This is a genomic window from Collinsella sp. BG-O-102, from assembly GCF_023656745.1.
Lineage (GTDB): Bacteria > Actinomycetota > Coriobacteriia > Coriobacteriales > Coriobacteriaceae > Collinsella.
Window position 1 is genome coordinate 1 of record NZ_JAMOKO010000013.1, and the last position, 57,671, is coordinate 57,671.

The 57,671-nt window shown below is 59.8% G+C and carries 46 protein-coding genes and 4 tRNA genes; 31 read left to right on the forward strand and 19 right to left on the reverse strand.

Annotation, left to right across the window (positions count from 1 at the left end; translation table 11 throughout):
* Positions 1-347: 347 nt before the first annotated feature.
* Positions 348-1,928 (reverse strand): lipopolysaccharide biosynthesis protein, encoded by a 1,581-nt coding sequence (locus NBH09_RS07360; protein ID WP_350446088.1) that lies wholly within the window; start codon positions 1,926-1,928, stop codon positions 348-350.
* Between the two features lie 180 nt (positions 1,929-2,108).
* Between NBH09_RS07360 and NBH09_RS07365 the strand changes: the two genes are divergently transcribed.
* From NBH09_RS07365 to NBH09_RS07390, 6 genes are all read left to right on the forward strand, one after another.
* Complete coding sequence (locus NBH09_RS07365; RefSeq protein ID WP_250787576.1) at positions 2,109-3,680, forward strand: L-lactate permease; 1,572 nt, start codon at positions 2,109-2,111, stop codon at positions 3,678-3,680.
* Positions 3,681-3,958: 278 nt separating this feature from the next.
* Entirely contained in the window at positions 3,959-5,629 is a 1,671-nt protein-coding gene (gene pckA / locus NBH09_RS07370) for a phosphoenolpyruvate carboxykinase (ATP) (RefSeq protein WP_250787577.1), read from the forward strand.
* 227 nt (positions 5,630-5,856) lie between these two features.
* Positions 5,857-6,576 carry a B3/B4 domain-containing protein gene (locus NBH09_RS07375; protein ID WP_250787578.1) on the forward strand — a complete coding sequence of 240 codons (720 nt, stop codon included), beginning with the start codon at positions 5,857-5,859 and terminating at the stop codon, positions 6,574-6,576.
* Positions 6,577-6,746: 170 nt separating this feature from the next.
* Positions 6,747-7,196 carry a MarR family winged helix-turn-helix transcriptional regulator gene (locus NBH09_RS07380; RefSeq protein WP_022093866.1) on the forward strand — a complete coding sequence of 150 codons (450 nt, stop codon included), beginning with the start codon at positions 6,747-6,749 and terminating at the stop codon, positions 7,194-7,196.
* A gap of 118 nt (positions 7,197-7,314) precedes the next feature.
* A complete protein-coding gene (locus tag NBH09_RS07385; RefSeq protein ID WP_161115863.1) occupies positions 7,315-8,169 on the forward strand; it encodes a DegV family protein in 855 nt (284 codons plus the stop codon).
* 79 nt (positions 8,170-8,248) lie between these two features.
* On the forward strand, positions 8,249-8,569 hold the full coding sequence (locus NBH09_RS07390) for an MGMT family protein (protein WP_161115864.1): 321 nt from the start codon (positions 8,249-8,251) through the stop codon (positions 8,567-8,569).
* 393 nt (positions 8,570-8,962) lie between these two features.
* Here the strand turns inward: NBH09_RS07390 and trpS are convergent, their stop codons facing one another.
* Both trpS and NBH09_RS07400 read right to left on the reverse strand, forming a co-directional pair.
* On the reverse strand, positions 8,963-10,012 hold the full coding sequence (gene trpS / locus NBH09_RS07395; RefSeq protein ID WP_138112823.1) for a tryptophan--tRNA ligase: 1,050 nt from the start codon (positions 10,010-10,012) through the stop codon (positions 8,963-8,965).
* 159 nt (positions 10,013-10,171) lie between these two features.
* On the reverse strand, positions 10,172-11,371 hold the full coding sequence (locus NBH09_RS07400; protein ID WP_022094798.1) for an MraY family glycosyltransferase: 1,200 nt from the start codon (positions 11,369-11,371) through the stop codon (positions 10,172-10,174).
* A 525-nt stretch (positions 11,372-11,896) separates the two neighbouring features.
* Between NBH09_RS07400 and NBH09_RS07405 the strand changes: the two genes are divergently transcribed.
* The 5 genes from NBH09_RS07405 to proB all read left to right on the forward strand — a co-directional run bounded on the left by NBH09_RS07405 (position 11,897) and on the right by proB (position 16,379).
* Complete coding sequence (locus NBH09_RS07405; protein WP_161115866.1) at positions 11,897-12,835, forward strand: radical SAM protein; 939 nt, start codon at positions 11,897-11,899, stop codon at positions 12,833-12,835.
* A 151-nt stretch (positions 12,836-12,986) separates the two neighbouring features.
* A tRNA-Ala gene (locus NBH09_RS07410) sits at positions 12,987-13,059 on the forward strand.
* A 64-nt stretch (positions 13,060-13,123) separates the two neighbouring features.
* Positions 13,124-13,582: a hypothetical protein gene (locus tag NBH09_RS07415; RefSeq protein WP_006235473.1), complete on the forward strand. Its 459-nt coding sequence runs from the start codon at positions 13,124-13,126 to the stop codon at positions 13,580-13,582.
* An 84-nt stretch (positions 13,583-13,666) separates the two neighbouring features.
* Positions 13,667-15,172, forward strand: coding sequence for a nicotinate phosphoribosyltransferase (locus NBH09_RS07420; protein ID WP_161115867.1), 1,506 nt, complete (start codon positions 13,667-13,669; stop codon positions 15,170-15,172).
* A 79-nt stretch (positions 15,173-15,251) separates the two neighbouring features.
* A complete protein-coding gene (gene proB / locus NBH09_RS07425; RefSeq protein ID WP_250787579.1) occupies positions 15,252-16,379 on the forward strand; it encodes a glutamate 5-kinase in 1,128 nt (375 codons plus the stop codon).
* Positions 16,380-16,588: 209 nt separating this feature from the next.
* Here the strand turns inward: proB and NBH09_RS07430 are convergent, their stop codons facing one another.
* On the reverse strand, positions 16,589-18,007 hold the full coding sequence (locus tag NBH09_RS07430; protein ID WP_040359379.1) for an alpha/beta fold hydrolase: 1,419 nt from the start codon (positions 18,005-18,007) through the stop codon (positions 16,589-16,591).
* 112 nt (positions 18,008-18,119) lie between these two features.
* Here NBH09_RS07430 and NBH09_RS07435 point away from each other — a divergent pair, with 112 nt between their 5' ends.
* Positions 18,120-19,406, forward strand: a complete 1,287-nt coding sequence (locus tag NBH09_RS07435) for a glutamate-5-semialdehyde dehydrogenase (RefSeq protein WP_250787580.1) — start codon at positions 18,120-18,122, stop codon at positions 19,404-19,406.
* A 70-nt stretch (positions 19,407-19,476) separates the two neighbouring features.
* Here NBH09_RS07435 and NBH09_RS07440 read toward each other — a convergent pair whose 3' ends face one another.
* Together NBH09_RS07440 and NBH09_RS07445 are read right to left on the reverse strand one after the other, a co-directional pair.
* Positions 19,477-20,076 carry an HD domain-containing protein gene (locus tag NBH09_RS07440; protein ID WP_006235479.1) on the reverse strand — a complete coding sequence of 200 codons (600 nt, stop codon included), beginning with the start codon at positions 20,074-20,076 and terminating at the stop codon, positions 19,477-19,479.
* Positions 20,077-20,184: 108 nt separating this feature from the next.
* A complete protein-coding gene (locus tag NBH09_RS07445) occupies positions 20,185-20,670 on the reverse strand; it encodes a CarD family transcriptional regulator (protein WP_006235480.1) in 486 nt (161 codons plus the stop codon).
* 342 nt (positions 20,671-21,012) lie between these two features.
* Between NBH09_RS07445 and argS the strand changes: the two genes are divergently transcribed.
* The 4 genes from argS (at position 21,013) to NBH09_RS07465 (ending at position 28,105) form a co-directional block, all read left to right on the forward strand.
* On the forward strand, positions 21,013-22,866 hold the full coding sequence (gene argS / locus NBH09_RS07450; protein ID WP_006235481.1) for an arginine--tRNA ligase: 1,854 nt from the start codon (positions 21,013-21,015) through the stop codon (positions 22,864-22,866).
* A gap of 526 nt (positions 22,867-23,392) precedes the next feature.
* The gene (gene rho, locus NBH09_RS07455) at positions 23,393-25,936 is read left to right on the forward strand and encodes a transcription termination factor Rho (RefSeq protein WP_250787581.1); all 2,544 of its coding nucleotides are present in this window, start codon (positions 23,393-23,395) and stop codon (positions 25,934-25,936) included.
* 311 nt (positions 25,937-26,247) lie between these two features.
* Positions 26,248-27,648, forward strand: a complete 1,401-nt coding sequence (locus NBH09_RS07460) for a hypothetical protein (RefSeq protein ID WP_250787582.1) — start codon at positions 26,248-26,250, stop codon at positions 27,646-27,648.
* A 7-nt stretch (positions 27,649-27,655) separates the two neighbouring features.
* Positions 27,656-28,105: a VanZ family protein gene (locus NBH09_RS07465; protein WP_055310604.1), complete on the forward strand. Its 450-nt coding sequence runs from the start codon at positions 27,656-27,658 to the stop codon at positions 28,103-28,105.
* 114 nt (positions 28,106-28,219) lie between these two features.
* Here NBH09_RS07465 and NBH09_RS07470 read toward each other — a convergent pair whose 3' ends face one another.
* Positions 28,220-29,110 (reverse strand): ROK family protein, encoded by an 891-nt coding sequence (locus tag NBH09_RS07470; RefSeq protein WP_250787583.1) that lies wholly within the window; start codon positions 29,108-29,110, stop codon positions 28,220-28,222.
* A gap of 141 nt (positions 29,111-29,251) precedes the next feature.
* Positions 29,252-30,433, reverse strand: coding sequence for a pyridoxal phosphate-dependent aminotransferase (locus NBH09_RS07475; RefSeq protein WP_250787584.1), 1,182 nt, complete (start codon positions 30,431-30,433; stop codon positions 29,252-29,254).
* 166 nt (positions 30,434-30,599) lie between these two features.
* Here NBH09_RS07475 and NBH09_RS07480 point away from each other — a divergent pair.
* From NBH09_RS07480 to NBH09_RS07490, 3 genes are all read left to right on the forward strand, one after another.
* Positions 30,600-30,676, forward strand: a tRNA-His gene (locus tag NBH09_RS07480).
* 22 nt (positions 30,677-30,698) lie between these two features.
* Positions 30,699-30,774 (forward strand) — tRNA-Lys (locus NBH09_RS07485).
* A gap of 43 nt (positions 30,775-30,817) precedes the next feature.
* Positions 30,818-30,890: transfer RNA gene (locus NBH09_RS07490), tRNA-Lys, on the forward strand.
* A gap of 218 nt (positions 30,891-31,108) precedes the next feature.
* Here the strand turns inward: NBH09_RS07490 and NBH09_RS07495 are convergent.
* The 3 genes from NBH09_RS07495 to NBH09_RS07505 form a co-directional block, all read right to left on the reverse strand.
* Positions 31,109-32,635, reverse strand: a complete 1,527-nt coding sequence (locus NBH09_RS07495; RefSeq protein ID WP_250787585.1) for an FAD-dependent oxidoreductase — start codon at positions 32,633-32,635, stop codon at positions 31,109-31,111.
* A gap of 256 nt (positions 32,636-32,891) precedes the next feature.
* Positions 32,892-33,896 carry a GGGtGRT protein gene (locus NBH09_RS07500; RefSeq protein WP_006235553.1) on the reverse strand — a complete coding sequence of 335 codons (1,005 nt, stop codon included), beginning with the start codon at positions 33,894-33,896 and terminating at the stop codon, positions 32,892-32,894.
* Between the two features lie 18 nt (positions 33,897-33,914).
* A complete protein-coding gene (locus NBH09_RS07505; RefSeq protein WP_006235554.1) occupies positions 33,915-34,649 on the reverse strand; it encodes an iron-sulfur cluster assembly scaffold protein in 735 nt (244 codons plus the stop codon).
* Between the two features lie 403 nt (positions 34,650-35,052).
* Here NBH09_RS07505 and NBH09_RS07510 point away from each other — a divergent pair, with 403 nt between their 5' ends.
* Positions 35,053-35,862 carry a transposase gene (locus NBH09_RS07510; protein ID WP_250787586.1) on the forward strand — a complete coding sequence of 270 codons (810 nt, stop codon included), beginning with the start codon at positions 35,053-35,055 and terminating at the stop codon, positions 35,860-35,862.
* 77 nt (positions 35,863-35,939) lie between these two features.
* Here the strand turns inward: NBH09_RS07510 and sufU are convergent, their stop codons facing one another.
* The 5 genes from sufU to sufC are packed head-to-tail and all read right to left on the reverse strand — an operon-like array spanning position 35,940 to position 41,185.
* On the reverse strand, positions 35,940-36,374 hold the full coding sequence (gene sufU, locus NBH09_RS07515) for a Fe-S cluster assembly sulfur transfer protein SufU (RefSeq protein ID WP_250787587.1): 435 nt from the start codon (positions 36,372-36,374) through the stop codon (positions 35,940-35,942).
* Entirely contained in the window at positions 36,367-37,692 is a 1,326-nt protein-coding gene (locus NBH09_RS07520; protein ID WP_250787588.1) for an aminotransferase class V-fold PLP-dependent enzyme, read from the reverse strand. The genes sufU and NBH09_RS07520 overlap by 8 nt, the downstream gene beginning before the upstream one ends.
* The gene (locus NBH09_RS07525; protein WP_250787589.1) at positions 37,689-38,960 is read right to left on the reverse strand and encodes a SufB/SufD family protein; all 1,272 of its coding nucleotides are present in this window, start codon (positions 38,958-38,960) and stop codon (positions 37,689-37,691) included. Before NBH09_RS07525 ends, NBH09_RS07520 begins: the two co-directional genes overlap by 4 nt.
* The gene (gene sufB / locus NBH09_RS07530; RefSeq protein ID WP_006235560.1) at positions 38,960-40,372 is read right to left on the reverse strand and encodes a Fe-S cluster assembly protein SufB; all 1,413 of its coding nucleotides are present in this window, start codon (positions 40,370-40,372) and stop codon (positions 38,960-38,962) included. The genes NBH09_RS07525 and sufB overlap by 1 nt, the downstream gene beginning before the upstream one ends.
* A gap of 12 nt (positions 40,373-40,384) precedes the next feature.
* Positions 40,385-41,185 (reverse strand): Fe-S cluster assembly ATPase SufC, encoded by an 801-nt coding sequence (sufC, locus tag NBH09_RS07535; RefSeq protein WP_006235561.1) that lies wholly within the window; start codon positions 41,183-41,185, stop codon positions 40,385-40,387.
* Between the two features lie 222 nt (positions 41,186-41,407).
* Here sufC and NBH09_RS07540 point away from each other — a divergent pair, with 222 nt between their 5' ends.
* From NBH09_RS07540 to NBH09_RS07560, 5 genes are all read left to right on the forward strand, one after another.
* Positions 41,408-41,839, forward strand: a complete 432-nt coding sequence (locus NBH09_RS07540) for an RrF2 family transcriptional regulator (protein WP_152067620.1) — start codon at positions 41,408-41,410, stop codon at positions 41,837-41,839.
* Between the two features lie 8 nt (positions 41,840-41,847).
* Entirely contained in the window at positions 41,848-42,135 is a 288-nt protein-coding gene (locus tag NBH09_RS07545; RefSeq protein ID WP_055286556.1) for a nucleotidyltransferase family protein, read from the forward strand.
* Positions 42,122-42,541 carry an HI0074 family nucleotidyltransferase substrate-binding subunit gene (locus NBH09_RS07550; protein WP_117746665.1) on the forward strand — a complete coding sequence of 140 codons (420 nt, stop codon included), beginning with the start codon at positions 42,122-42,124 and terminating at the stop codon, positions 42,539-42,541. Before NBH09_RS07545 ends, NBH09_RS07550 begins: the two co-directional genes overlap by 14 nt.
* Before the next feature lie 128 nt (positions 42,542-42,669).
* On the forward strand, positions 42,670-44,484 hold the full coding sequence (locus NBH09_RS07555; protein WP_250787590.1) for a VgrG-related protein: 1,815 nt from the start codon (positions 42,670-42,672) through the stop codon (positions 44,482-44,484).
* A gap of 202 nt (positions 44,485-44,686) precedes the next feature.
* Complete coding sequence (locus tag NBH09_RS07560) at positions 44,687-46,483, forward strand: AAA family ATPase (RefSeq protein WP_250787591.1); 1,797 nt, start codon at positions 44,687-44,689, stop codon at positions 46,481-46,483.
* A gap of 24 nt (positions 46,484-46,507) precedes the next feature.
* Here the strand turns inward: NBH09_RS07560 and NBH09_RS07565 are convergent, their stop codons facing one another.
* Entirely contained in the window at positions 46,508-47,527 is a 1,020-nt protein-coding gene (locus NBH09_RS07565) for a glycosyltransferase (RefSeq protein ID WP_250787592.1), read from the reverse strand.
* 256 nt (positions 47,528-47,783) lie between these two features.
* Between NBH09_RS07565 and NBH09_RS07570 the strand changes: the two genes are divergently transcribed.
* The 5 genes from NBH09_RS07570 to NBH09_RS07590 all read left to right on the forward strand — a co-directional run bounded on the left by NBH09_RS07570 (position 47,784) and on the right by NBH09_RS07590 (position 54,694).
* On the forward strand, positions 47,784-48,887 hold the full coding sequence (locus NBH09_RS07570) for a glycosyltransferase family 2 protein (protein WP_250787593.1): 1,104 nt from the start codon (positions 47,784-47,786) through the stop codon (positions 48,885-48,887).
* A gap of 6 nt (positions 48,888-48,893) precedes the next feature.
* A complete protein-coding gene (locus tag NBH09_RS07575) occupies positions 48,894-49,934 on the forward strand; it encodes a glycosyltransferase family 2 protein (RefSeq protein WP_250787594.1) in 1,041 nt (346 codons plus the stop codon).
* Positions 49,935-50,008: 74 nt separating this feature from the next.
* Entirely contained in the window at positions 50,009-51,127 is a 1,119-nt protein-coding gene (locus NBH09_RS07580) for a glycosyltransferase family 2 protein (protein WP_158554610.1), read from the forward strand.
* Positions 51,128-51,139: 12 nt separating this feature from the next.
* Positions 51,140-52,207, forward strand: coding sequence for a glycosyltransferase family 2 protein (locus NBH09_RS07585; protein ID WP_250787595.1), 1,068 nt, complete (start codon positions 51,140-51,142; stop codon positions 52,205-52,207).
* A complete protein-coding gene (locus NBH09_RS07590; protein ID WP_250787596.1) occupies positions 52,208-54,694 on the forward strand; it encodes a glycosyltransferase family 2 protein in 2,487 nt (828 codons plus the stop codon). It abuts the gene before it with no gap.
* Here the strand turns inward: NBH09_RS07590 and NBH09_RS07595 are convergent.
* Both NBH09_RS07595 and NBH09_RS07600 read right to left on the reverse strand, forming a co-directional pair.
* Entirely contained in the window at positions 54,691-55,668 is a 978-nt protein-coding gene (locus NBH09_RS07595) for a hypothetical protein (RefSeq protein WP_250787597.1), read from the reverse strand. The genes NBH09_RS07590 and NBH09_RS07595 overlap by 4 nt on opposite strands.
* Positions 55,665-56,117, reverse strand: a complete 453-nt coding sequence (locus NBH09_RS07600) for a DUF4869 domain-containing protein (RefSeq protein ID WP_250787598.1) — start codon at positions 56,115-56,117, stop codon at positions 55,665-55,667. Before NBH09_RS07600 ends, NBH09_RS07595 begins: the two co-directional genes overlap by 4 nt.
* A gap of 390 nt (positions 56,118-56,507) precedes the next feature.
* On the opposite strand from NBH09_RS07600, the gene NBH09_RS07605 reads away from it, so the two are divergent.
* Positions 56,508-57,260, forward strand: a complete 753-nt coding sequence (locus NBH09_RS07605; protein ID WP_250787599.1) for a hypothetical protein — start codon at positions 56,508-56,510, stop codon at positions 57,258-57,260.
* The last annotated feature ends 411 nt before the right edge of the window (positions 57,261-57,671 follow it).

The following is a 57,671-nucleotide window of genomic DNA, read 5'->3' on the forward strand; positions in this document are numbered from 1 at the left end:
GGGGCAGGGGCTGACGGCCGTCCGGGGCGGTCGGCCAGCGACCACCGGTACGGCTCAATCGTATAGCCGTGCAACGGAAAAGAGCCGCCCTTTCGGACGACTCAAACTGTAATGGGGATTAAATAATCATTTGGCTGCCCGCTGGCTAAGTGAGTAGACTTTTTTGGAAATGCCGAGCACCCAACATATTTGCCTCAATAAAACCGCAGGTCACAGACTTGTGCTCTGTCGGTGTGGTCGGAGATTCGGTAAAAGTCTACTCACTTAGTTTTGCGTGATGAATATTGTCCGCAACGAGACCCCAGACGGGGTGATTCCATCGCAAATTCCGGTGACCGGGCAGCTAATTAGGCGCCGTATGGGTTGCGGTCGCGTTCGATGCGTTGGCGGATGTTGGCGTACTCGATTATCAGCAGCACCAGGAGTAGGGCCATGATGGCTAGGTAGCTCACCACAGCGCCCATCAGACCCAGCAGCTTAATCAGGATCACCGGCAGCACCACGCTTACGGCGAAGCAGATCAGGTAGATCTTGGTGACGTCTCTAGCGTGGCGCAGCACCGTGATGATGGCGTAGATAAAGTCGATGGCCGCGGTGACGCCGCCGGCGACGACCATCAGCAGCGCCAGCGTACGGTAGCGTTCAAAGCTGAGGCCGTACATAAAGCTCATGAGGGGAATACCGGGACCTGCCATAAATGCGGCGCACACGCCGGTGATGACTACGATCAGCGCCATAACGGCAACAATAATCAGGTCAAAGCGACGACGCTTGCGAGGATTAGCCCAAATGCTCGACAAGCGCAGGAGCTGCGGTTTATAGATAAATCCAATGCTCAGCAAAATAGCTTGCGCCGGAAAGAACAGGGCATTAAAGTACAGCTGATATTTGTATGCCAGCGTGCCTTCCATCACAAACTTGGGCATGCTCTCAATTAGGTTGAACAGGAACAGTGCACCAAAGAGCGGGGCGCACTGGACAAATAGGTGGCCGACCTCGCGCAGGCTCACGCGGCGCGATTTTTCGGTCTCGAGCAGGGCAAGCGGCGCGGTGACCAGCACGAGCGAGGCGATGGCGGTGACACCCATGACCATGGCCGCGATGGGCATGCTGTGCGTGAGGAACAGCGCCACGCTAAAGACCGCGATGACGCCGACGGAGCGTAGCGTTTGGCTCATGCCGGCCAGGTAGAGCTTGTCGGCCTGCTGCAGGCGGCCTTCGTACACGTCGGCGACGCCGTCGATCACCTTGTAGAGGTAGACGCCCAGGCCGATCGTCGCCATCTGCGCATCATAGCCGCGGGCGCTGCTGTACATGAGGCCGCAGCCTAGGGCGAGCGCTCCACAAAGCCAGCGGTTGAGCTGGTAGGAGGCAAAGGACGTCTTTTCGTCGATGTCTGAGACCTGGAAATTGCGCACGCCGTAGTTGCACGCGATCATGATGAGCGTGCCGGTGACAAAGGCGATGGAGAATTTGCCTGCTTCTTCGGCGCCCACGAGCTGCGTAGACACGATGGTGAGCAACGGAAACGCCAGGCCCCACACGGCGGTGCCGAGGGTGTTCCAAAGATAGTCGCGGCTGGTGGCGTGCTCCTCGTATTCCGCTTCCTGCATGGAGAAGCCGCCGCCGTAGACGGCGCCGAGCAGACGGTTCCACCAAGCGTTGACCATGCGGTGGACGGGGCCGGGCTCCCGATCGCGTTCGCGCCGGCGACGTGTGGCTTGGCTGCTATCGGGTCCGCCGGCGTTGCGCTGGCTCAGCTCCTGGATGCGCGCGAGCTCTTCGGCCGTGTGGGAGGCAGGGAAGAGGCCGTTCTCGATGCGGCCGCCCTGGGCCTTCGCGGCGCCGTCCTTCGATGCAGCGGGGTTGGAGGTGCCGTTGCGGCGGGCGATGGCGCGGCGAATGCTATCGAGGGGCGTGATGCTCAAAGCGGAGTCCTTTCTATTGCTGCGCTTTAGTATAGACGCGACGGTGTTCGCTCGTGTTTTTGAACGGATTGTTCAATAATTTCGGCGGGCGGCTGTAATTTGTCGGTAAACGTGCGGTATCCTGTTGAAGTTTTGTGACACCCCCGATGCCGCCCACGCGGTACCAAGGAGCTTCCACCTATGGACGTCGCCGCATTCTTACTGGCTCTTGTGCCGATTATTTGGCTGGTCGTGATGCTGCTGTGCTTTAAATGGCCAGCTTGGAAGGCCGCTATCGGATCGTTTGTCCTTTCGTGCTTGCTTGCCTTCGCATGGTGGCGCCTGCCGGCAGCGCAGATCGCGACCGCCTCGCTCGAAGGTTTTTTGATGGCTCTGTGGCCCATCGTCCTGGTGATCATCGCCGCGGTGTTCACGTATAACCTGTGCGTTCGTACGGGCGCCATGGACGTGATCGGCAGCATGATCACCTCCATCAGCAGCGACCGCCGTCTGCTGGCGCTGCTCGTGGCTTGGTGCTTCGGTGGCTTTATGGAGGGCATGGCCGGCTTCGGTACCGCTGTCGCCATTCCCGCCGGCATGCTCGCGGGCCTGGGCTTTGAGGCCGTGCCTGCCGTGCTCATCTGCCTGCTGGCCAACGGCGTGCCCACGCCCTACGGCTCCATCGGCATCCCCACAGTGTCCGTTGCCGACCTGGTGGGTTTGGATTCCCTTCACCTAGCGACCGTTCAGCTGGTGCAGCTCGCACCGTTCTTTGTGGTGATGCCGCTATTTATTGTGCTGGTTGCGGGCCGTGTTGCCGATGACCAGGGCAATGCCGCGAGTGTGGGCGAGCGTCTGCACGGTGTTGCCGGCGTGGCGTTGCTCTCCGGCGTGTCGTTTGTCGGCGCGGCTCTGGTCGTTGCCATGTTTGTGGGCCCCGAGCTGGCCGTGGTCGTAGGATCCATCGTTTCGCTCGCGCTGACAGCTGCGCTTGCCATGCGTGCCGAGAAGTCGGGGCATCTGGACGCACGCTTCCATATGAATATCGAGGCCGGCGAACAGCTCACCGTTAAATCGGCGCTTTCGGCCTGGTCGTGCTTCATTCTGATTTTTGTACTGCTGCTGGGTACGTCCAACCTGGTGCCCGCCGTGCATGCCGCGCTTGCGCCCTTTGCAAGCCACGTGCAGGTGTATTGCGGCGAGAACCCTGGTACGCTTACGTTTTCGTGGATTAACACGCCGGGTGTTTGGATCTTCCTGGCCGCGTTTGTCGGCGGTGCCATTCAGGGCGCTTCGCCGCGCATGATGGGCGAGGTGCTGGCCGCGACTGTGAAGCAGATGACGCCGACGGTGATCACGATGCTTTCGGTACTGGGCTGCGCCAAGGTGATGGGCTATGCCGGCATGATTTCGTCGATCAGTGCGTTTTGCATTGCGGTCGCCGGCGGTCTCTACCCGATTCTGGCTCCGTGGATCGGCGCAGTCGGTGCGTTCGTGACCGGCTCGGGCACGTCCTCGGGCATGCTGTTTGGTCCCATTCAGAGCCAGGCCGCCACTGCGCTGGGTGTGAGCGACTACTGGATGGTCGCATTGAACGCCCTGGGCGTCGCCGCTGGTAAGATGATCTCGCCGCAGACCCTCGCCATTGGTCTTGCCGCCGTGCACGTGCGCGGTAAGGATGCCGAACTCCTGGGCGCCGTGCTGCCCTACGCTGCCGGCATGCTGGTCCTGATGAGCGCCATAGCCATGCTCGGCCAAGGCCTGCCGCTGTAGTCGGCACTTAGGGACGTTCCTTATGTGCCGGCACTTTGGGAACGTCCCTAAGTGCCGGCATCCGGGGACATTCCTTGAATGTTGCCTGTTCAAGAGTGTCCCCAATGACTAGTTGTTTAAAAACGTCCCCAATGACTAGGCCGCTTGCCTGCGATTTTTGACCGTTGGGCGGGCTTGCCGTCCTTGCCGCAAAAACGTTTTTGCATATCGGGTACAACGGGCTTTACGTGAGTAAAGTGCGCGCCGCGTCCATGTGTCGCGTTTTTAAAGGAGGCCCCATGCCTGGTGTTACCCCTGCAGAAGTTTTGTCCAACTTTGGTATTACGCTCGTTGAAGATCCCGCCGAGAATCAGCCCCGTCTGCTGGTCGATCTACCCGCCGCGGAGCTCGTCGAACACGCTATCCGCCGCGAAGAAGGCCGCATGGCATCCAATGGCGCGCTGGTGATCGAGACAGGGGAGCGCACTGGCCGTTCGCCCAACGACCGCTTTATCGTTGACACCCCCGATGTCCACGACAAGATTGCCTGGGGCGCGGTCAACCGCCCGCTGTCCGTCGAGAGCTATGAGGCCATCAAGGCCGGCATCGTCGACTATCTCAACGAGCGCGACGTGTTCGTCACCCGCGGCATGGCAGGCGCCGACCGCAACCACACGCGTCGCCTGCTCGTTGCCTGCGAGCGTGCCAGCCAGGCACTCTTTATTAAGCAGATGCTCGCCCGCCCGCTTGCCCGCGAAATCGCGCGCACCGGCGAACCCGACTTCTGCGTGCTCGCAGCGCCCGGTTACCAGTGCGACCCCGCCATCAAGGGCCTCAACTCCAGCGCCGCCGTGGTCATCAACTTCCAGGAACGCGTGATTCTGGTCGCCGGCACCGGCTACTCCGGCGAGATTAAAAAGTCGATCTTTAGCGTCATGAACTACCTACTGCCCGTCGAGGACGACGTGTTGCCCATGCACTGCTCGGCCAGCATGGATCCCGTCACGCACGAGACCGCCGTGTTCTTTGGCCTGTCCGGCACCGGCAAGACCACGCTTTCGGCCAATCCCACGCGCCTGCTGATCGGCGACGACGAGCACGGTTGGTCCGACATGGGTATCTTCAACATCGAGGGTGGCTGCTACGCAAAATGCGAGGGCCTGGACGCCTTCCACGAGCCCGAGATCTTCAACGCCGTCCGTTTTGGCGCCATTTGCGAAAACGTGGTGCTCGACGAGAACCGCAAGCCCAACTACGATGACATCTCGATCACGCACAACACGCGCGTGGCCTATCCCGTGGAGCACATTCCTAACGCGTGGACTAAGGGCATGGGCACCACTCCGAGTGTCGTGCTGTTCCTGACTTGCGACGCTTTTGGCGTGCTGCCGCCCATCTCGCGCCTGACGGCCGACGCCGCCATGTACCACTTTGTGACGGGCTTTACGGCTAAGATTCCCGGCACCGAGGTCGGCGTCACCGAGCCCACGCCCACGTTCTCTTCGCTGTTCGGCGAGCCGTTTATGCCGCTCGACCCCATGGTTTACGCCAAGATGCTTGGCGAGCGCATTGCCGACGGTCGCACGCGCGTGTACCTGGTCAACACCGGCTGGATCGGCGGCGGCTACGGCGTGGGCCATCGCATCGAGCTTGCCTACACGCGCTCGCTGGTCGCGCGCGCCCTCGACGGCACCATCGAGGACAGCGAGTTCGTGCACGACGACATCTTTAACGTCGACATTCCCACGACGTGCCACGGCGTGCCCGATGGCATCCTGGTGCCGTGCCAATACTGGCAGAGCACCGCGCGCTATGACGAGGCCGCGCACAACCTGGCGGTGATGTTCGAGGAGAACTTCGAGAAGAAGTACTCGCACCTGCCCGAGTCCGTCAAAGCCGCCGGCCCGCACGTTCAAGTACACGCCGACGCCCGTCATCGCGGCCGCGGGCTGCTGGGACTTCGCCACTAGCTTCGCCGTGAGTCCATATCCACCACAAAGGGGACAGGCACCTTTGTGGTGGTTTTGCTCGCGTGGATGACTCGGGTTACAATACGCCTGACATATCGTCCCCTTCTCCGGATGGGGACAGCGCAAGCGTTCTTGTGACGGCACCGTAGGACTTTGAAGGTGGCCGTTGTAAGGGCGCTTTTTGTTTAGGCGCCCTCACTCGGGCGCGCACAATGAAGGGAGAGCGTATGAAGAGCTTTATTGCCGAGGATTCATTCTGGGAGCTGTTTCCGCAGGCAGCGGTCGGTGTTGTGGTCGTGGAGGGCATGAAGCCCACGGCCCAGATTCCTCAAGAGGACGTGGATGCGATTGCGGCGTTGCTCGACCGCGCCAATATCGATGCGGAGCGTCATCTGACCAGCGACACTATCAGCGAGAACGCACCGGTCAAGGCATGGCGCGAGGCCTATCGTCTGTTCAAGACCAAGAAAGGCGCGCGCTGCTCGATCGAGAACTTGCTCAAACGCGTGCTCAAAGGCAAGCCGGCGGGCCACATTACGCCCGCGGTGGATATTTACAACACGGTATCGCTGACCTATGCGCTGCCCGTGGGAGGCGAGGATCTGCATGCGATCGAGGGGGACCTTCGCCTGAAGGTGACCGACGGTGGCGATGCGTTCTTGCCGCTTGGCGAGGAGGCGGACGATCCGACGCTGCCCGGCGAGCTCGCCTACATCGACGATGCGGGCGCTGTGTGCCGCTGCTGGAACTGGCGCGACGGCGTTCGAACGGCGCTGTCCGATGATTCGGCCGATGCGTTCCTGGCGATTGAGTGTGTGGAGCCCGAGCGGATGGGGGATTGCCAGGCTGCGATCGATCGCTTAGCCGAGCTGCTTGAGCGCTATCTGGGAGCGACGGTTGTCATTAAGACGCTTGTGACCCGCGACAATCCTTGCGTGGAGCTGTAGCGGCGCCTAGAACCTATTGATGCCCCAAACCACCACAAAGGTGCCTGTCCCCTTTGTGGTGGTTTTTATGTTGATGGGTTAACAAATAGGGTGCGCAGGGCTGGCGGCCGATAAGTACGGTTAAGATGTTTACCCGTTAGCATTATGCAAGCGAAAGGCGGTCGTCTCCCATGCAGCAGAACGACGAGACACGTTTCGAGGACTTTGTCGGACTGATCAGCGGACTCTACAAGGAGATCCAGCGCATTAAGACATCCGAGGGCGCAAGGCTGGGCCTCAAGGGCTCCGACGTTATGTGCCTGTACTATCTTGAGCGCAGCAAGGACGGCCTGACTGGCGCCGACCTCGCTCGCATGGCAGGCGTGACCCGCGCCGCCGTCTCGCGCACGCTCGCGCATCTGGAGGAGGGCGGCTACGTCGAGGTCGATGATTCGGGCGATGCCGCCGTTAAGTATCGTGCTCCGGTGCGCCTGACCGCTCTGGGCGGCGAGAGTATGAGCGAGGCGGACCGCATCATTCGCGAGGTGCTCGATACCACCGGTAAGGCTATGGGTGTGGAGCAGCGCGAGCAGATGTATGCGTCGCTACGCACGATTCTCAACACCCTGCGCGAGATCTAAGGCCGCCAAGGCATTTGCTTCCAATTAACAACTGCATAGTCCCGTTTGAGCGCGTATGCCGTGCCGGGGCTTGCTGTCAAAATTCCCTGCGAGAGGTCCGCGCAAGAAAGGATTCGCTATGTCCATTCGTATTATTACCGATTCCGCGAGCGATATGTCGCCGGCTGAGCACCCCGCTCTGCGTGTTCTGCCGCTGTCCGTCACCTTTGGCACCGATGTGTACATGGATGGCGTCGACATCGATCACCAGCGCTTTTACGAGATGCTCGTGGAGCGCGATGAGCTGCCCAAGACCGGCCAGGTCAACCCGTACGCGTTTTCGCAGGCGATTGCCGAGGCGCGTGAGGCCGGCGACGAGGCAGTGATTATTACCGTTGGCGCCAAGCTTTCGGGCACCAATCAGAGTGCCCGTACCGCACTTGCCGAGGCGCCGGGCGGCGACGTGTTCGTGGTAGATAGCAACAACGTCACCCTGGGCGAGCGCGTGCTGGTCGAGTATGCGCTGCGCTTGGTGGACGAGGGCCGTAGCGCGGCCCAGATCGCGGCGGCCGTCGAGGCCGTGCGCGACCGTGTGGTCGTCATCGGCCTGCTCGAGACGCTGGAGTACTTGGTGCGTGGCGGTCGCCTGTCTGCTGCTGCGGGCGCTGTGGGCACGCTGCTCAACGTTAAGCCCGTGGTGGCCGCCGAGGACGGCCTGATCGTGCAGCTGGGCAAGGCGCGCGGTTCCAAGAACGGCCGTAACCTGCTCAACCAGAAGGTCGAAAAAGCGGGCGGCGTCGACTTTTCCATGCCGCTGGCGCTGGGCTATACGGGCCTTTCGGACGCCGTGCTCAAGAAGTATATCGAGGACAGCGCGGCACTGTGGGCTGGACACACCGAGAACGAGCTGCCCATCCACACCATTGGCGCCACCATCGGCACCCACGTGGGCCCCGGCGCCGTAGCCGTAGCTTTCTTCCGCCCCGCCAACTAGCTTTCCGGTCAAAACCACCACAAAGGGGACAGGCACCTTTTTGGTGGTTTATGCTTGTTTCGGTTGAAAGGAGCATGCGATGGCGTCTGAGGGCTTTTTTGAGCGGGTGTATGAGGTGGTCGAGCAGATTCCCGAGGGGATGGTTGCCACCTACGGTCAGGTGGCGCTGCTTGCCGGTCGTCCGCGGAGCGCGCGCTATGTGGGCTATGCGCTGCACAGCAACCCGCGCCCCGGCCAAATTCCCTGTCATCGCGTGGTGTTTGCCGACGGCCGTATCTGTGAGGGCTTTGCCTTTGGCGGCCCCGATGCCCAGCGTGAGCTCTTAATGGGGGAGGGCGTGACGTTTACCGATCCCATGCACGTCGACTTGGCCGCCTGTCGCTGGCCTGCCGGACTCTAACAGCTCTGCCGTGGCCAAAACCACCACAAAGGTGCCTGTCCCCTTTGTGGTGGTTTTACGCTGTAGGTTTACCAGAGCTAACTTATGGAGAAGGTGTGGTGGCGTACTTTGCCGTCAGAAAGTAAACCACGGTGAACTATATTGGTTTCAGCAACGGAGCAGGCAATAGGCGATGAAAAAGCCTGCCCTGTTGAGTTTGATTCGCATTCCTCCCCTCTGTGCGATTCAACGGTGTACTTCGGGAACAGGCCCGCTGGCAACTAGCTGCCGGCGGGCCTGTTCCTGTTTGTCGAGGGGGTGCGATGGACGGAGCCGAAGCGGTCCGGCTCCAAAAAAGGCGGACGCCGTAGCGCCCGCCCTAAAGCAATCGAAAGCTCAAGCCAGCAGATCGGCCTAGTACACCATACCCATGGCGTCCTGAACCTCGGCCAGGGTCTGCTCGGCGATCTCGTTGGCGCGACGGTTGCCCTCATGCAGGACGTCCTTCACATAGTCCAGATCGTTCTCGTAGCGCTGGCGACGCTCGCGGATAGGTGCGAAGTACTCGTTGACGGCCTCGGTCACGTACTTCTTGAGCTGGCCGGAGCCGCCCATGCCAATCTCCTCGGCAATCTCGACCTCGGAGCGACCGGTGCAGATGGCAGCCGTCGAAAGCAGGCCGGACACACCGGGGCGGTTCTCGGGGTCGAACGTGATCATGCGCTCGGAGTCGGTCTGGCTCTTCTTGATGCGCTTGGCCGTTTCCTCGGCGGTCATCGAAATATTGATGGCGTTGCCGTAGCTCTTGCTCATCTTGCGACCGTCAAGGCCGGGCAGCAGCGGGGTCTCGGACAGCAGCGCCTCGACCTCGGGAAATACCTTGCCGTAGCGGTTGTTAAAGCGGCGGGCGATGGTACGGGTGAGCTCGATGTGCGGCAGCTGGTCGCGGCCGACGGGCACCACATTGCCCTTGCAGAACAGGATGTCGCAGGCCTGGTGCACCGGGTAGGTGAGCAGAAGGCCGGTGAGCTCGTGGCCCGAGGCCTCCATCTCGGCCTTGACCGTGGGGTTGCGCGCCAGCTCGGCCTCGGACACCAGCGACAGGAACGGCAGCATGAGCTGGTTGGCGGCGGGCACGGCGGAGTGCGCGTAGATCATGGTCTTGTCGGGGTCGATACCGCAGGCAAGGTAGTCCATGACCATGTTGTACACGTTGTCCTGGATGTGCTCGGTGGTGTCGCGGTCGGTGATGACCTGGTAGTCGGCGATGAGTACGTTGGTCCTGGCGCCCATGTTCTGCAGCTCCACGCGGCCCTTGAGGGTGCCAAAGTAGTGACCCAGGTGCAGACGGCCGGTGGGGCGGTCGCCGGTAAGCATGGTGAACTTCTCGGGCGTCTTGGCCAGGCCCTCGCGAATGGCGTTGCTCTTTTGCAGCGCGACTTCGTAGCTGTTCTCGTTTGGCATGATTGCTCCTAACGTATGTTCATGGGTCAAGATGATAACGCGTTTATTGGAGGGGCGGGGCGTAAGTAGGCGAGGGGCGGGAGAGGGGTGGCTTGTGCGATGGGTGCGGCGCGGCTGCGCTTGGCCAACGGTGTCTGGGCACATCCTCGGCAGCTTATCCTAGAGCTTGTGGTGGCGCTCTTCTTTACGTTCCTCGGCTGCTTGCTCCTCCTGCTTAAAAGCGGGGTCGTCGGGGGTGACGAGCTCGTCCTCGTGCGTGCGCTTGTTGTAATGGTGGCGCAGCACGGGCTCAAACAGATGTAGATGCTTGGCAAAGGCCGCCGAGCCAATGGCGAGCACGGTAAAGATGAGCACGCGCATGGGCACCTCGACCTGGTTAATCGCGGCGGCGCCGGCCGAAAGCATGATGCACCAGGCATAGATGAGCAGCACGGCCTGTTTTTGGTTGTAGCCTTCTTGGATCAGGCGGTGGTGGATGTGGCCCTTGTCGGCCTGCCCGATGCTAATGTGGGCGCGCTTGCGGCGCACAATGGCGCTAAACGTGTCGATGATGGGCACGCCGGCAACGATGAGCGGGATGATAAGCGAGGTGAGTGCGGCGGTGCGGCTCACGTTGAGCAGCGAGATGGAGCCCAGCGCAAAGCCCAGAAGCAGCGACCCCGAGTCGCCCAAGAAGATGCTTGCGGGGTTGAAGTTGTAGCGCAAAAAGGCCAGACAGGCGCCAAAGAGCGCAATGGAGAGCGCGGCGGCGTCGATGCGGCCCGAGAGAACGGCCATCGAAAACATGGTGAACGACGCGATGCCGCAGATGCCCGTGGCCAAGCCGTCGAGGCCGTCGATGAGGTTAATGATGTTGGTGAATGCCACCAGATAGATTACGGTGATGGGGTAGGCGAGCCATCCGAGCATGATCTCGCCGGGGGCAAACGGGTTGACGATGACGCCGATCCGCAGGCCGCCCATGCAGGCGATAAGCGCGGCGAGGACCTGTCCGGCCAGCTTTTGCTTGGGCGTGAGCTGGAAGACGTCGTCGATAGCGCCGGTCGCAAAGATAACGGTAAAAGAAAGCGCAAGTATGGGGTAGCTGATGTGCAGACGGGGGTGGGGCACCAAAACGGGCGGCCAACCCAGGTACCAGGTGCCTAGGATTTGCACAGTGCAGGCGACGACCAGGCCCAAAAACACCGCCGTTCCGCCCAAACGCGGGATGGGCTTGGTGTTGATGCGGCGCTTAGAAGGATAGTCGACGGCGTCGAGCTTGATTGCCAGGCGCTTGACCAGGGGTACCGTGAGGAAGGTCGTGATAAAGGCCGCCGCTGCCACGCATAGGTACGGTATGTAGCTCGGGGATGAAGCCATGAATCTAAAAACCGCCAAGCGTCGAAGGAAAAGGTCAGAAGAACGCCATGCGCAAAGGGCATAGCCGAACCATGATACTCGACCAAGGGGGGTGCATGGAATTGCACGCAGCGATAATCACGCGCTTACCAGATATTGGAATGTTGTCGATGGCTTGTCGGGATGCCGGCGGGGATCCATATGGACTGTATGGTGATTTTCGGCAAAAGAAAACCACCCCCCACGTTACGAAAATGAACCCACCTAAAACAGGTGGGTGCCCTCATCGACTGTTCCAGCGTCCTTAACAACGAAGGATACCTGTACTAGGTACGACTGTGTGGGCTCCCTAAATAAACGCGACGGTTCACCCAGTTGCTCCGCGGGGGGCGGAATACCTACATCATAAAGCGGCACTTTATCGATTCCAGTCTTGACATTACAAAAATCGTGTCGGACGATTACGGCGCCTTAGGGACGGAGCCGTCTACGCGGTCTGGCCCTTTACGTTTGAGCTGCTGAATCGTTGTTTTGGAGCATGTTTTTATGCCGACGTCGTTGACCGAACTTTTTTCGCCCGCCTGCCATTTGTGTCCGCGCCGTTGCGGTGCGGCGCGCGATGAGGGCGCGCACGGCGTCTGCGGTGCTAACGACACGCTCAAGGTGGCCCGCGCCGCGCTTCATATGTGGGAGGAGCCGCCTATCTCGGGCGAGGCCGGTTCGGGCACGATCTTCTTTAGCGGTTGCTCGCTTAAATGTATCTACTGCCAGAACCACGAGATCTCGACCGGCAATTTTGGCCTTGAGATTTCGCCTGAGCGTCTGGTCGAGATTATGCTGGAGCTGCAGGACCAGGGTGCCAACAACATCAATTTGGTGACGGCGACGCACTATGCGCACCTGTTGCCTGCCGTGATTGCCGCGGCACGGGCGCGCGGACTGGTTATCCCGATCGTCTACAACACGAGTGGTTACGAGCGCGCGAGTGCCGTGGCCGCGCTGGGCGACCTGATCGATGTGTGGCTTACCGACTTTAAATATGCCGATGCGGCGCTTGCGCAGTCGCTCTCCCATATAAAGGATTACCCGCGTGTGGCCGTGTCGGGTCTGGCCCAGATGGCGCGCGAGATCGATCGCCGCGGGGGAGAGCTGGTGGATGACGACGGGCTCATGAAGCGCGGCATCATCGTGCGCCACCTGGTGCTGCCGGGGCATGCGGATGACTCGTGCCGCGTGTTAGACCTGGTGTGGCAGACGGTGGGCGACGTGCCGATCTCGGTCATGAACCAGTACACGCCCAATGCGCTCATGCGCGAGCAGGGCGGCGAGTTGGCGCGCGCCGTGACGCGCGAGGAGTACGAGCAGGTGCTCGACCATGCCGACGACCTGGGCTTTACGACAATGTTCTGGCAAGAGGGCGGCGCGGTAGACGAGAGCTTCACCCCCGCCTTCGACACCACCGGCGTCCTCACCAGCGCAAAGTAGAGCGCACGCTGATGATTTTTCTGGGACGGGGATTAAAAAATCATCGAGAGGATCGCCTGTTCGAAAAGTTGTCAAAATAGCCGCGTCCCAAAAAGACTGGTTATTGGGCGTTGACAGTTGGCGAGCCGTAGGTAAAATATCGACTTGTCCTGGGGACGTAGCTCAGTTGGGAGAGCGCTGCCGTCGCATGGCAGAGGCCGAGGGTTCGACTCCCTTCGTCTCCACCCACGGATTTGATAAGCCGCTGACATTGTGTCGGCGGCTTTTTTTAAAAGAAAGGGCTATATCATGGCCGAGCTTGAGTCCCAACCATTGTCCGACGAGGAGCGCGCCGAGTTGGAAGAGCTCCGCGCTGAGAAGGCCCGCCGCGAGGCTCGGGAAGAGGCCCGTCGCGAGCGTGAGGAGCTGGCTGCCCTGCGTGCCGAGCGTGCGAAGGCCGAGGAGGCCGCCGCGAACGCCGCATCCGCATCGGCGCCCGCGCCCGCACCCAAGCCCGCTGCTGCGAAGCCTGCACCTGCCGCGCCCAAACCTCAGCCTAAAAAGGCCGCCCGTCCCAAGTCCGTCGAGCCCAAGCCGAGCCGTGACGAGATGACCTTTGCCCAGCGCATGGTTACCTCCAAGGAGCCTATGGGCGAGAACGAGATCCCTGGCATGGCGCCGGCTCAAAAAATCATCATTGTCCTTGCCCTCATCGCGTTTGTCATCTTTATGGGCTACACGATCCTGACCAGCATGGGCCTGCTCTAACCGACTCGCATCGGGCGTCATGTCCGCATGCTCTGCTCTCGTCCAACCCTCAAATTCTGCACCACACATCCGAAAGGTCGCCCCATGGCTTTGACCGACATCTCGCATCCCACCGACATTGCAATGCTCACCGATCTGTACGAGCTCACTATGGCCCAGGGCCTGTGGGAGAGCGGCAAGGCCAATGAGCAGGGTTGTTTTACCGCGTTTTACCGCGACCATCCCTTTGGCAGCGCCTATGCCGTCATGTGCGGCACCGCCGAGCTGCCCGAGCTGGTCGAGAATCTGCGCTTTACGCCCGAGGACATCGACTACCTCGCCTCGCTCCAGGCCCCTGCTGGCGGTGCGATGTTCAAGTCTGGATTCCTCGACTACCTGCGCGATTTTCGTGCGCATGTAAACATCGACGCCGTGCCCGAGGGCGAGCTCGTCTTTCCGCGCGAGCCCATGGTGCGCGTCACCGGCCCCGCGCTGGAGTGCCAGCTGCTCGAGACGGCGCTGCTCAACATCGTCGGGTTCCAGACGCTTGTCGCCACCAAGACGGCGCGCGTGGTGCTCGCCGCCGACGGTCGCCCCGTGGCGGAGTTTGGCCTGCGCCGAGCCCAGGGTCCCGATGGCGGCCTGGCCGTTGCGCGCGCGAGCTACGTTGCCGGCTGCTCCTCTACGTCCAATGTGCTCGCCGGCCGCCGCTACGGTATTCCCGTCTTTGGCACGCATGCTCACAGCTGGGTGATGAGCTTCGATTCCGAGCTCGAGGCCTTCCGTGCCTTTGCCAAATCGAGCCCCAAGAACTGCACGCTGCTCATCGACACCTATGACGTGCGCGAGGGCTGTGAACATGCCATTACGGTTGCCAAGGAGATGGAAGCGGTGGGCGAGCGCTTGTCGGCCATTCGCATTGACTCCGGCGACCTCGCCAAGCTCTCCAAGTATGTTCGCGGCCGTTTTGATGCCGAGGGCCTGCCCTATGTGGGGATCTCGGTTTCTAACGATCTGGATGAGTACACGATTCAGTCGCTGCTCGACCAGGGCGCGCCCATCGACAGCTTTGGCGTGGGTACCAAGCTTGCGACCTGCTATGACCAGCCGGCGCTGGGCGGCGTGTACAAGCTTTCCGCCCGCCGTGCGAGCGAGGCAGATCCATGGACGCCGGTGGTCAAGCTCTCCGAGCAGCCCTACAAGCGCACGATCCCGGGTGTGCAACGCGTGCGCCGTTATTACGACGGCTTTGGCGGCCCGGTCTGCGACATGATCTACGACGAGGACCATCTGGCGGGGGAGGGCGCCGCGCGCGGCAATACCCTCGTGGCCGTGAATGATGCCGCCCTGGTGACCGACGTGTCCGAACTTGAGTATCGCGAGCTGCTGGTGCCGATCGTGCGCGATGGCAGTGCGGTGGCTCCGCGTGAGAGCATCCAGGACGCGCGCGAGCGCTGTGCTTGGGCGCTCAATCATCTGGACGCAGCTTTCAAGCGCTTCCTGTACCCGCAGACCTATGTGGTGGGCATGGAGCAGGGCCTGGCTCAGGTGCGCGACGAGCTCGTGCGCAAGAACATGGCCGCGGCTTCTGCCTTTCCCTGGGCTCACTAATTTCTTGGGTGGTAGGGGCGAGTCACGCTCCCTTGGCCGCCAGCTCGGCCGTTCGCTGAACAGTTGATTGGTTTGACGTATGACGACTTCTTATAAAACGATGGTGGTAAAGATCGGTTCGTCCACGGTTGTGGGCACTGACGGCAAGGTCAACCGCTCCTTTATCGGCGGGCTTGCCGATCAGGCCGCAGCGCTGCACAAGCTCGGCTGGCGTCTGGTCGTGGTGAGCTCGGGCGCTATCGCCTGTGGCTATCCCGTGCTGGGCTTCGACCGCAAGCCGGTCGGCGACCTGCCGAGCCTGCAGGCTTGCGCCTCGGCTGGTCAGTGCATCATCTCGTCGGCCTACGACGAGGAGTTCCATGCGCGCGACCTGCTCACCTCGCTCGTGCTGCTCACGCGCCACGATACGGCCCGCCGCACGTCTTACCTGCACGCGCGCGACGCCCTGCTGCGCCTCGTGGAGCTTGGCGTGGTGCCGGTCGTCAACGAGAACGATACCGTTACCGTCGATGAGATTAAGTTTGGCGACAACGACACACTGGCGGCGCTTGTGAGCTGCCTGGTTTCTGCCGATCTGTGCGTGACGCTCTCGGACATCGATGGCCTCTATACTGCCAATCCGCATGAGGACCCCACGGCCGAGTTTGTTCCTGTCGTGCATAAGATCGATGCCAAGATTATTGCCTCGGCGGGCGATTCTTCCACATCGGTGGGCACGGGCGGCATGATTACCAAGATTCGCGCGAGCCGCATCCTGATGACGGCGGGCATTCAGAGCGTGATTTGCTCGGGCGAGGAGCCCGATGCGCTCGTGCGCCTCGCCCGCGGCGAGAGCGTGGGCACGCTGTTCGATCCGCCGGCGGAGCGTCTGGACATCGCACCCCGCAAGCTGTGGATCGCGCTGGGTGACAAGGCACATGGGTCGGTGACGGTTGATGACGGCGCCGCGAAGGCGCTGGTCAGCCGTGGCTCTTCCTTGCTTGCGGTGGGTATTCGCGAGGTCGATGGCCAGTTTGCCGAGGGCGATGTGCTCGATGTGTGCGATCCGAGCGGTATGGTCGTCGCCCGCGGTATCGCCGAGGCCGATTCGGACGTGCTGGAACTTGCTGCCGGTCGCCGCCAAGACCAGATTGCCAGCAACCGCCTGCTGGCAGACCTGGCCGAGAAGCCGGCGATACACAGGGATAATTTGATCGTATTTGCATAACCAATTGACGCTGCAAACGCCCCTAAGCGGCAATCTGACGTTCAATCGTCGGGCATGACCAAAAGGTCAATGCCCTCCTCTTTCACGTCACCTTGCTCGCTTAGGGGCGTTTTCGCTTTCCGTCCTCTACCTGCGGCATTGTCGTTGCCGGCACTTGTTCGGCACTTGGGGACGTTCCTTTTGTGCCGGCAGGTGGGGACACTCCTTTGTTAGAAGATCCGGCGCAGGTCTCCGCGGTTGAGTGCTTCGTCGAAGAGGTGCTTGAACACCACACTGCCGTGCAGACCGTCGTGCTCGAACTCGTTGGTCACCCAGGCATGCGAGTTGCCCACGCGGCTGAGCGTATCGAGCTGCAGGCCCGAATCCACGTACATGTCGTCGAAATACACCGCGGCCTGGAGCGGCACTTCGTTGTAGGCCAGGCGCTGCGGGTCGTAGATCTTGTCCCAGCTGGTGTCTTCCATCAGCAGGTCCATGGCGGGCTTGAAGGGCTTGAGCTCGGGCATCTGCTCGAACATCCACGGGAACATGGCCTCGCCGGTAAACATGAGCGGGCGCGCGAGGGTGTCGAACTCGGTGCGGTGAGCCTTCTCTTCAGCCGCGGCCCAGCCAATGGGCATAGTGTCACCGTCGGCGTATATGAACTCCTGCAGCGTCCAGTACAGCGGATTCGTGCGCGTGTTGGTGCGCTCGAAGGCGCGCATCAAAAAGCTGTCAGATACCGAGGCGTCGCAGGTCAGCGTGCCGTCGCCATCAACAAAAGCGTGATCGATAATCCAATGCATGCGTTCAAAGCTCGGCTTCATGCCAAAGTCGCTGCCCATGAGCTGTAGGCGCTCGACTGTCATCGGCGAGCCGTCGGGCAGCACGGGCTTCTGGGCTTCGAGCGCATCGGCCAGGGCTGCCACGCGCTCGACGTCAGCGGGGTAGCGGTCATAATACTGCTGCGTCTTGGCGGCCATGCGCGGGAAGGTGTGCGCGTAGACCTCGCTTGCGCTCGCCGGCACGTGGGGGATTCCGCCGCAGGTAAAGCTCGCCGCCACGCCCTCGGGGAAGAGCGACAGGTAGCTCAGCGTCAAAAAACCGCCGTAGCTTTGGCCGAGCGTGACCCACGGCTTGCCTCCAAAGCCCACTAGGCGCAGGTACTCAAAATCGCGCACGATGGAGCTGGCGAGGTGGCGCTTGAGGTAGTCCGCCTGCGAGCGGGCCGCATTGGCGCCTGCTGCCTCGGCGCGATCGCCCAAGGCGGCAATCGTGCGCCCGTCCACGCAGCTGCTGCGTCCGGTGCCGCGCTGGTCGGGAAGGACCACGCGGAAGTGCTTGACGGCCTCCTCGATCCAGCCGTCGCTTGTGGGCGTCAGCGGACGCGGGCTCTCGCCGCCGGGGCCGCCCTGCAAAAACAGGAGCAGTGGCAGATCGTCGTTGATGCGGTCGGGCGCGCAAACCACGCGGTAGAAGAGCTTGATGCTCTCGGGCGCGCCGGCGATGGGTGCCGGCATAGCGCCGCGGCGCATGGTGCTGCCGACGGCCAGGAGCATCGGCTCCAGGCCGCGCCAGTCAAGGGGGACGTCGATGCTGTGGTCCTCGACGTAAAGGCCGGGGACGTGGTACGAAGTGATGAGGGCCATGTGAGACTTCCGTTCGTTGCGGTGTTTCGGGTTGACCAATTCTACCGCCGCGGGCGAGGCCATGCGCAAATCGGCTACCATGGTTGCAAACTTCTAGGAGAAAGGGCCGCCCATGTCGGTCGATATAGCCACGTATGTCCACGATCTTGCCGTTGCCGCCAAGGCAGCGTCGGCCTCGCTTGCCACGGCGAGCGATGAGCAGCGCCAGGAGGCCGTGCGCGCCATGGCCGCAGCACTGCGCAACGGTGTCGACTCCATCGTCGCCGCCAACGAGCTCGATATGTCCGCTGCGCGCGATGCGGGTACCTCGGCCGGACTGCTCGATCGCCTGCTGCTGACGCCCGAGCGCGTCGAGGGCATGGCCGCCGGCCTGGGAAAGCTCGCCGAGCTGCCCGATCCCGTGGGCCGCGTGCTCGACCACCGTATACTCGCAAGCGGCGTGGACCTGACCCGCGTGAGTGTGCCACTGGGTCTGGTCGCCATAGTGTATGAGGCGCGCCCCAACGTGACGGCCGATGCCGCGGGCATCTGCATCCGCACCGGCAACGCCTGCATTCTGCGCGGCGGCTCGCTGGCCTATCACTCGTGTGCCATGATTGCCGAGCTGCTGGCCGATGCGCTCGAGGCCAAGGGCTTCCCGCGCGAGGCCGTGTCGATGATCGAGTCCACCGACCGCGAGGCCACTGGCGAGCTCATGAAGCTCCGCGGCATTGTCGACGTACTCATTCCGCGCGGCGGTGCAGGCCTGATCCAGCGCTGCGTGCGCGAGTCGCTTGTGCCGGTGATCGAGACGGGCACGGGCAACTGCCACATCTACGTGCATGAATCCGCCGACTTTGATAAGGCGCTCAACATTATCGTTAATGCCAAGACCCAGCGCGTAGGCGTGTGCAATGCCGCCGAGTCGCTGCTGGTCGACCGTGCTGTGGCCGATGCGTTTTTGCCTGCGGTCGTTGCCGTGCTGCACGACCACGGCGTGCTCATTCACGGCGACGAGGCCACGTGCGCCGCGTGCGCCGACGCCGGCTTTGTAGAGGGCGATGACTACGTCGCCGCGACTGAGGAGGACTGGGGTCGCGAGTACCTGGCGCTCGAGATGAGCGTGAAGGTCGTGGCAAACGAGGACGAGGCCATCGCGCACATCAACCGCTACGGTACCATGCATTCCGAGGCCATCATTTCCGAGGACGTGGACGCCTGCGAGCGCTTCTTGGATGCGGTCGATGCCTCGGCCGTATATGCCAACGCCAGCACGCGCTTTACCGACGGCGGCGAGTTTGGCCTGGGCGCCGAGATCGGCATCTCGACCCAAAAGCTCCACGCCCGCGGCCCCTTTGCCGCCGAGGCCCTCACCACCTACAAATACAAGCTTCGAGGCACCGGCCAGGTCCGCCCCTAGCGTCCGCGCAAACAAAAACCACCACAAAGGTGCCTTTCCCCTTTGTGGTGGTTTTAAGTGGCGCGGGCGGTTAGGCCTGGAAGGTATCGTGGTCGGGGGCGAAGGACTGCATGGCTGCGATGGTGCGGTCGAAGAGCTCAGGAAGCTCCCAGCCCAGCATCTCGGCGCCCTGCGAAATCACGTCGCGCGAGCAGCCGGCGGCAAAGCGCTTGTCCTTGAACTTCTTCTTGAGCGACTTGGTCGTAAAGTCCATAACGCTCTTGCTCGGGCGCATGATGACTGCAGCGCCGATCAGGCCGGTGAGCTCATCGCAGGCAAACAGGATCTTTTCCATCTGCAGCTCGGGCTTGGGCAGCGAGGTATTGAAGTCCGACGTGTGCGTCTGGATGGCGCGAATGAGCTCGGGAGACGCACCTTCATCCTTAAGAATCTTGGCAGCATAGATGGTGTGGTTCATGGGGTCGTCCTCATGCTCCTCCCAATCCAGGTCGTGCAGCAGACCGACGATGCCCCAAAACTCCTCGTTCTCGGGGTCGAACTCGCGCGCAAAGTAGCGCATAGTGCCCTCGACCGTCTCGCCATGGGTGATATGGAACGGGTCCTTGTTGTGCTCATTGAGCAGTTCGAACGCGCGGTCGCGGGTGATTCCGGCGGTAAGCGGCTCTGCCATAAGAGACTCCTTGTGCTCGTGGGTATCGATAAGAATGAATACTACTAGAACAAGAAAACCACCACAAAGGTGCCTGTTCCCTTTGTGGTGGTTTTTGGCGCGGATGGGTTAGTTGAGGGCGGCTTGGGCTAGGCGGGCTTCGGCGGCCTCCTCGGTGACACCAAGGGCCACGGCGAACTCCTCGATGGAGCGGCGTTTGGCCTCCTTGAGTACGCGCATGTAGTAGGAGCTGGGTTTTTTATCAGCTTCCTCGGCCTGGCGAATGCGGTGCATCATGGTCTTTGCCACGCGGACCGTCTCGGGCGCACCCAGCTTGAGCTGCTGCTTAAAGTGCGTCTCCTCAAGCGAGCTGTTGCGCTCGGTAAAGGTGTCGCACTCCAGCTCGTCATAGTGGCTCAGCAGGTGCTCGGCATCTTGCTGCGAGATGGCGGCGTGCAAACGGTCGGCCTGCGCCACGGGGTACATGAGGATCGTCTGCGCATGTCCCTGCTTGGTCTCGAGCAGTAGCATGGGCTGCGGTGTGTCGTCCCTAAAACCGACGACGGTGCAGACTCCCTGACCCGGATGAATGACGTGTTGACCGATTGAGAACATGCTACCTCCAACTTATACGAATTTACGTATGTCTAGAATAACACGCTGACGTGCGCAAACCCTTACTTTATGCAGGAAAAGCACACAACTCCGATAGGTAAGAGTATTCGATAACAGGCGCAGCTCATTCACACCTTTATGCATTTTCAACGCCTGCATAATCTGCAGGCAGACTGGCATCTTTGAGTGACTCCATACAAGCTGTAGTCAATTTTGTGCATATGCAATATCGATTGGCTTTACCCTGCGACAGTGCCCGTCGCTTGTGATAGAGTGCTACAAACTCTGGCTTTTGCCCTACGAGTGACCAAGAGCTCGGGGGCTTTAACACAAGGAGGATCTATGCCCGAGAAGATTGAAGAGCTGGTACGCGCTGCGCTTGCTGCGGCCCAGGAGGCCGGCGACCTTTCCGCATTTGAACTTGACGATTGCGCTATCGAGCGACCGGCTGACACTTCTCATGGCGAGTGGACCTCTACCATGGCCCTGAAGTCCGCCAAGCTGGCCCATTGCGCCCCGCGCAAGATCGCCGAGGCCATCGTTGCCCATATGCCCGAGGACCCCGCGATCGAGAAGGTCGAGATCGCAGGCCCCGGCTTCATCAACTTCTACCTCTCCGTTGCCGTCAAGAATGCCATCTTTGGCGAGGCTCGCGAGAAGGGCATGGACTTCGCTAAGTCCAACGTCGGTGGTGGCCTGAAGACCCAGGTCGAGTTCGTTTCCGCCAACCCCGTCGGCCCCATGCACATCGGCCACGGCCGCTGGGCCGCGCTGGGCGATTCGCTCTGCCGTGTTATGGACCACGCCGGTTACGACATCCAGCGTGAGTTCTACATCAACGACCACGGCTCTCAGATGAACACCTTCGGCAACTCCATCAGCACGCGCTATATGCAGCTTGCCGACATCATCGCCAAGCAGGGCGTGGATATCGACGAGGCTCACAAACTGCTGATTGCCGACCGCGACGCCTTTGTTGCCGACGAGAACGACGAGCATCCCGAGACTCATCCGTACCAGGATAACTTTGCCGAGACCCTTGGCAAGGACTCCTATGGCGGCGACTACATCATCGACGAGGCCGCCGAGTTCTGGCGCACTGACGGCGACAAGTGGGTCAACGCCGATCCTCAGGAGCGCATGGAGAGCTTCCGCGAGCGCGGCTATGTGAAGATGGTCGACAACATGCGCGACCTCTGCCACGCCGTCAATTGCGACTTCGATCGTTGGTACTCCGAGCGTTCGCTGTACGTGAAGGACACCGAGGGCGAGACCGCCGGCACCTCCGCCGTCGACCGCGCTTTTGAGAAGCTCGACAAGATGGGCTATCTCTACACCAAGGACGGCGCCCTGTGGTTCCGCTCCACCGACCTGGGCGATGACAAGGACCGCGTCCTGATCAAGTCCGACGGCGAGTACACCTACTTCGCCTCCGACGTTGCCTATCACTGGGATAAGTTCCAGCGCGTCGACCACGTCATCGACATCTGGGGCGCCGACCACCACGGCTACATCGAGCGTGTCCGCTGCGTCTGCGATGCCTTGGGTTACCCCGGCAAGTTCGAGGTTCTGCTGGGCCAGCTCGTCAACCTGCTGCGCAACGGCAAGCCCGTCCGTATGTCCAAGCGTAAGGGCACCATGGTGACCCTGCAGGAGCTCGTCGACGAGGTCGGCTCCGACGCTGCCCGTTACACCCTCATCTCCAAGAGCTCCAACCAGATGGTCGACTTCGATATTGAGGCCGTCAAGAAGCGCGACAACTCCAACCCGGTGTACTACGTGCAGTACGCTCACGCCCGCGTGTGCTCCATCCTGCGCCGTGCCGCTGACGTTACGCCCGAGCAGGCTGACGAGATGGGCATGAAGGCCGTCGCCGCCAAGGCCATCGGTGAGAACGTCGATTACTCGCTGCTGACCGACCCGACCGAGCTCGCCCTTTCGCGCAAGCTCAACGAGCTCACCGACCTCATCGCCAGCTGCGCTCGCGACCGCGCCCCGTTCCGTCTGACTCACTTTGCCGAGGAGCTCGCCGGCGACTTCCACAGCTTCTACGCTGCCTGTCAGGTGCTGCCGAGCGAGGGCCGTCCCGTCGACCCCGAGCTTTCGCGTGCCCGTCTGGCCGCTTGCGATGCCGTCCGTGTGACGCTCGCCCTGGTGCTCACCCTCGTTGGCGTTTCCGCGCCCGAGCAGATGTAATCTACGGGTCATTTGACCGTACAGACTTGGTTTAACTAAGCCTTGAAAGCCCGATCTCCCACGGAGGTCGGGCTTTTTGCAAACGCCGACGTATTGACGAATTTGGAACTGCTGGAAATACGAAACTATGCCGGTTTACTACGATGAAATGAGAAATTCCAACCACGCCGGCTTTTCGCAAAAAGTGCAAGGCATCTACCTGCGGTTTTAGTTCAACAAGTTTCGGAGTGGTCGCGGTTGAGCGATTCATCGTAGTAAACCGCCATAGTTTTGGCGGAGGCAGTCAGATTTGTGGGTGTTAAACCAAAAAGTGCCCCTTTTGACTAGTCGTTTAAGAGCGTTCCCAATGACTAAGTTGCAGGTGGTTGCGGTTGTGTTACACTAACGCTGCGTATATGACGCAATCATCTCGATACAGATCAATGATGTCCGTCGTTTTGAACGGAACTAGACTGTTTAGCCGCCCTGAAGGTTTATGCAGGGAGCATGTGATCACAGGGCTTGAAAAGAAAGTTGAGCAAACACTGTGTCTGATCAACAGCAAGAAAACGAAATAACGACGACGCAGACCGCTCCCGCTGCACCGGTTGCGTCGGACCAGGTCGCGGAGCCCGCGCAAGCCTCGGCTCCTGAGACGCCTAAGGCTGCTTCGACGCCTACGCCTGCAGCGGCTGAGAAGGCCGTGCCTGCAACTGGTGAGGAGGCTGCTCCGGCAAAGCCCAAGCGTACGCGCCGCACGACCAAGCCTGCTGCTGACGGCGAGGAGGTCACCAAGCCCAAGCGCCGTACCACGCGCACGACGCGCGCCAAGCGCACCGTTGCAGCTGACTCCTCGGCGCCGATTTCCGATGAGGTCGCGCAGGCACGTGCGTTGGCGCAGATTAGCGAGGCTCAGGTGGTGCGCGCCCGCCGTCGTGCTGCCGAGCGCGAGGCCGCGGCTCTGACCGAGTTTGCAGCCCCGTCTGTGCCCGAGACCCCTGCCGCCGACCAACCGACCGAGAAGCCGGCACCGCGCACACGCCGTCGCACGGCTGCTAAGGCCGAGCAGGTTGCTGAACAGGTAACCCCCGAGCTCACTGAGGCTTCGGTCCGTTCCGCGGCAGGGGAGGGCGCATCGCCAACTGAGCCCGCTGCGCCTGTCGAGGCCAGCGAAGTTCCCGTTGTCGATCCGGCTTTGCGCCCGCACCGTCGCGGTCGCAAGCCCAAGGCCTTCGTCGAGGCAGAGAAGGCCGCAGCCGCAGCCGCAGCTGCTCGGGATGCTGCGGCGACCGCCGAGTCTGCAACCGCTGCCGATGCACCCGTTCAGGATGCTGCGACTTCCGAGGCCGCTCCCGCCGATGCCGAGCCCGCCGACGTTCGCCCCGGTCGCAGCCGTCGCACTGCTGTTAAGCGCACGTCCAAGGCTAAGGCTGCCAAGAAGGGTGCGTCCGAGGATTCCGACGAGACGACCGCCGATGCATCGACTGATGCCGCCGAGCCCCAAGACGTCGAACAGCCTGCGTCCGAGAAGCCCAAGCGCGGTCGTAAGAAGTCCGCTAAGGCCAAGGCGTCCGAGCATCAGGCTGATGTCGAAGCGCAGGTCGATTCTGGCGCCGAGGCCAATGAAGCCGCTGCGGTCAATGCCGACGCCGCCGCAACCGATGCTGCCGCGCCCGCCGAGGCCGAAGACGGCACTCGTTCCAACCGTCGCCAGCACAAGCGCAACGAGGAACGCAACGAGCGCAACAACGACCGTCGCAACCGCCAGCGCGATCGCAAACAGCGCAACAAGGAGCGCAACGCCGCCCCCACCGAGCCCACGCTTTCGCGCGAGGAACTCGCGGCCATGAAGGTCGCCGAGCTGCGCGAGAAGGCCAAGGAGTTCGAGATCGAGACGACCGGCAAGAAGAAGGCCGAGCTCGTCGAGGAGATCTACACCACTGCCGCGAAGGCCGAGGGCTTCCGCGACATCAAGGGCATCCTGCAGATTCGTCCGGACAGCTCCGGTATCATCCATGCCCACGGTTACATGAAGTCCAACGACGACGCCTTCGTCCCCGCCTACCTCATCCGCTCCGCGCGTCTGCGCACGGGCGACGTCATCGAGGGCTCGCTTCGTCCTTCGCGCGGCGGCGACAAGCGCGCCGGCCTCGCCAAAATCACGACCGTCAACGGTCTAGACCCCGAGCAGATTCGCAACCGCCCCAAGTTTGGTGACCTCACCCCGGTCTATCCCAACGAGCCGCTGCGCATGGAGCACGGCAAGGACTCCATTACCGGTCGCGCCATCGACATCGTGTCGCCGATCGGCAAGGGTCAGCGTGGCCTGATCGTGTCCCCGCCCAAGGCCGGCAAGACCACGATCCTCAAGAAGATCTGCCAGTCTATCTCGATTAACAACCCCGAGGTGCACCTCATCTGCCTGCTCGTCGACGAGCGCCCCGAAGAGGTCACCGATATGCAGCGTTCCATCAAGGGCGAGGTTGTGGCGTCGACCTTCGATATGCCCGCCGACAACCACACTCGTGTGGCAGAGCTCGTCATCGAGCGCGCCAAGCGCATCGTGGAGCTGGGCGGCGATGTTGTGGTGGTGCTCGACTCCATCACGCGTCTTGCCCGCGCGTACAACTTGGCGGCGCCCGCCTCAGGCCGCATCCTTTCGGGCGGCGTCGATTCGGCGGCACTGTATCCGCCCAAGCGCTTCCTGGGCGCAGCCCGCAACATCGAGAACGGTGGCTCGCTCACCATCCTGGCCTCTGCCCTCATCGACACCGGTTCCAAGATGGACGAGGTCATCTTTGAGGAGTTCAAGGGCACCGGCAACATGGAACTCAAGCTCGACCGCGATCTTGCCGACCGCCGCATCTTCCCGGCCATCGACCCCGTTGCCTCCGGTACGCGCAACGAGGATCTGCTGGTCGACGAGCAGATGCGCCCGTTTGTCTTTGGCCTGCGTCGCATTCTTGCCGGCATGAACAACACCGAGCGCGCGGCCGCATCGTTTATCAAGGGTCTTAAGGGCACCAACACCAACCAGGAGTTCCTGGTGCGTTCGGCCAAAAAGCACAGCGACTACGAGCAGACGTTCTAGGTTGTCATCCACACGCAGCGATAGTCATCAATGCAATAAAGGGTCGGGGCTTTGAGCCTCGGCCCTTTTCTATATCGCCGCTCCGCGCTTTTTTGACCATAAGACTGGCAAGCAGCAGGTTTCCCGTTTCAATCCGACATCGTCGCTTGCAATCGACAGGGCGGTTTCGCATAATAGCTTTTAAGCTTCGCGACGGAAAACGCAGATGAAACGAACCATATACCGTTGCTTTGGGGCATAGCCCCGCTTCATCTTCTCTCGCGCAGCCAACTGAATGATGCGATTTGGGTGCTGGAAGATGGGGAGAGCTCATGGCTTCTTCTGATGCAACACAACGAGCAGTCCTTGCCGGACTTTCGTGCGGGATCGGCCTTGCCGCTCCCGTGGTTATGTATGCCGCGACGCTGCCGTTTTCGTCGGTGAACGAGACGGTCGTGGCGGGTGCGGTTCCCTTCGCCGTGGGCGCGGTGGCGGGCGTGGGTATCTATGCCGCCTCGCTGGGTATCTCCGAGTACCGTGCGCAGCGTGAAGAGCGTCTGTTCCAGCCCGATGCCATGGGCGGTGCCGCCAATCTCAATCAGCATCAAAGCGAGTTCAAGACCGCCTCGATTCCAGCTCAGCAGCAGGATGCGACTCCTTACGCTGCGACTTCTGCTTCTCAGGCTCAGGCGGAGCAGTCTACCTCGGCATTCCTTTCCGGCCTGACTGGTGCGTTCCAGCGCCGTCATGCCGATGATGGTGTCCCTACCATCGCTCGAGCCGCAGATGCCATGGACGAGGACGAGGCTTGGTCCATGATCGACAGTATGCTCGACGACGATTCGCCGGTGAGCTGCGACCCTGCACACTCGCGCGACGTCTATCAAGTCGCCATCGACGAGCTCACCAACGGCGGGCAGACCGGCTCCTTCAATCGCGACGACATCGCCGCCGCGGCACGCGCCGTGTCTGGTTCCCAGGCCGCCCCTGCGGGCAGCACGGCGGCTTTCGTGGCACTCGTTGCCAACGCGGCAGCCAATAACGCCTACAACGCTACCTCGGCGGACGCGAACGCTTCTGCCGACAATTCGTACGTTGATGAAGCCATGACTGCGGACGAGGAGGCCGTTGCCGCCCGCCGTGCCGCCGAAAGCTCGTTGTGGGGCGCTCCTGCCCAGCAGCAGGCGGCTGAGGCTGCGCCGTACAATGCAAACCTCGCCAGCATGCCTATCATCTCCGGTGCCGTGGACATCGATCTCGATGACCTCGATGAGCCTGCAGCCATCACCGCATCGATTGATGCCCAAGATCGCATCGACACCGGCGACCTTCCGGACGCCTCGCTCGAGGTTGATGTTCCCATGGCCGATTACTCGTGCCACGAGGACATGTGGGCCGCCGCCACCGCGATTCTGGATGAGATTGACGAGCCTGCTCCTGTTGCAGCCCCCGCTCCCGTCGCTGCCCCTCAGCCTGCTGCCCCCGCCTATGTCGGCCGTCACAGTGCTGTGTTCCCCGAGGATACTGCCCGTATCTCGCGTGAGAGCATCGAGCGGGCCGAGGCTATTGCCGCCGGCATTATGGAAAACCGTCGTCACGAGCGCGTCAATCAGATCCTCGAGGAAGAGATCGAGCGCCTGCAGTCCTCAACTGCCAAGCGTACGGGCCGTGCCTATCTGAGCGTTATCGAGGGCGGTACCGCCAGCTTCGCGCCGCTCCGCGCGGAGGCATAACTTCTGCATGGCTAAGATCAATCGAAAATGGGCGGTTGTAACCTGCCTGATGGCGCTCTTGATCTGGGGCAATTCGCTGGTTCCCGGCTCGGGGTCGGGCTCGCTGAGCCTAACGGTCATGGAAGCTATCCGCGGTTTCCTGCACAGCGTGGGACTTCCATATGAATGGGTGACCAACTTTGTTGTTCGCAAGTGCGCGCATTTTACCGAGTATATGGTGCTCGGCATCTTGGCAACGCACGCCTTTGATTTTGAGGGCCGGCGCACCTTTGACGTGCTGCTGCCCACGGCGGTGTTCCTGCTGTTGATTCCCTCAATCGACGAGACGATTCAGCTCTTTGTGCCGGGACGCGCCGGCATGATCACCGATGTGATGATCGACTGCTGTGGAGCGGCAACGGGCGTTGTGCTCCGATATCTCTTACGGTCGCTGATGTGCGCCAAAAAGGCCGCCTAGGACGTATTGTTTGGTCCTAGGCGGCCTTTTTTATTTGAGGGCTTATATGAGGCGTGGTGACGTCGTTCCGTAGGTCGGATTTGCCGGGCGCGCCACGCCCTGTGGGTGCGTCTGCTACTGAAGCGCCTGTGCGCCCAGGGCCAGGCAGCCCATGATGCCCTGCTTGCCCTCGAGGCTGTTGTTGACAATGTAGGTATCGATGTCGTTGACCTCGGGCGTGACGATATAGCCGTTGAGCATCTCGGCACACTTCTTGCGTGCGAGCGGCACGATGGGGGTGTGGTCGGCCACGCCGCCGCCGATGATGATCTTTTGCGGCGCGTAGCACAGCGTGTAGGTCATGAGTGCCTGTGCCAGATAGCCGGCGAGCAGGTCCATGGCCTCCGGGTCATCGGCCATGTCTCCGGCGCTCTTGCCATCCCAGCGCTTTTTAACGCCGGGGCCGGCAATGAGGCCCTCTAGGCAGTTGTCGTGGAAGGGGCAGGCGCTGTGCTCGCCAATGGTGTCGCGCGGGTCGCGCGTGACCAGGATGTGGCCAGCCTCGGGATGCATCATGCCGTGCACGAGCTTACCGCCCGAGAGCACGCCGGCGCCCACGCCGGTGCCGATGGTCAGATACACAACGTCAGTGAGGCCCTGGGCGCAACCAAAGGTGACCTCGCCCAGGCAGGCGACGTTGACGTCGGTGTCGTAGCCGCAGGGAATATTGAGCTCGTTTTGGATGGTGCCCAGCAGATCAAAGTAGCGCCATGCCGTTTTGGGCGTCTCCAGGATCTTGCCGTATTGGGGCGAGGCAGGGTTGACTGCGGTGGGGCCAAAGGCGCCGATGCCCAGCGCGGCGATGCCCTTGTTCGCAAACCACGCGTTGACGGCCTCGACGGTCTCCTGCGGGGTCGTGGTCGCGATCTGCTCGCGCTCCAGGACCGTACCGTCTGCATAGCCCGTGGCGCAGACCATCTTGGTGCCGCCGGCCTCGAGCGCTCCGATAAGCTGCTGTTCTGCCATAGTATTCCTCTCTCTGGGACGAGTTGCTCCGTGACTAAAGTATAGAGCTCTAAACCATTTAAGAAAGCGCTATAAAAAGAAGCCTCGCAACGCGGCGGGCGGTGCGAGGCTTCTTTGGTTGCTTTAGTTGCCGGGCCGTCCTTACCCGCGCGGCTTGATTTTATCACGTAACGACTTGAGGTTCTCCAGCGCCGCGTTAAGCGTCTCGTCTCGCTTGGCAAAGTGGAAACGAATCAGATGGTTGACGGGCTCGCGGAAGAAGCTCGAGCCGGGCACGGCGCCCACGCCCACCTTGGATGCGAGGTCCTCGCAGAATTCGAGGTCGCTGTCATAGCCAAACTCAGAGATGTCCATCATGACGTAGTAGGCGCCCTGCGGCACGTTATGCTCAAGACCGATGCTATCGAGCCCCTGGCAGAACAGGTCGCGTTTGGCGGTGTAGAGGTCGAGGACCTCATCGTAATAGCTGTCGTCGAAGTTGAGGGCGGTGACAACGGCTTCCTGCAGGGGAGCGGCGGCACCCACGGTGAGAAAGTCGTGGACCTTCTTGATACGCTCGGTGATCTGGGCCGGGGCGATGGTGTAGCCCAAGCGCCAACCGGTGATGGAGTACGTCTTAGACAGCGAGCTGCAGCTGATGGTTCGCTCGAACATGCCGGGCAGCGTGGCCATATAGACGTGCTCGTGGGGCGCATAGACGATGTGCTCGTATACCTCGTCGGTAATGCAGTAGGCGTCGTACTTTTTGCAGAGGTCGGCGATGAAGGTGAGCTCCTCGCGCGTAAAGACCTTGCCGCAAGGGTTGGAAGGGTTGCACAGGACGATGGCCTTGGGGTCGTTGTCGCGGAAGGCTGCCTCGAGCGTCTCGCGGTCAAAGTCGAATGTGGGCGGGTTGAGCGGCACATAGATGGGCTCGGCACCCGAGAGAATGGTGTCAGCGCCGTAGTTCTCGTAGAACGGCGAGAAGATGACGACCTTGTCGCCGGGGTTTGTGACCGTCATCATGGCGGCCATCATGGCCTCAGTTGAGCCGCAGGTGATCACGATGTTCTCATTGGGGTTGATCGGCATGCCCATAAAATGCTCCTGCTTGGCAGCAAGCGCCTCGCGCATGGCCAGGGAGCCCCAGGTGATGGAGTACTGATGGTAGAGCGGCTTGGGGTCGGTGGCGATGGTGCCCAGGCTATTGAGCAGCTGCGCCGGAGGATCGAAGTCAGGGAAGCCCTGCGAGAGGTTGACGGCGCCGTACTTATTGGAGATGCGCGTCATGCGGCGGATGACCGAATCGGTAAATGTCGCCGTGCGGTTGGAGAGTTCTTTCATGCTTGTCCTTTCGAGCATTTGCAGTGGGGCAAGTTTACTCCTATGAAACCGGTGGGAAATGCTCGAAATGGATCCGAAAAACTCTTTTCAAAATTCTTGAAAATTGGGGCTTGCATCGCGTGGCGTTCCTTGCAATAATAGTCGAGCGCGAAGCGCATAGGACACGGTGGGTGTAGCTCAGTTGGCTAGAGCGACGGGTTGTGGTCCCGTAGGTCGAGGGTTCGAGTCCCTTTACCCACCCCAGTTCTTGCTTTGTGTTGATATCGGGTCGTTAGCTCAGTTGGTAGAGCAGGGGACTCTTAATCCCAAGGTCCAGGGTTCGAACCCCTGACGGCCCACCACACGATATCTCCTCTAAAGTCCGTCACAACGGACTTTAGCTTTGGGTCGTTAGCTCAGTTGGTAGAGCAGGGGACTCTTAATCCCAAGGTCCAGGGTTCGACCCCCTGACGGCCCACCCAAAGATTGTTAAAGCGACTGGCTTAGGCTGGTCGCTTTTTTGTTAACCTCACATGGGGTCGAACCCGTCGGGGCGCGAAGTTGGGGAAACTGCATCGTGATTCCCTTAGGGAAACACGGCTAAAGCCCCATAAACGTGCTCTCCTTATGAGAATTATGCTCACGGGGCTCGATGCATGTTGAGAAGTTGTGCTCAAACTCAAAGTGAGAATCGATTTAGTCTGCTCGATAGTGCGATCCGAGACTTTCGGTTCGCTTACGCATGGCTTTGATCATTTCCTGTGCTAGTTGAATCTGCGATTGCAGGCGGGCGAGGGCTGCGACTTCGCTGTCCTGGGCTTTCTGTGTGCTCAAGGTCGTTGCCTCTGTCTTCAAGCCCTCAAGCTCGTGTAGTGCCTCGGATAGGCCCGTCTCTGTGCGGTTGATCATGCAATAGGTGCTCATCGTGTGCTTAAGGCTGTGTGTCAGGCGTTCGGCATCTGCTGTAGCTATGCCATGCTGGGGGAGGGCGATATCCGCCTTCAGGGCTGTCTCAGGCTCTTTCTGCGCTGCAAGGGCTGCCGATGTGCCTGCGATGCGCCCGAACACGATGCCGTTGGCGCTTGACAAGCCACCAATGCGGTCGGCGCCGTGCATGCCGCCTGTCGCCTCGCCGCAAGCGTAGAGGCCCTCAACGCCCGTGTGCGCGGTCTTATCGATCTTGATGCCGCCGTTAGCGGCGTGGGCATACATCGCAACGCGCATCTCGTCAGTCGGGGCGATGCCGTGCTCGTCTTGCAGCCAGGTGGCAAAGGTCTGCACAAACTCTGGGACATCCTCGCGGGGGAAGTCGTAGTGGAGTGCCAGGCCTTCGACACCTGCCTGATCGATGACGAGATCGATAGCGCGGGAGGCCAAGCGTGACGTGAAGGGACCATATCCAGAGCGCTGCTCGAGCAGGTCGTCCAGCTTGTCGTCGGCAATATCTACCGGCTGGTCTACGTGCACGTAGCGCCAGGTTTTCTCATTGAAGACCAAGTTACGTCTGGGCTCGATGAAGCCGGGCATCATCTGCATGAACTCTATATTAGTAAGTGTTGCGCCGTGCGCCAGCGCGATGGCCTGCGAGGAACTGAGCACATCAGCCGACGTAAGGCTGCGCTCGAACAGGCCGCCTGTGCCACCGGCTGCGATGACCGTGGCCTTGGCAGCAAAGGGCACGATTCGATTTTCGGTAAGGTCGTAGAGTACGGTTCCGGTTATTCTGCCGTTCGTGTCCTCAACAAGGTCGATAAGCTCATGGCGGGGGAGCAGGCGAATGCCGAGCGACTCGATCCAGGTCGTCAGAGCGTCCTCAAGGGGCTTGCGGGTGAGGCCGAGCCACATGCGCGTCTTGTGGTCAAAGCAGGGGATAAATTGCTTTTGTTGAGCACTCTTGGCGCTTTGCGGACGCTGGAGCTCAACGCCCAGGTCTTGCTCGAGCCAGTCAATCGCTTGGGGAATGCCGTGGACGAACGTTTGGACGAGTTCGGGGTCGGCAACGCCGCCGCCGACGGCCAGGATGGTGTCGATGAGGTCCTGCTCGTCGTCTTCGTCGACGGGACCGATGAGGCCGAGGCCCCAGGTACCCGGGAAGAAGCTCGCTCCACTCATGGTCTTGCCGGCGCTTGCCACAGTGACGGTTGCACCCGTGCGTGCCGCTTCGATGGCGGCACAAAGGCCCGCAATGCCAGATCCAATTACCAGTACATCAGTCGATTCCATCGGATTCCTTTCTCGTCCGGCGCATTGTCGCACGGGTGATCGGCAATGGGGCCGCAAAGACCCGGCAAATCGGTAAAGGGCAAATATGGCAGGTGGGCGTCATGGACGCTCTGACGCTCCATCTCATCACATCTTGCATTTCGCCCCAGCTGATATATCGGCATTAGCTACCCTGCGCCAGCGCAAACAAAAAGAGCCGCTACCTCGAAAGGTAGCGGCTCCAAAGCTCAACTATATGAGCATCGCGCGGGCGCGATTAGGCCTTGAGGGCCTCCTCGACGGCGACAGCGCAGGCGACGGTGGCACCGACCATGGGGTTGTTGCCCATGCCGATGAGACCCATCATGTCGACGTGCGCAGGCACGGAGGAAGAACCGGCGAACTGGGCGTCGGAGTGCATACGGCCCATGGTGTCGGTCATGCCGTAAGAGGCAGGGCCGGCGCCCATGTTGTCCGGGTGCAGGGTACGGCCAGTGCCGCCACCAGAAGCGACGGAGAAGTACTTCTTGCCAGCCTCGAGGCGCTCCTTCTTGTAGGTGCCAGCGACGGGGTGCTGGAAGCGCGTGGGGTTGGTGGAGTTACCGGTGATCGAGATGTCGACGTTCTCGTGCCACATGATGGCAACGCCCTCGCGGACGTCGTCGGCGCCGTAGCAGTTGACGGCGGCGCGGGGACCATCGGAGTAGGGGATGGTCTCGACGACCTTGAGCTCGCCCGTGAAGTAGTCGAACTGGGTCTTCACGTAGGTGAAGCCGTTGATGCGGGCGATGATCTGAGCAGCGTCCTTGCCCAGACCGTTGAGGATGACGCGCAGCGGCTTCTTGCGAGCCTTGTTGGCGTTCAGAGCCAGGCCGATAGCACCCTCAGCGGCAGCGAAGGACTCGTGACCGGCCAGGAAGGCGAAGCACTCGGTGTCGTCGGAGAGCAGCATAGCGCCCAGGTTGCCGTGGCCCAGACCGACCTTGCGGTCCTCGGCGACGGAGCCGGGAACGGTGAAGGCCTGGATGCCCTCGCCGATGATGGCGGCAGCCTCAGAAGCGGACTTGGCGCCACGCTTGACAGCGAGAGCGCAACCGAGGGTGTAGGCCCACTCGGCGTTCTGGAAGGCGATGGACTGGGTGTTGTTGACGATCTCACGCGGGTTGAAGCCCTTGTCGGTGCAGATCTGCAGAGCTTCCTCGAGGGAGGCGATGCCGTTGTCGGCGAGGCACTTGTTGATCTTGTCAGCGCGGCGCTCGTAACCTTCGAACGTAACAGTCATAGTTATTTCCCTCCCTTTCTACTCGTGAACCGGGAACACGCTGGCGACGGAGTGAGTCTCCTCGTCGGTGCGCGGGTCGATGTACTTGGCAGCGTTCTCCCACTGACCATAGTGGCCCATAGCGCCAGCGATGGCCTCCTCGGGGGTCTTGCCGGCCTTGACAGCGTCGGTGAACTTGCCGAGGTTCAGGAACTCGAACGCGATGATCTCGTTCTTGTCGTTGAGAGCCATGCGGGTGACGTAGCCCTGAGCGAGCTCGAGGTAACGAGCGCCCTTGGCCTTGGTGCCGAACATGGTGCCGACCTGAGAGCGAAGGCCCTTGCCGAGGTCGTCGAGGGAGGCGCCCACGGGCAGGCCGCCCTCGGAGAACGCGGTCTGGCTGCGGCCGTAAACGATCTGCAGGAAGATCTCGCGCATAGCAACGTTGATGGCGTCGCAGACAAGGTCGGTGTTGAGGGCCTCGAGGATGGTCTTACCGGGAAGGATCTCGGAAGCCATGGCGGCAGAGTGGGTCATGCCCGAGCAGCCGATGGTCTCAACGAGGGCCTCCTCGATGATGCCGTCCTTGACGTTCAGCGTGAGCTTGCAGGCGCCTTGCTGAGGTGCGCACCAACCCACACCGTGCGTAAGACCGGAGATGTCGGAAATCTCCTTAGCCTGGACCCACTTGCCCTCCTCGGGGATGGGTGCGGGGCCGTGGTATGCACCCTTGGCAACGGGGCACATGTTCTCCACTTCCTGTGAGTACTGCATGCCTCTCCTCTCTATCGTGTTGGCGTCCCGTCTGGGGGCCGTGGCTGGCGATTGCCGGGCGACCCTTCGAAAGGGACATGACATGCAGCCCTTATAATACCGCGAAATGCACGGAATATTCGGCGAACGGCTCAGTTTTCGTAGCGAGAAGTCCGGAAGTTTTAATTGAAACGGTTTAACTCTATGTTCTGTGGTCGCGAACTTCCGTAGAGGGGGTCCGTCTTGGGCAAGCTATTGGTCAGCTCTTGTAAGCATTGCGGGGGTTGACCTGTTGCAACGGTGCCGTTCGCCGCCTGATTACTGCCTTTGGCCGCGCGAGTGTATTGTTTTGCGTGAATGTTTTGATGGCACGCTTCAATCGTGCTGTATTGGATGGCAAGCAGATCCCGGCGAAGGGAGCGCCATGCAGCGCGTTTGGAGAACGGTTACCGGCTTTTACCATGTCTGTGCCCGCGGTACGGGCAAGCGGCTCATCTTTGAGGGCGATGACGACCGGTGGGAGTTTTTGGAGCTGATGCGCAAGTGCTGCCGCGAGGAGGGCGTGACGGTTATCGCCTGGTGCCTTATGGGCAATCACGTGCATTTGGTGCTTGCAGATTACGAGGACAGGATGAGCGCGGCGATGCACCGTCTGCTTTTGACGTACGCGCGGCGGTTCAATAAACGCACGGGGCGCACAGGCCATCTGTTCCAGAACCGTTTTGACCGGCGTTCGCTCGATACCGATTGGCAGGTGATGGAGGCTATTCGCTCCGTACACGCCGGTCCGCAGGAGGTGGGCATCAGTCTCATTGAGCGTTATCCCTGGAGCAGCTTTGCGGAGCATTTGTGCGCTTACGACGGTGACGCGGCCGATGTCGCGAGGGGATTTTCTGATCCTTCTTGCGTGCTTGAGCTTTTTGGTTCTGCCGAGGGCTTTATTGCCTATTCGCTTTCGGCGCCCGACGGCAGTGAGCCAGCGCTGTGCGATATGAAAGAGACGGAGTGGGAACGCCACGCCTTTGCCAACAAGTTGGCGAAGGAGCTAGGGGTTCCGCTCAACGGGGTTAAAACTGTACCACCGGCGCAGCGCGATACCGTTATTGTTGGATTGAACAATGCCGGCTTTACAGTGCGTCAGATTGAGCGGTATACCGGGATTGGCAAAAGTACCGTCTCTCGTATCGTGCGCACTTATGCTCAGGTGGACGCGCAGGTCGAGGGATCGAAATAAAGGCAGAAAAGAAAATGGCCGAACCGCTCTTAGTCAAGCGATTCGGCCAACGAAATTCTTAAGATTTGGGATAAATACTACTGATTATTTTGCCCCTCGAGCATGCCGTCGAGGGTGCGCCAGGCGAGCTCGGCGCATTTGACGCGGGCGGGCATGTGCGAGATGTCCTGAAGCTGGGCGGCCTCGTCCAGGTCTTCCAGGTCTTCCTCGGAGAGCTGCTCGCCGCGGATCATGGCGAGGAAGAGCTCTGCCAGGCGGTGAGCTTCCTCGACGGTCTCGCCGGTGATGAGGTCGGCCATGATGTCGGCACTGGCCTGGCTGATGGCGCAGCCGTGGCCGGTAAAGGAGGCCTCCTCGATCACGTTGTTCTCGACACGTAGCTGCAGGGTGAGCTCGTCTCCGCAGCTGGGGTTGATGCCGTCGTGCTCGTGCGTGGGAGCATCCATCTCGTACTTATAGTCGGGGTGCGAGTTGTGCTCCATAAATGTGGTGGAGGTGTACAGATTACCCATTGAACGTGCTCCAAACGTGATGCAGGCCGGCGATGAACTTGTCGATGTCGGCCTTGTCGTTGTAGAAGGCCACGCTGGCGCGGCAGCAGGCAAGGTTCTCGACGCCCAGCCAGGTAAGCAGCGGCTGCGCGCAGTGGTGGCCGGCGCGGATGCAGACGCCGTCCATGTCCATGATGCTCGCGACGTCGTGCGGGTGGATGCCCTTGACGTTAAAGCTCACGACGCCGTGGTGGTTGTCCCAATAGATGGAGCCGATGATCTGGACAAAGTCGAGCTGCATGAGTTCGCCCATCAGATAGTGGACGAGTGCCCGCTCGCGGGCCTGGATGTTCTCGTAACCCACCGTGTTGACCAGGTAGTCGAGTGCTGCACCCGTGGCGAAGATGCCGGCGGCGTCCTGCGTGCCGGCCTCGAATTTCTCGGGAACGGGCGCCCAGATGGCGTCCTGCTCGGTGACCGAGTCGATCATCTCGCCGCCGGTGAGCATGGGCGGCATGGCGTTGAGCAGGTCCATTTTGCCCCACAGCACGCCGATGCCCATGGGGCCCATGGCCTTGTGCGCGCTAAAGGCAAAGAAGTCGGCGCCCAGGTCGGCCACATCGACCGGCATGTGCGGCAGCGACTGTGCACCGTCGACGACCAGGTAGCCGCCGTACTTGTGCACGAGCTTGCCGAGGTTCTTGACCGGGTTCTCGACGCCCAACACGTTGGAGACCTGACCCACGGCCAGAATCTTGGTCTTGGGACCAACCTTGGCAAGAACCTCCTCGGTGGTGAGCTGACCGGTCTTGGTGGGGTAGAGGTAGACGAGCTTGGCGCCGGTCTCGCGGCAGACCTGCTGCCACGGAATCAGGTTGGAGTGGTGCTCCATGATGGTGATGACGACCTCGTCGCCCGGCTCGAGGACTGTGGGTGCAAAGCTCTTGGCGACCAGGTTGAGCGACTCGCTCGTGTTGCGGGTGAAGACGACCTCGTTGGCCTGGGCGGCGCCGATGAGGTCGGCGATCTGCTGGCGCACCTTCGCGATAGCCTCAGTGGCCTCGACGGACAGCGAGTACAGGCCGCGCAGAGGGTTGGCGTTCATGCGCTGGTAGAAGTCGCGCTCGGCGTCGAGCACACAGGCAGGACGCTGCGCGGTGGCGGCACTATCGAGGAAGGCGATCTCGGGGTGCTGCTGGAACAGCGGGAACTGGCCCTTGTAGGGGTTAGTCTCGATGTCCACAGTGGGCCAGCCGCGCGAGGCCTCGTCGCTGGCGTCGAGCTCCATAGGCTCCGGTGCGGTACAGGTGTCGCATTTAACGTGCTCGGTGTCGATCATGCGAGCTCCTCTTCAAAGTTGTCGATCAGGTTGTTGCCCAGGCGGACGACGGCGGCGCGGGTGCGCTCGTCGGTGGCGGAAAGTGCGGCGTCCTCCAGCTTGGCGCGGACGAACAGGTCCTCGGCGGCGTTTTGGTCAAGGCCGCGGCAGGCGAGGTAGAACAGTTGCTCGTCGCGGACGTGGCCGATGGTGGCTCCGTGGTTGCCGGCGACGTCGTCCTCGTCGCAGAGGATGACGGGGACGGTTTTGTTGTCGACGCCCTTGTTGGCGAGCAGCACGGTCTCGCGCTCGGTGCCGGTTGCGCCCTTGCAGCCGTGCACGAGGTCGATGGTGCCGCGGTAGACCTTCTTGGACGTGCCGGTCAGCACGCCGTTGGCGTCGATCTCGCACTCGGTCTTGCGACCGCGGTGGCGCAGCTCGTAGTTAAAGTCGCGCACCTGCTCTCGGGCGCCCAGGTAGTCAGTATCGATGGTGACCTTGGCGGTATCGCCCAGCAGGTCGCCGGCAAGGCCGGTGGCGCTGGCGCCGGCACCCAGGACGGTGTGCTGCACGTTGACGCGCGCGCCCTCGTCCAGGAACAGGCCGGTGTCGTCGAGCGCGATCCAGCTATCGTCGAGCGTCTGCGTGCAGGTTACGTTGACGGTGGCGTACTCGTAAGCGCACACGCGTAGCACAGAGACCACGACGCCCTGGCCGTTGACGGGGGAGTCCAGGGCTATGCGCAGATCGAGTGTTGCCTGCGGACGGGCGACGACGTCGATGGCAGCGATGGCCGCGGCTGCATCGACACCGCTCACGCGCACGGTAACCGTGGCGTGCTTGTATGCGGGCACATCGATGACGATGCGCTTGGTAGCGTGCTCGGCCAAGTAGGCGTAGGCAGCCTCACCCATGCCGGTTTCGAAGGCCTCAGCAGGGGAGAGCTCTTCCTCGAGCTTAATGGCGCCGGCCTGGTAGACGGAGGTTGCGGGCACGTCGAGCTCGGTCTCGGGCGTGATGCGGGCGCGGTCGGCGGCATCACCGGGGGCGGAGGCACGGCGCTCGGGGAAGCGCTCGGCCATGGCGTCCATGGCGGCGTCGAACGCGTCTGCCACGCCGGTAAACTGCTCGTCCAAGCCCTCGACCTCAATGGTCTCGGTGGGAGCGGCGGCAAGCTCGTTAGAGAGCTCGAGCTTGGTCTGATTCATCTTCAGCCAGCCCCAAGTGGCAGCCGGCATCGCGTTGACCTGCTCGAGCGTGGTAGCAGCGGTGTTGGTTTCCTGTTTCATTATCCGATCGCTCCTTCCATCTCGAGCTTGATCAGGTTGTTCATCTCGACGGCGTACTCCAGCGGCAGCTCCTTGGAGACCGGGTTGGCAAAGCCGTTGACGATCATGGTACGGGCTTCTTCCTCCGAGATACCGCGGCTCATCAGGTAGAACACCTTATCGTCGCCGATGCGGCCGATGGTGGCCTCGTGGCCGATGTCGACGTTCTTGGCGCGGATGTCCATGGCCGGAATAGTGTCGGAGCGGCTTTGGTCGTCGAGCATCAGCGACTGACAGCTCACGGTTGCCTTGGAGCCCTCGGCCTTGGGCGTGGCAACGATAGAGCTGCGGAAGGTCTGGATACCGCCGCTCTTAGAGATGCCCTTGGTCTCGACGGTTGCCGAGGTATCGGGTGCGTTGAGCACGACCTTGCAGCCGGTATCGAGGTTCTGACCGGCGCCGGCAAAGGTGATGCCGGTAAAGCTCGACCGGGCGCGGCGGCCGTTGAGCACGCTCATGGGGTAGAGGTAGCCCACGTGGCTGCCGAAGGAGCCACTGATCCACTCGATGTCGCCGTCCTCGTCCACGCGCGCACGCTTGGTGTTGAGGTTGTACATGTTCTTGGACCAGTTCTCGATGGTCGAGTAGCGCAGGTGTGCGCGTTTGCCCACAAAAAGCTCCACAGCGCCGGCGTGGAGGTTGGCCACGTTGTACTTGGGCGCGGAGCAACCCTCGATAAAGTGCAGGTCGGCATCGTCCTCGACGATGATGAGCGTGTGCTCAAACTGACCGGCGCCCTTGGCGTTGAGGCGGAAGTAGCTCTGCAGCGGAAAATCGAGCTTGGTGCCCTTGGGCACGTAGACAAACGAGCCGCCCGACCACACGGCGCCGTGCAGGGCCGCAAACTTGTGGTCGGTGGGCGGGATGAGCGTCATAAACTTCTCGTGGATGAGCGGCTCCCACTGCGGGTCATGCAGGGCTTCCTCAATACCGGAGTAGACGATGCCCATCTTGGACGCCGTGTCCTGCATGTTGTGGTAGACGAGCTCGGAGTCGTACTGCGCGCCGACGCCCGCCAGGTAGCTGCGCTCGGCCTCGGGGATGCCCAGGCGCTCAAAGGTATTCTTGATGTCGTCGGGCACCGACTCCCAGTCGTGCTTTTGTTCGGTGTTGGGCTTGACGTAGGTGACGATGTTGTCCATGTCCAGGCCCTCGATGGAGGGGCCCCACGTCGGGTCGGGAAAACGGTTGAAGATCTCGAGGGACTTTAAGCGCAGGTCGAGCATCCACTGCGGCTCGTCCTTTTTGGCGCTAATCTCGCGCACGATGTCGGGCGTGATGCCGGCGTCGAGGCGCTCGAATCCCTCCTCGCCATAGGTGAAGTCGTAGAGGCTGCGGTCGATGTCCGCGACCTCGGTGCGGTTCTTGGTCATTGCGTCGCCCCTTTACGCCTGCTGCTCGGCAGCGGCGGCCTCGGCCTGGGCGCGCTGCTCGGCGGCCTCGCGCTCGAAGGTCTCAAAACCGTTCTTGTCGATCCAGGGGATGAGCGAGGCGTCGTCCTCGCGCACGATGTGGCCCTTGACCATAACGTGGACGCGGTCGACATCCAGGTGCTCCAAGATGCGCGTGTTGTGTGTGATGATGAGCATGGAGCCGTCGCAGCTCTTGCGGTAGGCGTCCATGCCGTGGCTGACGGTGGACAGGGCGTCGACGTCTAGGCCCGAGTCGGTCTCGTCGAGGATGGCGAGCTTGGGCTGCAGCAACAGGAGCTGGAGCATCTCGACCTTCTTCTTCTCGCCGCCCGAGAAGCCCACGCCCAGCTCGCGGTTGAGGTAGGCGGTATCCATGTTGAGCTCTGCCGCGAGCTCCTTGACGCGACGGCGGAACTCCTTGCCCTTCATCTCCAGGCCGGGGCGGCCGGCGATGCTGGCGCGCAAAAAGCTCGACAGCGGCACGCCCGGAATCTCGACCGGGGCCTGGAAGCTCAGGAACAGGCCGGCGCGCGAGCGCTTGTCGGTGGTGAGTTCAGTGATGTCCTGGCCGTCAAAGACGATGCGGCCGTCGTTGACCGTGTAAACGGGGTCGCCCATGACCAGGTGGCCGAGGGTGGACTTGCCGGCGCCGTTGGGTCCCATCAGAACGTGGGTCTCGCCGGCGGCGACGTTGAGGTTGACGTTGTGGAGGATGGTCTTCTCGTCCACGGAGGCGGTCAGACCTTCGATGGAAAGCAGCGGATTTGCGCTCATGCTGTCCCTCTCTGTATATGGTGTACTCATAGGTGTACTAAACCCTAGGAATCTTCTCGGAATAAAGTTACTATGGGTTCGGCGTTAGTCAAGGGAAAACCCGACTAATCCACTCGACTTTTTAGATGTGGGACATAATAATCAGGTTTGTTTGCCCCGCGTGCATAAGATTTGGGACAAACACTCCTGGTATTTTGTCCCAGCAACGATGGGAGGGTAGGTATGCTCATTTCTTCCAAGGGCCGCTATGCCCTCCGGCTGATGATCTATATCGCGGCGCTCGGTGACGCCGAGGGCAAGATTGCCCTGCGCGAGGTTGCCGACCGCGAGCATATCTCGCAAAAGTATTTGGAGCAGCTGGTTCGTCCGCTTATGAAGGCGGGCCTGCTTAAGAGCGTGCGCGGCAAGGGCGGCGGCTACATGATGGCCAAGGATCCCTCCGAGGTACGTGCGGGTGACATCCTGCGCGCCGTCGAGGGCAGCACGGCTCCAGTGGCGTGCGATGGCATCGACAACAGCTGCACTCGCAGCGATCTTTGCTCGACCGTCAAGTTCTGGCGCGGCCTGGACGACGTGATCGAAAAGTACGTCGACGGCGTGACGTTGGCCGACCTGGCCGCCGTCCCCGAAATCAACTTTGACATTAAGCTGTAGGGGTGCAAATGGCATCTCTCGACAAGGTGTACAAGCAAATCGAAGTTTTTGCTCGGGAATGTGACGCCGAGAAGGTCGTGTTGTTTGGCTCTCGTGCTCGAGGCGACAACTTGCCCAAGAGCGATATTGACATCGCCGTAGCAGGTTGCCGGGATTTCGGCCGTTTCTCATATTTGATCGAGGAACATCTTGATACTCTTTTAGATGTAGATGTCGTCAATCTCGACGAGTCCCTATCGCAGCAATTGCTCGATGAGATTGCCAAGGATGGTGTGATTCTGTATGAAAAAATATGAGAACTTTGTTAGCGCCTTGGCGAATCTTGAGGATGCGCCCAATCAGGATCTCAACAATGATTTTGTTCAGAGTGGATTGATTAATAAGTTCAATCTTCAATTTGAACTGAGCTGGAAGCTCCTTAAGCGTCTGCTCGAGTATGAGGGCGCCACGCTTGCCGCGTCGGGGTCTCCTCGTGCCATCTTGAAGGAGTCCTACCGATTCTACGACTTTATTGATGAGGCAGCCTGGCTGGATATGCTCAGAGACCGCAATACGAACGTCCATATCTACGACAACAAGCTCGCTCAAGATTTGATTCAGCGCATCTTGAACGTCTATATTCCCGCTTTCTGTCAGTTGAGAGACGGGCTGACGAAACGTTACGGCGAGCTTCTGTTGGCGCCCGACGACCAGTTTGTCTAATTCCTTAAGATTTCGCGGAGGGTTGTTGCCGTTTACCGAGGGGTTGTTGTGTAACAACGGGCGAGCTGCAATACTTATTTTTATCTTTGCAAACTGAACTTTAACTACACCAATGCAGGGAGGATTTTATGCAGCCCAAGCATTCCGCGATTGTCGCGGGCCTGACGCTGGCGCTTTCGTTTGGCGCCGTTTCCGCGCCGGCACCCGCCGCCGCCGAGGAGCCCACGCCGGGCGTTGCCTCGGATGCCACCGATATCGACAAAGGTCTCTACACCCAGCAGTCCTTCTCGGGCGTGCTGAGGTCGGTCCAGGGCGTTTCGTTTGTCAACGTGACTCCCGAGATGAAGTACTTTACCAAGTACGAGAGCCATGGCAACTATAACCAGGGCTTTTCGTATGGTGACGGCTACAACGCGCTGGGCTATTACCAGTTCGACCGTCGTTGGTCGCTCATTCCGTTTATGAAGCAGGTCTACAACTACGATTCTGCCAAGTACGGCATGCTCAAGGATGCGATTGATCGCGGCAGCGAGATTTCCAACGCGAGCAATGCCATGTACGAGAACGGCCAGCTTACCGAGCTGGGCCGTATTGCACAGGAGGCCTTCCAGGGTGCTTATAACACCGATCCTGCTGAGTTTTCGGCTCTGCAGGATGCGTATGCGTACAACTCGTACTATGCGGTGACCGAGGCGTGGCTCAAGAGCGGCCTGGGTATTGATATTTCGGGCCGCGCCGATTGCGTCAAGGGCATGGTGTGGAGCATTACCAACATGTGCGGCACTGGTGGCTGCAGGGACTTTTTCCGCTGGGCGAATCTTTCCAACGATATGTCCGACCGCGAGTTTGTGACGGCGCTCTCCAATAGTGTGGTCAACAATGTCGCCACTAAGTTTTCGAGTCAGCCCCAGTATCATGAGGGCTGGAAGAATCGTTATAAGAATGAGCTGAAGGACTGCTTGGTTTTTATCGCCGAGGATGAGGCTGCCGCTGCGACGCCCGTGCAGCCCGAGCCTACGCCGGCGCCCTCGCCGACACCTGATTCGAATGACGACTCGAGTGACGATGCCAACGATGATAGGATGGATGCGCCCTCGACCGATGCTGACGGTAATGGCTCTGCTGGTGGCACTACCAACGACGGCTCTACCTCGAACGGCTCCGATTCGAACGGCTCTGCTGCGGGCGATTCGTCTTCAAGCTCTGCCGGCAATACGGGCAGCGACGCTTCTGGTTCGACCGACGCTGACACCTCTAACTCATCTACCGGCTCGAGTGATTCGTCCATTGACACTGGCTCTAACAACGGCTCTGGCTCTGACGCAACCCCTGATTCCGATGCTTCCAAGGACGACTCGAATAAGGCGCCGGACGCTCCCGTTGCTTCGCCGGATAAGAAGCCCTCTTTCTCCGTGCAGCTTGGTTCTACGCTGGGCTCTTCGCTGATGGCTGGCGTCAATAATGGCTCGACTCAGAACAAGGACAACTCTGATCAGGTTTCCACGGAAAAGACCGAGGCCGCAAAGGGCGACTCCAAGGATGAGGCTTCCGAGAAGACCGAATCTGATAAGGGTTCTAGCTCTGAGGAGAAGGACGACAAGTCCACTCAGAAGAAGGACGAGGGTAAGAAGTCTGAATCTGAGGGGAAGGACAAAAACAAGGACAAGACCGAGGACGGAAAGCAGCAGGGCGAGGACAGCAGTAAGGGCAACACCGACAAACAGAACCAGGAGCAAAATGACTCCAAGACGGTGACCACTACAACCACCACTACAACGACTAAGACTTCGGGCGGTAATATGCCCAAGACGGGCGACCTTATCGTTATGGCGAGCCTTGCCAGCGCGAGCTTGGCCACACTGGGCGCTACGTCTATCGTAAGTGGTAAGCATAAGCTCGATCAGCAGAAGAAGGCTTCTGGGGAGGACGGCTCGGAGGAGTAGCCTCTCGGTTGCCAGATAACTAAAGAGTCGGGACGGGGTCCGGTGCGAATGCGTCGGGCCCCGTTTTGTTGTGCAACGATTAGTTGTGCCCCCTCATACCTCTTGTTGCTACCGTTGCCCGATATGTTTGCGCGGCGACATCGGTACGCGCGAGGCGGTCATTACAATTGGCATCGTGTTGCGATTTAGGGGGAACGTTTTGGTGTCTGAACAGGCAAATAATGGTTGTGCTGACGGCTTTGGCGTGCGTTTGATCGGCTGTGCCGACGATGCGGCTTTGCCCATTGGCGTGCACGACTATGCGGAGGCTCTTGGTTGCTGCATGCTGGTTGACAAGACCATGTTTATTGCCGATGTGTTGGACTGCGACGCGTCCGTTGTGGTGTGCTGTCGACCCGAGGGTTTTGGCAAGAGCATGAACTTGTCGATGCTCAGGGCTTTTCTGGAGCGTCCAGCGGTCGGTCGCTCTGGTCAGCGTTTGTTTGCCGATGCTCAGATTTGGGATGCGGACGGCGGGCGCTATCGGGATGAGCATGCTTGCTATCCGGTGATATCGCTGGACTTTTCTGGCGCTGCGAGGCGTGGCCCCGCTGTTGCCAGCGTCGTGCGCGATGCCCTTTCGGGCGAGTGCGCTCGCTGGCTGGCGCTCTTGGAGGCTCCGGATTTAGCTCGAGATAAGGTGCGTCACATCGAACGCGTCGCGCGTGGCGTGGCGAGCGCGGACGAGGTTGACTCGGTGCTCGGTGTGCTCATTGAGCTGCTGGAGATGGCCTGCGATGAGCAGGTTGTATTGCTCGTTGATGGGTACGATGCGGCGTGGTCTCGCCGTGCGAGCGCGAGGGACGCTTCCGACGCCGATCCGGCAGGGCTATTCGATCGCGTGCTGTTCGATGCCATTGCCACTGCGCGCGATTCGTTGCGGCTGACGTGTTTGATGGGGGAGCGTCCCGGCCCTGCCGAAGCGGCGCTTTCTTTGCATGGCTGCTCGTATTGTCTGACGACGCCGCTTTCGACCTGGTGTGACCGTTGGTTCGGCTTTTCGGATGCCGAGGTCCAGGCTCTTTTGAATCATGCTGGGCGCGAGGAATATCTTGATGATGCGCGTGAATGGCTCGAGGGGTATCGGTTTGGCAGGGCCTATTGCTCGAGTCCGGCACGCGTGATCGGTTTTCTGGACCGAGGCTGCACGGCGCCCGTGCATGCCGATCTGTATGGATATGCCGATTGCCTGAGTAGGGTAGTTGCCGGGTGGAATCTCGAGCGTCTTTCGGTCTTGTTCGATTTGCTCGAGGCCCATGGGTGCGCTGAGGTCCCGCTTTGTTTGGGCACTGCAGAGCTAGATGTCTCGCCTGACGATGGCATGTGGACAGCGCTATATCTGTCCGGTTTTCTCACGACGGATATGACTGAGGAGCCAGAACATGGCAATCGCCTCCGTGCCTTGCGGTTGCCCAATAACGAGCTTCGCCAGGCCTTGCGTCTAGTGATTGTTGAGTGGTTTGAGTGCGCTGCCGAAGACATTCGAGACGTCGATGCGTTTCGCGACGGGTTGTGCCGTGGGGACGAGGATACGGTGAGGCGGGCGCTAAGCCGCATCCTGGGAGATGCGGGAATCGGTGCGACCGACCCAGATGCGCCGCTGCCATATCACCTGCTCTTGCAAGGACTCTGCTTTGGATTGCCGGGCTATGCCAATCCTGCTTCGAGGCGAAAGTGTGGCGCGGATCGCTGGGACATCCAGGTTTTTCCTACGGGCGCCGTGTTCGACGTAGCAGATACGATTGGCATGCTGGACGAGCGTCCGCTGATAACGATTAACTTGATGTATGACCCCGATGTGGATGCGCTGGGCCTGGAATTGCTGGCCGTGCAGTCGCTACTCGACATAGAGCGCGACGGCATCGACGAAATCCGTGTGCCGCGACCGGGCGTTGGCCGCATGCGCTGGGGGTTTGGTTTTGATGGGCAGCATGTGACTACGGTGTGCCAGCGGCTTTAAGCACTGAGGTGTTTCCGGCTTCCGTTACTTGGTGGCCTTCATGGGCGGCATGGGCTTCCAGTTGGGGTCCTTGATGATCTTGCGGGCGTCCTTCATGCCGCGGCGCAGCGCCGGAATTCCGGTCTTAAAGCACTTGTCAACGGCGGCCAGGCGAATGAACTCCTTGCAGAAGGTCGCGGCGTTGCCCAGACGGAACAGCACGGGGTGATAGTCGCCGTAAATCTGCATGTAGCGGGCCAGATAACCGCGGTTGCGCATGATGTAGTAACGGTTGGTGTCGCTCGTGGAGTTGAGCTGGCGCTTGCCGGCGATATCCCAGTTAGAGACGGCGCGGGCGCGCTTGAGCACCACGTCGGCGACCACGGCGGCGGGGAAGTGTTGGCTGGCTACGTAGCCGTAGCAGGCATCGTCGCCGTAGATAAAGAAGCGCGCATCGGGCAGGCCGATCTTGTCGACCACACGGCGCGAGAACATGCCGCCCTCAAAGCACAGCTGGTTCATGGCGCGATGGCCCTCGGGGCCTAAGTCCCACTTGGCGACGGGGTTGGGAATGCCGAGCGAAAGGATGAGCTGGTACTGCCAAAAGAAGGCGCCGCCGTCAAAGTCCAGGCGCGAACCCTGGATGACGTCGTAGCGGTCGGTCCACTTGGCCAAGCGCTCGATGCCTTCGGGGATGACGAGCACGTCATCGTCCATGACCCAGAACCACTGGGCCCCCAAGTCGTAGGCGCATTTAGTGCCGGCGGAGAAGCCGCCCGCACCGCCGCCGTTTTCGAGCTGCGGGGCGTAGATGACACGGTCGGTGCCGCCCTGCGCGTCGGGCTGCTCGGTGTCGATGCCCCACAGGTTGGCCAGGCGCTCGTTGAATGCGGTGCACATGGCCTCGGTCTCGCGCGAATTCTCGTTATCGACAATCACGATGCGCCAGGGCGCGGCCGTGAGCTCGGTCATGGAGTCGAACAAATTGGCCAGGAGTTCCTGGCGTTTGTACGTAACGACGACGATGGCGAGCTTATCGATGGGAGCGGGAAGGGTTGAAGGCATGAGGCAATATATCCTTTCACGCGCGGCGGGCGAGTGCTGCGCGGAAGCTATCGAATACGTCCTTGGGACTGTCCTATTGTAAAGGCTCGGCGCACCTTGGCGGCAAGCTTTGAATAAAACGCAGGAACCTGCCATGGGCCCGCCGCATGACGTGGGGCTGCTTTGCCCGCAAGAGGCTCCATAGATTATATAAACGCCCGCTGGCGCGCTGACCCTTTGATACCATGAAACGACAGGTATTTCCTAAGGAGCACATTTGTCTACTAACGCCTCTGGCAGCCCTGTTCTGTCGCTGCTTATTCCCATTTACAATGTTCAGCGCTACCTGCGCGAGTGCCTCGATTCCGCCCTGGCGCAGACGCTCAAGGATATTGAGATCATCTGCATTAACGACGGGTCGACCGACAACTCGCCGGCGATTATCCGCGAGTATATGGAGCGCGATAGGCGCGTCAAGATGATCGACAAGGCCAACAGCGGCTACGGCGACTCGATGAACCACGGCCTGGAGATGGCGCGTGGTAAGTACGTTGGCATCTTGGAGTCCGATGACTTTATGGCGTCCGACGCACTCGAAAAACTTGTCTCGGCCGCCGATAGCAATAATGCCGACTTTGCGAAGGCGAACTTTGATTTCTACTGGTCTAAGCCCGAGGAGCGCCGTTCGCTGCACGAGATGTTTAAAGCCAAGGACTGTGGCAAGCCAGTGCACCCGAGCGATACGACGCAGTTCTTTAAGCAAAAGCCGTCGATTTGGTCGGCCGTGTACCGTCGCGATTTTCTTGAGCGCAACGGCATCAAGTTCTTGCCGACTCCGGGGGCATCCTTTCAGGACACGTCATTCGCCTTTAAGGTGATCGCGTGCGCCGATAAGGCTGTTTACCTGCATGATGCCGTGTTGTCGTATCGCCAGGACAACGAGAATTCCTCGGTCAATTCTTCGGCTAAGGTCTTTTGCGTCAATACCGAGTATGCCGAGATTGAGCGTTGGATTCGAGAGGATTATGCCCGCGACCACGCAAGCGGCGATGTCGCGCGCATGCTCAAGTTTAATCAGCTCATTAAGTACGATTCGTACATGTGGAACTACGTGCGCCTGGCGCCCAAGTTCTATAAGGAGTTCCTGGTTCAGATGGCCAAGGAGTTCCAAGCGGCCTTGGACGCCGGGGACTTTTCGCTTGATGACCTCAAGCCGTGGAAGCGCGCGAATCTCGCTGCCATCCTCAAAGATCCCGAGGGCTGGGTTGACGAGCATCCGAGTTTTGCGACGGATGGTGCCTTGGGGCGTGCTAAGTATTACGCTTCGGTTGGAGGCCCAGGCGTGGTTGCTGCCTTCCTCATCGAATCGCTGAGGGGGTAGGTCGGCATGGGAGAGGCCTCGTGTCCTAAAGCTACCATTGTCGTCCCCGTTTACAACTCTGCGCGCTCCGTTCAGCGATGCCTCGATTCGCTGTTGGCCCAGTCCGAGCGCTCGATTCAGGTTGTCTGCGTCAACGACGGTTCAACTGATGATTCGTTGAGTATCTTGCGCCAAATCGCGCAGTCTGACGATCGCGTGCTGGTGATTGACCAGGAAAACGCGGGTGTCTCGTGCGCTCGAAATGCCGGTATCGATGCCGCCGGAGGCGAGACCGTCTTTTTTGTGGACGCCGACGATTACATCGATGCCCGGACGGTCGAGCGCGTGCTGCATGCCATGGAGTCTGCGGATGCCGAGGCCGCCGTTTTTGGCGGCGTCTGTGAACCTGCCGATGCTGCCCCCAAACGCGTCCAGCAACTCATGAGCCCCAAAGCTGGTACCTTCGGCGCCCGCGATCCTCAACTGCTGTTCCATTCGAATGCGCAGCCCTATGCCTGCCGTGCGGCTTTTTCGCGCGAGCTGCTCAATCGCGAAGGCATTCGCTTCGCCCCCGGTTTGGCTTTGGGCGAGGACGTCGTCTTCCAATTTGCGGCTTATGCGCTTGCCCGCAGGACCGTCGTCATGCCTGACAAGTTCTACCACTACGTGATGGAGAGCGAATCGGCGACGCACGAGTTCAACAGTGCCGAGGCGCGCGCCAAAAAGCTTGACGCCCACATGAAGATGCTCGAGGAGGTCTTGGAAGACTGGGCGGCCTATGGTCTTTTGGACCTGTGTCCCGGCGAGCTGATAACTTGGTTTTTGGACCTAATTATGTTCGATCTGGCGCGCTTGGATGCCGATGACTTCCATCGCGTGGCGGCTCGCGTCAACATGGACCTCACGACGTTTTTGGGAACGGAGTGGGCGGATATGCCTGCTAAGGGTGCCGTTCGCCGTGTTGCCCACAAGCTCGTTGCGGCGACCTCGGGCGTTTCGATGGCAGACGCCACGCTGTTCTATCTTTCGACTCGCGGTCTCAAAGCCTGCCTGGAGCGCTTTCTATAATTCCAAGCGCTGCCGCCCGCCGCAACTCGGCTGCTAAAATAACCCTGTTACACGCTATTCAACGGGAGGTTCTCTTGCAGAACTCTGATACCCCTAAAGTTTCGCTGCTTGTCCCCATTTGCAATGTCGAGCGCTATCTGCGCGTGTGCCTCGATTCCGCCGTGGCGCAGACGCTCAATGACATCGAGATCATCTGCATCAACGACGGCTCCACCGATAGCTCGCCGGATATCATCCGCGAGTACATGGAGCACGACCCCCGTGTAAAGATGATCGACAAGGCCAACAGCGGCTACGGCGACTCGATGAACCGTGGCCTGGAGATGGCGCGCGGTGAGTACGTGGGCATCCTTGAGTCCGACGACTTTATGTTTGAGGATTCGCTTCAAAAGCTGGTCGCCAAGGCCGATGCTGAGCATGCCGATGCGGTAAAGGGCGACTTTTATCTGTATTGGTCCACGCCCAGCGAGCGACGTGAGCTGTTTGGGATTATCGACGAGCATATGACGGGCGCCGCGTATCGCCCCGTCGATCGCCCGGGCATCTTCTACCGCAAACCTTCCATTTGGTCGGCTATCTATCGGCGCGCGTTCCTCAACGACAATCAGATTCGCTTCCTTCCCACGCCGGGTGCCTCGTATCAGGATGCGGGTTTTAACTTTAAGGTCTGGGCATGCGCCGAGCGTGCTGCGTTTATCGCGGACCCCATTTTGTGCTATCGCCAAGACAACGAGAAGAGCTCCGTTAATTCGCCCAACAAGGTATTTTGCGTGTGCGACGAATACGCCGAGATGCAGCGCTTTTTGGATGAACGCCCCGAGCTTAAGGCTCAGCTTCAGGGTATTTTAATGCGCATGAAGGTCGATACGTACCGTTGGAACGATGAGCGCCTGGTCGATGAACTGCGCGAGCAGTTTTGGAAGAAAGCCTCGTCCGAGCTCAAGGCCGACTGGGATGCCGGTCGCTTTGATCTGTCGCTGTTTGATCCGCGTGGCGAGACCGACTTGCGCCTGATGGTCAAGTCGCCCCGCGCCTATATCGATTCGCGCTTTGACTTTAAGAAGCCGGGCAAGCTCAATACGTTTAAGCATTACTTTAAGATTGGCGGCCTGCCGCTGGTCTGGCGTGTGCTGACGTATCAGTGCACCTACGGCGACAACCCGCACCCCGATGACGTTCCGGCCGCACAGTAGGAGCGAGTGACTATGGCTACCCCCAAGATTTCCGTTGTCGTTCCCATCTATAAAGTGGAGGAGTGCCTGGCCTGGTGCCTGGACTCCCTGCTTGCGCAGGACATGCCCGATTGGGAAGGCGTGCTGGTCAACGATGGCTCGCCGGACGGCTCGCGCGATATTGCGGCTGCCTATTGCGAAAAGGACGCGCGCTTTACGCTGGTCGATAAGGAGAACGGCGGCCTGTCGAGTGCGCGTAATGCAGGCATCGCCGCGTCCACGGCGCCTATCGTTGCGTTTTTGGATTCCGACGACCGATTTACGCCCGATGCATGCCGCGTGATCGTCGATGCCTTTGAGCGCGAGGACTGCGACGTTTTGACCTTTGGCGCGAATCCGTATCCGCTTGAGGCGGGGTATCCGTGGCTTAACTATGTGCTGAGCCCGCGCGATGTGTCGTTTGAAGGCTATAGCTCCGACCTACTGTTTAAGGAAGCATCTCGCCCGTTTGCATGGCGCACCGCCTGCAAGCGTGAGTTTTTGCTGGGCAACGGGATCGTGTTCGACGAAACCGTTAAGTATGGCGAGGACCAGGTCTTCGATTTTGCCGTGTACGGTCGTTCGCACAAGACCGCGCTTATCTCGAACAAGCTGTATGATTACCGCGTGGCGCGCAAGGGTTCGCTCATGGACACCATGCGCTACGACGACGAGACGCGTCTGCTGGAGCACGTGAAGATTTACTCTGCGGTGCTGGCTGACTGGCAGCGCGACGGTCTCGATGCTCAGCATGCCGATGACCTGGCGTACTTCCTCTGCGATCTGGTGCTGTACGATGCGCTCAGGCTGTTGAGTACGGATTGCGGCAAGGTGTTTGCTGCCGTTGCCACGGCGCTTGCCGGTTCTGCCGTGGGCAGCGATGCTGCGCTCGCACAATGCGCTCCTTCTGTTGCTGCTATGGTGCGTGCGGCGCTTACCAGCAAGGCCCCCAATGTCCGTGCGTGCAAAAAGCTCATGTTCGATTACGACGTCTTGAGGTTTGGCCGCCTGGGTGCCTGCAAACGCATGGCAGCGAACGCCCTGGGAAAGCGAGAAGTGTAGATGAGTATCAAGCATTTGGCACTTTGCCGCAGCCAGGGCCGTCTTTTTGTGCTGCTTCGTTTTGCCGGTCAGGATGTCGCCGCGCTTATTGAGCGGGAGGCCTCTCAGGCGTTTGCCCATGCGACTACGAGCGGTTCTTGTTTGCCGTCACTGGTGCTCCCGGTCGATCATGGCCGTGTGCTGGCGCTTTGTCCTTTCGTTTCCGATTACGAGCGCGAGCTCGCCGTTTTGGTGCTTCCGTTTTTGGATGGCACGTCGATGGATGTCGTTTTTGCATCCGGTGGCCAAAGGTTGGGCTCTATTCGTCTCGATAGCCGCGTGGCCAAATTGGAATCCAAGATTAACTACAAAGCAAAGCCTGCGCTGTGCGCGCTTATCCGCGATGCGCAGCGTGGCGAACACTGCGGCCGCTACGAGATCGATGCCATTCGCTATTTGCCGGCAGACGTCGGCGCGGTGTGGCGCTATGAGGTTACCTGGGCGGGAGACCCCCAGTGCGCGCCTGAGCTCCAGATCTTCGATACGCATATGAATGCCATCGATGTTACCGTGCATGTGTTTGAATCGCAGGTCGATGTTCCGCAGCAGAACGGATGCCGCATCAATAAATCGTATCTGAGTGTTGAGATGCCTCAGGATATACGAGATTTTGTCGCGATCGTGAGCGATCCCACAGAGCGGATCCAAAGCGGGTTTTGCGCCATGGATGGTCGCCTGTACAACGGCATGGTCGACGACAGCTGGAACCGTATGAAGGACGCGCGTGCAGACGACGCAGCTTATCGACGTTGGTTTGAGCAGCATCGCGCAAAGCCGGGCGATTTGGCGTGCCAGCGTGTCGCTTCGGCGGCCTTTGCCTATAGACCGCTCGTGAGCATTGTGGTGCCGTGCTACAAGACTGATCGGGTCTACCTGCGCGAGCTGCTGGAATCGGTGCAAGCCCAGAGCTATGACAACTGGGAATTGCTGCTTATGGACGCCTCGCCCGAATGGGACGCGGTGGCCACCCTTGCGGCAGGTGCCAACGACGAGCGCATCCGTCGCATCGAGCTTCCCGGCAACGGCGGCATTGTGGTCAACACCAACGCAGGTATCGAGCAAGCGACAGGCGACTACATCGCTTTCTTGGACCACGATGACATTCTGGAACCGGACGCGTTATTCCAGTATGTTTCCGCACTGAACAAGGCGGCCGAGGGCGAGCGTCCCCAGGTCCTGTTCTGTGATGAGGACATGTTCCAGAAAACGGGGGAGTGGGGCCAGCCGGTCTTTAAGACCGTACTCAACGTCGACCTGCTCTATAGCCATAACTGCGTGACGCATTTCCTGATGGTGGAGAAGGCGCTCATCGATCACATTGGTATGTCCCCAGAAGACGTTGCGGGCGCCCAGGACTACGACTTGACGCTTCGCTGCCTTGCAGCCGGCGCGCGCTTTGAGCACGTTGCGCATGTGCTGTATCACTGGCGCGTGCATCCGGGATCGACCGCCGATGGCTCTGCCGATAGCAAGCCGTATGCTATTGAAGCCGGGCGCCTTGCGCTGCAGCGTCACTTTAACGAGCTGGGCATTTGCGGAACGGTCGAGGAGACCGAGATGCCGTTTGTCTATCGCATGCGCTATGCGCTGCCGGAGCCTGCGCCGCTGGTGAGCATTGTGATTCCCACCAAGGACCACGTTGAGACGCTCGATGCCTGTGTGATGTCGATTGCCCAGAAGGCCACGTATGCCAACTATGAGATCGTCTTGGTGGAGAACAACAGCGAAGCCCCGGATACGTTTGCGTATTACGAAACCCTGCCGGAACGCGTGGCTTCAGCATCAGGAGGCAAGGGCATCGCGCGCGTTGTGTACTGGCCGGGCGAGTTCAATTACTCTCAGATCATCAATTTTGGTGTGGAGCACGCTAAGGGCGACTACCTGTTGCTGCTCAACAACGATACCGAGGTTATAAGCCCGGACTTTATCGAAGAGATGATGAGCTATCTGCAGCGTCCCGATGCGGGAGTGGTGGGCGCCAAACTCTACTTTGCCGATCATCTGGTGCAGCATGCCGGCATTTTGGTTGGCGTGCGTGGCGCACTTGCCCATGCCAACCAGGACTTCTCGGCAAAGCGCGAGGGCTACTATAAGCGCGCCGTTCGCCCGAGCAACTTTAGCGCCGTAACGGGCGCCTGCCAGATGGTCCGACGCGACGTATTTGAGCAAGTCGGAGGCTATACCGAGGAATTCGCTGTTGGCTTTAACGACGCAGACTTTTGCCTGCGCGTGTGGGAGGCGGGCTACCGCACCATCTTTACGCCCTATGCCGAGCTGTACCACTACGAGTTCACCTCGCGCGGCAGGGAAGAGGCCAACGAGGAAAAGCTGCGCCGCTGGAAACGTGAACAGGCACTGTTCATTCAGCGCTGGCCGGAGTTCTTCTTGACGGGCGATCCGTGGTTGGGGCCGAACTTATCCGCTGAGGGCGAGTATTTCTCGATCTAGCGCGGAGTGATTCCGAGTTTGGGTAGCGATTCAGCAATCGTGTTGAGCTCATGTTGCTGTAGGTAGGCGGGATTGAGAGCTTCTTTTCTATAGGCTAGGTAGCTGTCTCTGGTCAGTTCCCTTAGCTGTTTAGTAAAGAACTGCTCCCAACTGAAGAACTTCTCGCAGTCGATGAAATCGGCAGGATGAAGGAGCATGTCTTGCGTTTCGACATCGTTGAAGAGTCCCGATCTCAGCACAAGCCATTCAAACGATTCCGGCAAAAAGAGCTCGATCTCCTTAAATCTTCTGAGCGAATAGACATAGGGCATCTCGGGCCCAAAAGCGGCCCCATCTGCAATTACGAGCAATTTTTGGGCTGGGGAGCTCAGAGCGGTTTCGTATATGTTTGATTTGCCACCGGCACTTACGCAGCGAATTTTACTTTTGGCGCACAGGACTTTAAAGAACTCATAGCCGGCATTGCTGTCTTCGACGATGACTTCTTCTGGCCGATCTCCATCGTAGAGCTCGTCTCCGTAAATGCGGTAGATAGAAGTGTACGTGCGTGTGTAGACAGGATATTTTGTTGTGGCCCTGTTGGTGTTTTTGAGGCCATAGATCTCATCCACGCTATAGGGGAGCTGGGGCAATTCGTCCCTCGCGACGATGACGTAGTAGTTGGAACTGTGTCGAGCTGCATGCTGGAATGCATGGCTCCTTACGAATTTTTGCGTATCGTCCACAAACACGATGCTGTTATCGATGCGACCGAGTTGCGCTTCCCAATCTTTGCCGCCGATGACGCGGCAGGGGGCTGCGCAATTAACGATAATCCCGCTTTGGGCTCCCAGGTTTTCGTATGCACGGAGGCTGTCTAACAGGGTGGTTTTGCCTGTTGCGCTTTTGCCTTGGATGATGGTGAGGTTTCGGCGAATGGTGAGTTTGACCTGAACTTTATTGGTCCTTACGGTCAGCTGGTATTCCCCTCTCATGCTCGAGCCTCCCTCAGACATTTTGCCGAGATAAGGACAAGCTCATCCATGGTATGAACAATCTGTCCGGAATTGATGACACGGGCTGTAAAACGCGCTTTGCCAAAATCCATCATATGGTAGAGGTTGATGGTGATGTCATGTTTGGAGGCGATGCGCAAGATCCAATAGGCGCAATTATCTCCGCAGGTTGAGGCGTTGTAGAGGTTTTGAGGCATAAAGAGCATCAGTAGAAGTGTTTTGGTGCCCGTTGATAGTTTCTCTGGCGGAATAACGCCAAGCACCTTGGTGTCAATTGCGTTTGCGCCAAGAACAGTGCCACTATCAATAGATTTGATAATGCGCTGTGACAGGGGATCTTGCAGCCAAGAGGGAGAATAGCTGTAATCAAAGAATGTTGACGTGTCATAAATCACATCGTCTCTGTCGCCGTAGTGAATGCTGAGCATTGTTCCTCCATGGTTGCCTGTTGCGACTACTTTACCATGTTGGGGTCGATTTCCCTCAAGCAGTGGGTAATGGGTCAATCAACATGTCTGTTAGAACGAACCGATGACTTTTACGGGTGTAACAGCTTTCTATCCTGCGGTAATTGCCTGTCTCGATATGTTGGATTTAGCGGGTCGAAACAAACGATATTCCGCGATAAGCTTATACATGTTTATATAAACCGATAATTCTCGATATAACTTACGATAGGAATATAAAGATGCGATTTGACATGAAACGACAGATTGAAATGCTTGAGACTCTTAAGAAGCCTTTCGTACGGGAGTATTTTTGCTAATGTCGAGAAATGCATTGGGATGTTGATTACAAAGCTGTAGCTGGAGGTAGACATGGCAATACTTCGAACTTCATGGTTAAACGAGCCCCTGCCGCAACAGGTTCTGGAAGACTCTAATTGGATGCGTGTAGTTCATTTTTTCCTGATTGAGTCTCCCTGCCCTGGTCAGAGTAATCGTAATAATAATGAGATTGATAAATGGGCGCCCGCCCCTTGGGTAGGGATTCGAAGCTTAAAGACTTCTCTAAATCAAGCTATATTTAGTCGCAGGGATGTCGATGTGATGCTTGTGGTAAGAAGCAAGAAAGAATTAGAGGGCACCTGCAAAAAGCTAAACTTAGATGAGTATTTTTACGAAAATGTTGATGATCAGCGCATGGCGTTTGTGAAAGTTAATTCGAAGGGCAATACGAGCAAATACATGAGTTTGTTTTATCACATAAGAAATGCTCTCGCGCATGGTCGTTTTGCATTTAAAACCGACACATTAGAGCGTTTTGTGTTTATTTTTGAGGATGGAACCGTTACATCCGATGGTAAGGAATTTGATTTGACAGCGCGAGGCGTCATTAGGCTTAATTCATTGGTCTTGGCGATTAATACCATACAAAAGGGACCTGGAAAAACGGTTGATATCGAAGAGAAAATCCTCGCAGCAATTAGCGATGGCATTAATACAAAGCGAAAAATTAAAGATGAACTTGGTATTACGGATAAGGACTGGTCTACATATAGTCAAGTACTTAAAAAAGAAGGAAAAATAGAATGCAGCCAGCACAAATGGTCAATTTGCAGCGGGGGCTAAACTGCCAATGGGTCGAACCCGTCGCCCCCTCCGCGGCCATTTCCCGGAGCGTCGCATCTATAATCTCCTGTAGGTCATCTTGTCTCTTGTTCACCTCAATGGCTCTCCTAACGCCGGTGTTGGCACCAACGGCGTAGCGGCGGCGGGGAGGCACGGCGGCCATCGTTCGGTGACCGGGATTGGTCAAAATCGTTTGACTATTAGTGGCTAGATCGCCCGGCGCTAATAGCGCATGCTAACCTCAAGTCCCGACCATCCCGCAGTCCAACTTTCTATTCGTAGCCCCACCAGAGTCAAACTTCTCAGAGAGAGGTTATTCAGGCGCCACAGAGAGGCTACGTGCAGTTTGCCCTGCCGGACCTAGATATCTATCTGCGAGAGAATGCCGAGGAGATTCTCGAACGGTTCTAG

Coding starts and splice junctions, on each gene's coding strand:
- sufB (WP_006235560.1), bottom strand. CDS start 40,372: ATGACCAAGAACCGCACCGAGGTCGCGGACATCGACCGCAGCCTCTAC.
- NBH09_RS07585 (WP_250787595.1), top strand. CDS start 51,140: ATGGCTACCCCCAAGATTTCCGTTGTCGTTCCCATCTATAAAGTGGAG.
- NBH09_RS07435 (WP_250787580.1), top strand. CDS start 18,120: ATGTCGGTCGATATAGCCACGTATGTCCACGATCTTGCCGTTGCCGCC.
- pckA (WP_250787577.1), top strand. CDS start 3,959: ATGCCTGGTGTTACCCCTGCAGAAGTTTTGTCCAACTTTGGTATTACG.
- NBH09_RS07565 (WP_250787592.1), bottom strand. CDS start 47,527: ATGCCTTCAACCCTTCCCGCTCCCATCGATAAGCTCGCCATCGTCGTC.
- NBH09_RS07385 (WP_161115863.1), top strand. CDS start 7,315: ATGTCCATTCGTATTATTACCGATTCCGCGAGCGATATGTCGCCGGCT.
- trpS (WP_138112823.1), bottom strand. CDS start 10,012: ATGCCAAACGAGAACAGCTACGAAGTCGCGCTGCAAAAGAGCAACGCC.
- NBH09_RS07470 (WP_250787583.1), bottom strand. CDS start 29,110: ATGGCAGAACAGCAGCTTATCGGAGCGCTCGAGGCCGGCGGCACCAAG.
- NBH09_RS07430 (WP_040359379.1), bottom strand. CDS start 18,007: ATGGCCCTCATCACTTCGTACCACGTCCCCGGCCTTTACGTCGAGGAC.
- NBH09_RS07465 (WP_055310604.1), top strand. CDS start 27,656: ATGGCTAAGATCAATCGAAAATGGGCGGTTGTAACCTGCCTGATGGCG.
- NBH09_RS07390 (WP_161115864.1), top strand. CDS start 8,249: ATGGCGTCTGAGGGCTTTTTTGAGCGGGTGTATGAGGTGGTCGAGCAG.
- NBH09_RS07575 (WP_250787594.1), top strand. CDS start 48,894: ATGGGAGAGGCCTCGTGTCCTAAAGCTACCATTGTCGTCCCCGTTTAC.
- NBH09_RS07520 (WP_250787588.1), bottom strand. CDS start 37,692: ATGATCGACACCGAGCACGTTAAATGCGACACCTGTACCGCACCGGAG.
- NBH09_RS07475 (WP_250787584.1), bottom strand. CDS start 30,433: ATGAAAGAACTCTCCAACCGCACGGCGACATTTACCGATTCGGTCATC.
- NBH09_RS07440 (WP_006235479.1), bottom strand. CDS start 20,076: ATGGCAGAGCCGCTTACCGCCGGAATCACCCGCGACCGCGCGTTCGAA.
- proB (WP_250787579.1), top strand. CDS start 15,252: ATGACGACTTCTTATAAAACGATGGTGGTAAAGATCGGTTCGTCCACG.
- NBH09_RS07495 (WP_250787585.1), bottom strand. CDS start 32,635: ATGGAATCGACTGATGTACTGGTAATTGGATCTGGCATTGCGGGCCTT.
- NBH09_RS07420 (WP_161115867.1), top strand. CDS start 13,667: ATGGCTTTGACCGACATCTCGCATCCCACCGACATTGCAATGCTCACC.
- argS (WP_006235481.1), top strand. CDS start 21,013: ATGCCCGAGAAGATTGAAGAGCTGGTACGCGCTGCGCTTGCTGCGGCC.
- NBH09_RS07405 (WP_161115866.1), top strand. CDS start 11,897: ATGCCGACGTCGTTGACCGAACTTTTTTCGCCCGCCTGCCATTTGTGT.
- NBH09_RS07555 (WP_250787590.1), top strand. CDS start 42,670: ATGCAGCCCAAGCATTCCGCGATTGTCGCGGGCCTGACGCTGGCGCTT.
- NBH09_RS07545 (WP_055286556.1), top strand. CDS start 41,848: ATGGCATCTCTCGACAAGGTGTACAAGCAAATCGAAGTTTTTGCTCGG.
- NBH09_RS07550 (WP_117746665.1), top strand. CDS start 42,122: ATGAAAAAATATGAGAACTTTGTTAGCGCCTTGGCGAATCTTGAGGAT.
- NBH09_RS07510 (WP_250787586.1), top strand. CDS start 35,053: ATGCAGCGCGTTTGGAGAACGGTTACCGGCTTTTACCATGTCTGTGCC.
- NBH09_RS07500 (WP_006235553.1), bottom strand. CDS start 33,896: ATGACTGTTACGTTCGAAGGTTACGAGCGCCGCGCTGACAAGATCAAC.
- NBH09_RS07540 (WP_152067620.1), top strand. CDS start 41,408: ATGCTCATTTCTTCCAAGGGCCGCTATGCCCTCCGGCTGATGATCTAT.
- NBH09_RS07600 (WP_250787598.1), bottom strand. CDS start 56,117: ATGCTCAGCATTCACTACGGCGACAGAGACGATGTGATTTATGACACG.
- NBH09_RS07460 (WP_250787582.1), top strand. CDS start 26,248: ATGGCTTCTTCTGATGCAACACAACGAGCAGTCCTTGCCGGACTTTCG.
- NBH09_RS07445 (WP_006235480.1), bottom strand. CDS start 20,670: ATGTTCTCAATCGGTCAACACGTCATTCATCCGGGTCAGGGAGTCTGC.
- NBH09_RS07375 (WP_250787578.1), top strand. CDS start 5,857: ATGAAGAGCTTTATTGCCGAGGATTCATTCTGGGAGCTGTTTCCGCAG.
- sufU (WP_250787587.1), bottom strand. CDS start 36,374: ATGGGTAATCTGTACACCTCCACCACATTTATGGAGCACAACTCGCAC.
- sufC (WP_006235561.1), bottom strand. CDS start 41,185: ATGAGCGCAAATCCGCTGCTTTCCATCGAAGGTCTGACCGCCTCCGTG.
- NBH09_RS07525 (WP_250787589.1), bottom strand. CDS start 38,960: ATGAAACAGGAAACCAACACCGCTGCTACCACGCTCGAGCAGGTCAAC.
- NBH09_RS07505 (WP_006235554.1), bottom strand. CDS start 34,649: ATGCAGTACTCACAGGAAGTGGAGAACATGTGCCCCGTTGCCAAGGGT.
- NBH09_RS07400 (WP_022094798.1), bottom strand. CDS start 11,371: ATGGCTTCATCCCCGAGCTACATACCGTACCTATGCGTGGCAGCGGCG.
- NBH09_RS07595 (WP_250787597.1), bottom strand. CDS start 55,668: ATGAGAGGGGAATACCAGCTGACCGTAAGGACCAATAAAGTTCAGGTC.
- NBH09_RS07605 (WP_250787599.1), top strand. CDS start 56,508: ATGGCAATACTTCGAACTTCATGGTTAAACGAGCCCCTGCCGCAACAG.
- NBH09_RS07590 (WP_250787596.1), top strand. CDS start 52,208: ATGAGTATCAAGCATTTGGCACTTTGCCGCAGCCAGGGCCGTCTTTTT.
- NBH09_RS07365 (WP_250787576.1), top strand. CDS start 2,109: ATGGACGTCGCCGCATTCTTACTGGCTCTTGTGCCGATTATTTGGCTG.
- NBH09_RS07380 (WP_022093866.1), top strand. CDS start 6,747: ATGCAGCAGAACGACGAGACACGTTTCGAGGACTTTGTCGGACTGATC.
- NBH09_RS07415 (WP_006235473.1), top strand. CDS start 13,124: ATGGCCGAGCTTGAGTCCCAACCATTGTCCGACGAGGAGCGCGCCGAG.